The organism is Polaromonas sp. P1_G2, from assembly GCF_056405515.1.
The window spans coordinates 1-45,080 of sequence record NZ_JBFUBY010000011.1; the positions used below are offsets into that span (position 1 = coordinate 1).

Here is a 45,080-nt window from a genome sequence, read left to right on the forward strand (position 1 = left end):
GGTGATGAGGGTGCTTGGGACTGGTCTCGGGAAATGGCTTGACGACGGGCTGGTGCAGCAGCTCGGCGCCCTCGGGGCTGGTGTCTATCGGCATGTCGGTTCTCCTTGTAGCAGTCAAACCCTGCAGGAAACCGGAACGGGTGTCCCTCCTGCATTGCGCATTTCCTGTTGCGCTTTATGACACTACACCGGTTTCGATTTCATTGCCGACGGCGCTTTTCCCGCCTATTTCAGCGTCATTGGCATGGGTGTGGTCTGCACCTCGCCCGGGTCCGGCGGCGTGTCCAGGGGCGGTAGCGGCTCGGGCGGCGGGACGTTGGGGTTGGTGGCCATGGCTACTTTTCCTTCTTCCCAATGTTYCCGGTCTTCCCGGCCTTGCGCGGCAGGTCCCGGATCATGGCTTCGCCTTTTTTGTCGCGGCCGTCGGATGGAAGGTCGTCTTCGAGCGTCGGTTCGGGCTCCTCATTGCCCGGGCGCTTCCGGGTACCGGACCGCGGCTGCGCTGCTTCGGCTTTATCGGCAGGCGCCTTGGCCTTCGTGATCTGCGTCGGTTCGGCCGGCAAGGTGTGCGCCGGTTCGTCAGGCGACCCCGCGCCCAGCGGAACGCCGCCGTCCGGCGAATGGCTGCGTTGGGTGTTCATCACAACAAACCCACCATCATGAGCGGCATGTCGTGGATCGCCAGCGCCGCGGCGGCCGCCATGCTGGCGAAGACCGTGATGAAAAACGCGATATAGGCGGCGGCACGTGTGCGGCGGACGAGCCGCGGCTTGTGCTGCGATGTCTTGCGGAAGGGCTCACCGGCGCCGAAAGCGGTCGACGGGCGAAAGGCACTGGAAACCGTGCTGGGTTCTGAATGGAAGTTCATGGGGGGCCTGCCTTTTCACAATGGAACGGGGGCTTTGGGAGGATGCTGGCTTCATCTTCCCTCCCCGCCCCGGCCCGCCCTATAGGCCGCCAAGCCCAGACCTTGTCAGGCGCTGTCTGACAGCGGCGCGGGATTACTTTCAGTCACCGCAACCCGCTTGCAAGCCTCGAACACATGTCCGCATACCCCCGCCTGTCAGGCCGCTGTGATTCGCTCTCCTTGCTTTGCCAGGAATTCGCTGACCTGCCGCACCAGCCTGGCGTCTGCTCCGCGTTCTTCCAACAGGATTTGGCTGTGGCTTTGCACCGTCTCGCGGACCTGCTGGATGATGGCCCCCGCCTGGCGCTCGGACAGTCCGAACTGCGCCGCCGCTTGCCGCGCCAGGCCCAGGCTTGACTCAGCTTTGCCAGGCAGGATGGCCAGCAGTTGATAACCGGTGTTGGCGCCCAGCTGCATCACAAGGTCAAAAGCCGGGGCCAGGCGATAACGTCCCTTGCCCGACAAAAGAACCCCATGGTTTTTCACATGGTCATCGCTGTTTCCCACCGCGAGGTTAAACACCATGCGGCGATACAGCTCATGCAGGTCCGCCTCGGGCTGCACTGAAATGCGCCTGAGCACCTGGGCCAGTTCGACATAACTGCCGCCGGTGTTGTCTTCATAGGCGACGTTCAGCAAGGCCGAGGCCGACAGGTAGTGAAGCCGCCGCTCGTTATCAATGGTTCCCTCCCTGTCAAATCGCCGGAGCACGAGCGCATGACCCGTCGGCGCGGGAAGCAGGAAAAATTCCGGCACGTTGATGCCGCAGGCTTTGGCCAGGCCCAAGGTGACGGCTTCGAGCATAGTGACATCATGGGCATCGCCCCGCGCGGGGAATTTGGCGATATGGCGCTTGCCGTCATGGATAAAAGTAGCCTTGGGACGCGCGCCGCCCAGGGTGCCGCCCTGCAACAGCGGCCTCAGGTCGGCGGCAGGCTCCAGCCCCATCTCAAGCCTGCGGGCGGCGTTCGCCAGGTCGTCAAGCTTGAATACGGTGGCGTCGGGCTTTGCGGACTCTATAGGTAAGGCGGTGCTGAACACCATGGCGCCTACCCGGTCGGCATTGGTTAACAACAGCGCCTCTACATCCGACAGGCCACGGCCATACCTGGCCTCCAATACCTTGCGACCCCAGCTGTCCGGCAGGGCATCCCGGAACGTCAAAGGCATGGCACCACCATCACGCAACCTGCGTTCCGGCAATCTGAATACGGCTTCCTGCAACGGCAGATGGCCTGGGTTGAAAGACTCGGCATCCGCCCGGTGCAAATACTGGCGCCCATAGGCAAACTCGCCAGACACCACGGTACCTCGCTGCACGAGCTTGAGCACCCCCGCCGGCGTGACATCTGCCACTGGCTCAAAGGCCAGGCCCACATACAGGCTGTGCTCAGAAGTCACGATCGCTTTCGCTGATAGTGCCTGGCGCGCTGGCCGCGACGCGCTTGCGAACCTTGCGGCCCGCCGTGAGGGATGCCGCGAAATCCGCCGACAGTGCAGCCACGTTGTGGATGGAGTCCAGTTGGCCTAGCAGCCACAAGGCATGCGCCATGACCCCCATGCTGGTGCCGGGTTTTCCGGACTCCAGCGCTCGGCACGTCGTCGGCGAGCAAAACAGGCGCTCGGACATTTCCTCAATCGTCCATTCCTGCTGCTGCCGGTATGCCCGCAGCCTCTGGCCGAGCTGAACCAGCGCCTCCAGCGCTTCAGGAGGTAGGCCTAGCAAGGAATTTGACTTTTTAGACATCAATAAAATAACTTTTAAATCAGATAAAAGCCATTATATTAACTAAAATAGGCCTAGTCCAGTAGGCCAGACAGATCCGCGTCTCCTTCAGTGGTGGTGCGCCATCCCGCTGATCAAGGTGACCAGGCCTATGCCTATGGCCAGCCAGGCGATTTGCGCCACGGTTTCGCGGGCGGTCACGCGTTTTTGCAGTTGCGGGATCAAATCGGCCAGCGCGACATAAATAAAGCTGCTCGAAGCCATGATCAGGAAAAACGGCAGGTAGTCGTACAGCTGGTCGACCAGCGCATAGCCCGCCACACCGCCCAGCGCAGTGACGGCGCCTGCCAGCGAGACCTTGACAAGGGCGGCGCGCCGGTTGTCCGAGGTCTGGCGCAGCACCACCAGGTCCCCCATGTGGTGGGGCACCTCATGCACCAGCACCGCCAGTGAGGCGACGATGCCGAGCCGCAAGTCGGCCATAAAGGCCGAGGCGATCAGGATGCCGTCGCCAAAAGCATGCACGCTGTCACCGGCCAGCACGGCCCAGCCGCCGGCTTTTCTCTCGCCATGCGCGTGGCCATGGTGGCCGTGRCTGTGCGCGGCATGGWCGTGACCGGTATGGTCATGCTGCGCATGCGCAGCCGCTTCGGGGCCGTGGTGCTCGCCGCCGTGATGCTCATGGCCGTGGTGCCAGAGCTCGGCCTTGTCGAGCAGGAAGAAAAACACCAGCCCCACCAGCAAGGTGGCGAACAGCTCCTTGGCGCCGGCCTGGCTCTCGAAAGCCTCAGGCAGCAGGTGCATAAAAGCCGTGGCCAGCAGCGCACCGGCGGCCAGGCTCAGCATGTGCTGCGTGTAGCGGGCCAGCACGCCGAAGCTCAGCAAAGCCGCCAGCCACACGCTGCCGATGCCGGCGGCCAGGGTTCCCATCAAGATTGCTAGCAAAGTCATAGCTGCATATGCCCGTATTGACTGGGCCAAAGCCCAAAATGATTAGCCCACGTCTGCCGGGGCAAGCCCGGAGGTTACACCACAGACGACAAAACCCCGGGCGCGGCATTCAATGCCGGCGGGCCGGGGTTGTTTTTATCTTATCGTGGCTGTCAAGCCCCCACGGTCGTTCGCTTCGCGTAACTCCCTGCCCCCCGAGGGGGCCGTCCCGCCTGTGGCCCGGCAAAGCCGGTTCCGGGCCTTCAGGCCTGCCGCCAGGTCCAGCGGGTGCTTGGGTGTGAGGGCCGAGGGCTGGCCGACCAGGCGGCCGTACCAGGCCACACCGGCCTTGACGTTCTTGCTTTGCTCGGCATACAGCCAGGTGATGCGGCCGCCCCAGCAAAAGCCGGTGATACCGACCTTTTTGGTGTTTCCGCCGTTGGCGCCTGCCCACTTCACCGCACCGTCCAGGTCGGCCATGACTTGCGCGTCGGGCACTTTGGAGACGACTTCGGCCATGAGCTTGGCCATTTCGTTGTAGGTGCTGGGGTCGCCCTGTCGCGCATAGAGTTCGGGGGCGATGGCCAGGTAGCCGGCTTTGGCGAAGCGCCGCGCGGTGTCGGCGATGTATTCGTGCACGCCGAAGATTTCCTGGATCACCAGCACCACCGGCAGGTTGGTCTTGCCGGCAGGCGCCGCGAAAAACGCGGGTACCTTGAAGCCATTGACCTCGTAGGTGGTTTCGCCGGTCTTCAGGCCTTGCGAGGACGTCTTGATGGCGGTCTGCGCCATGATGGGCATGGCGGTGGCGGCATACCCGACTCCCAGGGCCGTCTTGAGCGCGGTGCGGCGGCTGGCGCCGGCTTCGGTGGAACGCCCGGGCAGCAGTGCGTCGAAGTCTTTTTTCTGGTCGTGTTCAAGCATGGCGGTTTCCTCGGTTGGTTGTTGGGGTCGCACGGAAAACAGTCGGAGTCTATGCGGCCCCGGAAGTTCTTGCCACCGAGGGGCGATGACACGGTGTTTTCCCTTGCCCCTCGCCCTCCCTGCCAGTGCCAGTGCCAGTGCCAGTCCTCAGACGATCTTGACGCTGAGCTCCGGCAGGCCGTCGATGTGGCATTCGATGACGTCGCCCTTGACCACCGGGCCGACGTTCTCAGGTGTGCCCGAATAGATGATGTCGCCGGGAAACAGCTCAAACGCCTCGGACAATTTGGATATCTGCTCGGCCACCGACCAGATCATGTGGTTCAGCGTGGCCTGCTGCTTGACCTGGCCGTTGACCTTGAGCCAGATCGCGCCCTTGGTGTAGTGGCCGGTCTGCGCGACCTTGTGGATGGGGCCTATGGGCGCCGAGCGGTCAAAGCTCTTGCCGATTTCCCAGGGTTTTTTCTGGTCACCCATGCCGCGCTGCAAATCGCGCCGCGTCATGTCCAGGCCCAGCGCATAGCCGTAGACCATGTCCAGCGCCTTGTCCATCGGGATGTTGCGTCCGCCCTTGGCGAGCGCCGCCACCAGTTCCACTTCGTAGTGGTAGTTCTTGGTCAGTGTGGGATAGGGATGGTCGGCGACCTTGCCGGGCGGCACCACCTGGATGGCGTCCGTCGGCTTCTGGAAGAAGAAAGGCGGCTCGCGGCTCGGATCGGAGCCCATCTCGATCGCATGGGCCGCGTAGTTGCGGCCTATGCAGTAGATGCGGCGCACCGGGAACATCTCGGCGCTGCCCGCGATCGGGATGTAGGTCTCGGCCACCGTGAAGGGCGTTGCCGGCGCGTTGGCCGCCGTGCCGGGCGTGGCGCAGCCGACGACAGCGCCCGTCGCCATCAGGGCGCCTGTCTGCAGAATTCCGCGTTTGCTCATGTCTGGTTTTGTCATGTGTGTCTCCTGGGATTGATAAAAGCTGGAGCTTGTTGTCAGCGTATTTTTTTCTCCAACCATCGAGCATAGGGCGGACAAGCGTCATGCAGGCGGACGCAATTACGCATTTACCGGACGATTCAATGCAGCGGTGTTGCGCCGCAGCACGCCTCAGGCTGTACCCGATATCTTGGCGCGCACGCTGTCGCGGTAGGCTTTTGGCGTCTGGCCGAAACGCTGGCGGAAGCGCCGCGCGAAATAGGCCTCGTCGGCAAAACCCGAGGCATGGGCGATGCTCGCGATGCGCTGGCTGCTGTGCGCCAGTTGTTCCTGCGCGAACTCCAGGCGCCGCTCGGTCACCAGGTCAGTGAAGGTCTTGCCGGTTTCCTTCTTCAACAGGTGCGCGAGGTAATTGGGCGACAGGAAGGCAGCCGCCGCAGCATCGGCCAGCGTGACCTCGCCGGCCAGGTGCTCACGGATGTAGCGCACCGCGCGCTGCAAGCTGGCGCGCCGGCTGCCCTGCTGCGCCTGGCTGGCCGAAAAGCGCAGCAGGTCGGCCTCGTACTTGCGGCAGACCAGGCTGATCAGCTGCAGCATCAGGCCGCGGATCATCTCGATGGAGCCGAAGCGGCGGTGCGCGTTTTCAAAGGCGAGCTTTTCGAGCAGCGCTTCGACTTCGGGAAACTCGTCCTCGGAGAAATAAAAATCGGCGTATTCCTGGAACAGGAAGGGCGCCAGTTCCGGCGCACGCGTCAGCGGGACGTCCTCCAGGTCCAGCGGGTCCACGTCCAGCCCGGGCCGCAGGAACTGCTGCGACATATTGATGATGACGTAGCGCGAGCCCTCGGGATGCGGGATCACGTGCACGCGGTAAGGCAGGATAAAACTCAGGTAGCCGCGCCGGAAGGGCCGCACCGTGCCGGCCACGTTCTGTTCGGTGTCGCCCTGCAGGCTGATCTGGACCTGGAAATACTCGTGCCGGTGCGGGCGCACCAGCGGCGGCCGCACCAGCTGGGACCGGATGTCGAAGTCCAGGTGGTCGGCCCGCTCGGACATGCCGTAGGTCTTGATGTCTGTCATGCGCCGTATTCTCGGGCCTGGCCTCCCCCACCCCTTCCCACCCCTTTTCCATCGTTGTTTCTTTTCCTCATACGAAGTTTCTGTATTGACAGAAATTACAGACGGCATATAGTCGGAGCCATGGAACTCAGCCCCGTCGCCCGCAAATTTGTCGTCCACTGGGGAGAAATGGGTACCGCCTGGGGCGTGAACCGCACCGTCTCGCAAATCCACGCCCTGCTTTTCTTCCACGGCCGCCCGCTGCATGCCGAAGACATCGCCGACACGCTGGCCGTGGCGCGCTCCAACGTCAGCACCAGCCTCAAGGAGCTGCTGAACTGGAACCTGATACGCGCCACCCATATGCTGGGCGACAGGCGTGACTATTACGAAACCTCGCTCGACGTCTGGGAACTGTTCCGCACCGTGGTGCGWGAGCGCAAGGAGCGCGAATACGACCCGACGGTGCGCATGCTGCGCGAGCTCGTGAAAGACCAAGGTTTCGAGGCCGAGCCCGCCGATGCGCAGGACCGCGTGCGCGAAACCCTGAGGCTGATGGAGTCGCTGGGCCTGTGGGCCGACGAGATGCTGCGCCTGTCGCCCAACACGCTCGAAAAAGTGCTGCGCATGGGCGCCAGCGTGCAGAAATTCGTGCGCGGCGACAGTGATGCCAAACCCATGGATCCTTCGGAGTTGCTGCCGCCCACCTTCTGAAAGGCCGGTGGCTTTTTTTTGGATATTGATTTCTGTTTGTACTGAAATTTCTAAAGGAGAGAAATGTGACTGCAATCCATAACACCGCCAGCTTGGGCAACAGAGGTAGCAGAGGCAACGCGGGCAATGCCGGCAACACCCGCTACGACAGCTTCAAGGCCAGCATGGACCCGGCCATCTATCCGCTGACCCTGTATTACGAATCGGCCTGCCCGCTCTGCAACGCCGAGATGAGCAACCTGATGCTGCGCAACACCGAAGGCCATCTGCGTTTTGCCGACGTCTCGGCGCCGGATTTTGCCGACCTGCCCGCGGGCGCGACCATGCAGGACCTGCTGGCCTTGATCCACGCGCGCACGGCCGACGGCCGGGTGCTCAAAGGCGTGGAGGTGTTCCGGCTGGCCTATGAAGCCGTCGGCCTGGGCTGGGTCAGCGGCGCCATGCGTTTGCCGCTGCTGCGCCCGCTTGCCGAATGGGGCTACCCGGTGCTGGCACGCAACCGCCACCGTATCCCGCGCGGCCTGGTGCGGCTGATGTTTGAAGGCGCCGTGCGCCGCGCCGCCGAACGCTCGGCCGCCGCGCGCTGCGATGCCACCAGCTGCCCACGTTAAGCACATCACGTCAAGCAATCCCGTCAAGCACGTCACGTTCAACAAGGAAAGGAAACACCGCCATGAATGCCAACCTCGATGCCAACCTGTTTTTTGTCTCGCTGCTGATCGCGCTGGCCGGGCCCATCATCGCCATCAGCTACCTCAAGCCCATACTCCACAAGGTGCTGCGCATGCTGTGCGACGCGGACGGCGGCGCGGAGTTCTGGATACGCTGCGCCTACCTGCTGGCGGTTTCGGGCACCCTGCTGCTGATGCTGAGCTTCGGCGAATTCAGCGACCGCAGCAGCCTGGTCGACGCGGTGCGCCGCTCGCTGGGGCTGGTGATGGCGGGCGTATTCCTCACCGTGGCCATCATCTCGCGCAACGTCTGGACGCAGGTGCGGCAATGGGTCGCCGCGCGGGAACTGGCCGCCCATGTGCAGGGCGCCCGCCCCGCCGCGCCGGCTGCAGCTGTGGTTGCCACAGCCGATGCACGCTGAGGCCATCGGCGGAATTCAAAGCTGAAGACACCCCAGACGGAGGAAAAAATGCTCACCACAACCCCTGCGGTCCACCACACCACCTCTGCGGCAACCACGGGCAAGGAAGCCCGGCTGGCGGACATCAGGTCGTATTACAACGCTGTGGCCGACGACTACCGCGCGTGGAGCCCCGGCATGAACATGCACTTCGGCTACTGGTCCTGGAAGGTCAACCCCTTGGCCCGCGAAGCCATGCTTGAACGCATGAACCAGGAAGTGCTGCACCAGTTGGCCCTGCCAGGCAGCGGCGCTATCCTGCTGGCCGACCTGGGCTGCGGCGCGGGCGCCACGGCCAGGTCCATCGTCAAAAACCGCAAGCACAGCACCGTGGACGCCGTCACACTGGTGGCGCGGCAAATCGTCCAGGGCGTTGAGCTCAACCAGGCCGCGGCCTTGCCCAACCAGGTTCGCTTCCACCTGGCCGACTATGTCGACACCGGACTGCGCGCCGGCGCTTACGACGGCGTTTACGCCCTTGAAAGTTCCTGCCATGCAGCGGGGGCGGATAAACGCGCTTTGGTGCGTGAGGCGGCGCGCCTGCTGCGGCCCGGCGGCACGCTGGTGATTGCCGATGCCTTGCGGCGCAACAGCAAGCCTTTGCCCGGTTTCATGGAACGGATCTACAGGCTGTGGTGCCATCACTGGGCCGTCAACGAGCTGGCCGAGAAACAGGCACTGCACGCCGCGCTGGCCAGCCAGGGGTTCACCGACATCCGTTTTCAGGACATCAGCCTGCGCCTGGCGCCCAGCGCCTTGCAGATTCCGCTGTTCGCCACACGCTTTGCCTTGCGTGAGCTCTGGCGGGCCCGCTTCCACCTGTCGCCGCTGCGCCGCGGCCACATCGTGGCGTCGTATGCGGCCTTCCTGCTGGGCGCGTGGCTGCCGGGGTTTGGCTATTACATGATCACCGCCCGCAAGCCGGCGGACGGCGGCATGTCGCACTAACATCGTCCACACCATCATGACCCCAGATAACCAAGCCGCACCATCGAGCCCCGCCGCGCAAGGCAAGGCCATTGCCGCACAAGAAGAGGCCGCATCACCGCAAGGCATGCCGTTTTCAGGCTGGGCGCCTTTTATGGCCGGAGCGTTGAGCGGGCTTCTTCTGCGCCTGATGTTTTCCGGTGCAGCGGGGAGCGCGCTGTCAGCCATGGCGGGTGGTTTTGTCTGGTTCGCGCCCATCGCGGTAGGCGCCATCACGGTGTATGCAGCCGAGCGGCAAAAGCGCAGAAGCTTTTCCTACTACCTCTTCGCACCGGCGCTGGCAACCTTCGTGTTTGTGCTCGGCAGCCTGGTCATCCTGATAGAAGGGCTGATCTGCGCCATCGTCATCCTGCCGATGTTCACCGTTCTCGGCATGTTCGGCGGCCTGGCCATGGGGCTTGTTTGCCGGCTGACCAATTGGCCAAAGCAGGCGGTCTACAGCATTGCCGCCTTGCCGCTGCTGGTGGCGATGGCATTTCCTCAAAACCAGGCGCAGCGCATCGGCAGCGTGGAACGGAGTGTTCTGATACAGGCCACATCCGCTGAAGTGTGGCAACAGATCAACAACGCACGCGATATCACACCCGCTGAGGTGCAACATGCGTGGGCCTACCGGATCGGCGTTCCGCTTCCAGTCAGCGGCATCACGACCCACACGGCCGAAGGCTCCGTACGCAAGAGCACCTGGGGCAAGGGTGTTCACTTCGACGAGGTGATACGCCAGTGGGAACCGCAACGCCATGTGCGCTGGACTTACCGTTTTGCAGACGATTCATTTCCTGCGGGCGCGCTGGACGACCACGTGAAAGTGGGCGGCGCCTATTTCGACTTGCGCGACACCGCCTACACGCTGACGCCCGAAGAAGGCGGCACGCGCCTGCACATTCGCGTGAGCTATCGCATCAGCACGGATTTCGACGCCTATGCGAACTGGGTCGCCCAGCGCCTGCTGGGCAATTTTTCAGAAGTGATCCTGGACATGTACAAGTCACGCAGTGAACATACCGGGAACGCGGCGCTGTCTTGACCAACGCCACGCCGGCGAATCACTTGCCTGACCTAGCGCGCCGGCCCGGCCACTGCAGCGTGCTGCATGACCACCGCCCGCACGCCGTCAACGACTTTTGCCATGCGCCGGTAATCCAGCCGGTCCGCTGTGTCCAGCGGCGTGTGATAAGCCTTGTTCCTGTAGAAAGCCGTGTCGGTGACCATCATTCCGACATAGCCTTCATTCCAGTAATTGAGGTGGTCCGAAAAATCGACCCCCACGACGAAACCCGGCGCATTGATCGAGTACACCGGCAGGTCGGAGGCCGATTTCATCGCCGCCTTGACCTGGCGCGCGACCTCACCGTCCTGGTAGAAGCCCACCAGTGAGATGAAATTCCCGGTGGTCGGGTAGATGGCATTGAGAAGCCTCACGGGATGGTCCTGGCTTCCCGGCTCATCACTGAAGTAGCCGATGCACTCCAGTGACAACATGAGGGACGCGCGCTTGCCTGACTCGGCAAGGGACCGGGCGTGGATGGCGCTGCCCATATAGGGTGTGCGGAAAAACGGAGGCTCTTCGWTCGTGTAGACCACCAGTTCCACCCGCTGGCGAAACGACTGTCCCTTGAGCAGCCGCGCCAGCTCAAGCAGCCCCGCCACACCGCTTGCGTTGTCGTCCGCACCAGGCTGCTCGCCGGCCACGTCGTAGTGAGCGCCTATCACCATCACTTCAGGTGTGTCAGGGCCCAGCTTCACGACCAGATTGCGGTAGGGCCGGCCTTCTGCCGTGAAGCGCTGGCTCTCGACCTTGAGGCCCAGTCCGGCAAGCTGCGACTCCAGATAGACGGCAGCGCCTTCCAGCCGGATTTTGTTGTCAAAGGTGCGATCCGGAAAATCGATGGAAAGCTTGCGGACCAGTTGCTCGAGCCTGGCAGCGGACGCGGTTTGCCCTGCCAGCGCTGCTGTTTCACTGGCGGTCACAAAAGGCTGGGTCAATCTGTACCAGGCGTACCCTGCCGCAGCACCAGCCGCCAGCACGGCCATAGCGGTAAAGACGACGAAAATTTTCCGGGTTCTTCTCATAGGTGGGTCCACGGCAAAGGGACTGAGGACGCATGAATGTGCCTTGTCCCAGTTCGGCCCAACGCCGATTTCAGGGAGCAGCGGCACATCCGCTGGTGCAAGGCGTTGTTCAACGCGTCCTCCGGAACAGTGCGCCACGGCGCGCCCCGTACGCCACTGCGAACGCCGTTCCCAGGCCCGCGGCAAACAGCAGCATGCCCCAAAAAAAGTACTTGCCCGCTTCATCCGAGGCATGCCGCCGCACCCAGACTTCGTAATAGTCGCCCGGCTGCCCCGCGCTGACGGGCAGCAGAAGGTAGTAGGCCTTGCCGTCCTCCAGGTCATACAGGCCTTGCTGCACATAGTGGCCACCCAGCGCATACAGGTTGAGGTTCGGGTCGGCCGGCCCGCCCTTTTTGCTGCGCCGCAGGCGCTCGCGCTTCCCCATGGCGTACGTCAGGCGCTCGGGGGTGAGCTCCATCAAGCCAGGCCCGAAGCGGGTGTCGAATTGCCAGGACCAGTCCCGTGTCACGACGGCGATGGGCCCGTCGCCGGGGCGGATGTCCAAGGGCAGAACCAGCGGAATTTCGCCCGTCTTGCTTTTCTGGTGATGGGCGAACCGCTCGCCGCCGGGCAGGCTGGTCACCGGCACGGCGCGAGGGTCCCGGGGACCCGAATGGACCAGGAGTTCGCCGCCCCACAGCGGCAGGTACACCAGGTCGGCCAGCACCAGCGCCAAGCCCAGCAGGGCGACCACCACACCGGCCCGGGCGCAACGCCTGGCCGCAGGAAAGGACACCACCACCGTCAGTGCGCCTTGTCCCAGTTCGGCCCGATACCGATCTCAGCCAGCAGCGGCACTTTCAGGTCGGCCACGCCGGCCATCAGGCGCGGAATCTCGGTGCGCACCCATTCAACTTCGGCCTCGGGCACCTCGAACACCAGTTCGTCGTGCACCTGCATGATCATCTTGGTGGCGCGCTTTTCCTCATCAAGCACCTGCTGCACCTTGTTCATGCTGAGCTTGATCAGGTCGGCCGCCGTGCCCTGCATGGGCGCGTTGATGGCCTGCCGCTCCGCGGCCTTCTTGCGCGGGCCGTTGCCGCCGTTGATTTCCGACAGGTAGAGGCGCCGGCCGAACACGGTTTCGACGAAGTGATTTTCCTGGGCGAACACCACGGTCTGATCCATGTAGTTCTTGACGCCGGGATAACGCTGGAAGTATTTGTCGATATAGGCCGCCGCGGCCTTGGTCTCTATGCCCAGGTTGCGCGCCAGGCCGAAGCTGCTCATGCCGTAGATCAGGCCGAAGTTGATGACCTTGGCGTAGCGGCGCTGTTCGCTGCTGACTTGCTCCAGCGCGACGCCGAAGACCTCGGCGGCCGTGGCGCGGTGCACGTCCAGGCCGTTGGTGAAGGCGCTGAGCAATGCCTCGTCGCCGCTGATGTGGGCCATGATGCGCAGCTCGATCTGCGAATAGTCGGCGCTGGCAATCACGCTGCCTGCGGGCGCGATGAAGGCTTCGCGCACGCGCCGGCCTTCCACGGTGCGGATCGGGATGTTCTGCAGGTTGGGGTCGTTGCTCGAAAGCCGCCCCGTGACCGCGACGGCCTGCGCGTAGTGGGTGTGCACGCGGCCGGTGCGGGGCAGCGCCAGCTGCGCGAGTTTGTCGGTGTAAGTGCCCTTGAGTTTGCTGAGCGAGCGGTGCTCGAGCAGCTTGGCCGGCAGCGGGTAGTCTTCGGCCAGTTTTTCGAGCACTTCTTCGTCGGTGCTGCGCGCGCCGCTGGGGGTTTTCTTGATGACCGGCATGCCGAGCTTGTCGAAGAAAATCTCGCCCAGTTGCTTGGGACTGCCCAGGTTGAAGGGCTGGCCGGCAATCTCGTAGGCTTCGGCTTCCAGCTGGATGATGCGCTGGCCCAGTTCGTGGCTTTGCGCGGCCAGGGTCGGCGCATCGATCATGACGCCGTTGCGCTCGATGCGGTACAGCGTTTCGCTGCTCTGCATTTCCAGTTCGTAGATAAAACGCAGCTTCTCGTTGGCCTGGACCTGCGGCCACAGCACGCGGTGCACGTCCAGCGTCTGGTCGGAGTCTTCGCACGAATACTCGGCGGCCTTGGCGATGTCGACCTGGTTGAACTTGATCTGGTGCGCGCCCTTGCCGCACAGGTCTTCGTAGTTGATGCCGCTGCGGCCCACATGGCGCTCGGCCAGGCTCGCCAGGCCGTGCGGCTTGGTCACTTCCAGCACATAGCTTTGCAGCATGGTGTCGTGCGCATAACCCTGCACCTCGATGCCGTGGTTGGCGAACACATGGCGGTCGTATTTGACGTGCTGGCCCAGCTTGGGCTTGGCGGGGTTTTCCAGCCAGGGTTTGAGGCGCGCCAGCACCTCGTCGCGCGGCAGCTGCGCGGGCGCGTCGGGGTAGTCGTGCGTGAGCGGGATATAGGCCGCTTCGCCGGGCGTGACACTGAAACTCAGGCCGACGATTTCGGCCAGCATTTCGTCAAGAGAGGTGGTTTCGGTGTCCAGCGCGACGAGCTCGGCTGCTTCGATCTTGGCCAGCCAGCGGTCGAAGGCTTCCCAGGTCAGCACCGTGTCGTAGTTCAGGTTGCTGGCGCGCTGGGCCGGAGCTGTATCGGTCAGGGGCGCTTCATCAAAAAGCCCCGGCGAATCCGACCGGCCGCCCGAACCGCCCGAGGGCGCGGGCTTGTGCCGGCCTTCGGGCCCGCCTATCAGTTCGGGCGGCGTGCTTTCAATCTCGATCTGTTTGACCAGGCCCTTGAAGCCGTACTTTTCGTAAAAGGCTTTCAGGGCCTCGGTCTGCTGCCCGCCTATGGCAATTTCGTCCAGGGCCGGCAGGCCGGCGATGTAATCACCCAGCTCGCAGTCCTTTTTGATGGTCAGCAGCTCACGGCCCTTGGGCAGCCAGTCCAGCGACTGGCGCAGGTTTTCGCCGACCACGCCCTTGATTTCACCGGCACGGGCCACCAGCGCATCAAGCGAGCCGTATTCGAGCAGCCACTTCACAGCGGTCTTGGGCCCGACCTTGGGCACGCCGGGCACGTTGTCGACCGCGTCGCCGACCAGGGCCTGGTAATCGACCATCAATCGCGGCGGCACGCCGAATTCGGCCTCGACCCCGGCCAGGTCGCGGCGGCGGTCGTTCATGGTGTCGATGACGGTGATGTTTTCGTCGACCAGCTGGCTCAAGTCCTTGTCGCCGCTGGAGATGACGACTTCAATGCCCTGGGTGGACGCCAGGCAGGCCAGCGTGCCGATCACGTCGTCGGCCTCCACGCCGGGCACGTCCAGCACCTTCCAGCCCAAGAGGCGCACCACCTCGTGGATGGGCTCGACCTGGCTGCGCAGGTCGTCGGGCATGGGAGAGCGCTGCGCTTTGTACTCGGGGTAAAGGGCATCGCGGAAAGTCGGCCCCTTGGCGTCGAACACGCAGGCGGCGAAGTCGGCGCGCACGTCCTTGCGCAGCTTCTGCATCATGTTGACCATGCCGCGTATGGCGCCGGTGGCCGGGCTGGCCGGGTCGCCCGGGTTGGCGCGCAAATCGGGCATGGCGTGGAAGGCGCGATACAGGTAGCTGGAGCCGTCCACCAGCAGCAGCGTTTTTTTGTCGGTACTCATGGGGCCTGATTGTCGGGGATATCGGCCCGACCCTGCCGGGCCCGGCGCAAGCGGCCGGCGCCGGCCCTGGCAAAGGCATTTCGCCTACACCGGCAGCCTCTTTATTACGACAGGCGGGGCTTTGTCGCCCACCTCCCGCAGGCCTACAATGCAGGCATGAACCACGCTTTCCGCCTCCTTATCGCTGCTGCCGCAGCGCTGCCGCTGGCCGCGGCCATGGCCCAGGCACCCGCGCAGAACGCGGCGCCGCCCGCCACCAAGGCGGAAGCGGGGTCAACCAGCAACGACACCAACGGTTCGCGCGTGTGGAACGTGCTGAAGTTCTGATCTTCGCCCCCCTTCCAGACACAATTCCAAGAATTCCAGGGTTCAGTTTCAGGCATGGCCGTATATACCGAAGTCTCGTTTGACGAGGCTGCAGCGTTCTTGAACGCCCTGAACCTGGGGCAGCTGCAAAACATCAAGGGTGCCGCGGGCGGCATCGAAAACACCAACTACTTTGTGGACACCGACCAGGGCCAGTACGTGCTGACCCTGTTCGAGCGCCTGAGCTTTGAGCAATTGCCGTTCTACCTGCACCTGATGCGGCACCTGGCGGCACACGGCATCCCGGTACCCGACCCGGCGGGTGATCCCAAAGGCAACATCCTGCACGAGCTCAAGGGCAAACCCGCCTCGGTGGTCAGCAAGCTGCGCGGGCACAGCGAACTCGCGCCCAGCGCCGCGCACTGCGCCGGCGTGGGCGAGGCGCTGGCGCGCATGCACCTGGCGGGCCTGGACTACCCGCGGCGCCAGCCCAACCTGCGCGGCCTGGACTGGTGGAACGAGACGGTGCCGGTGGTGCTGCCCCACCTCACGCCCGAACAAAGCAGCCTGATCCTGGGCGAGCTGGCCTACCAGAATCATGTGGCGGCCTCCTCCGCCTGCCGCAGCCTGCCGCGCGGCGTGGTGCATGCCGACCTGTTCCGCGACAACGTGATGTTCGAGGACGGCAAGCTCACCGGCTTTTTCGACTTTTACTTCGCCGGCTGCGACAGCTTTTTATTCGACCTCGCGGTCTGCCTCAACGACTGGTGCATAGACCTGGACACGGGCGCCAAAGACGAGGAGCGCTCCGCCGCCTTCGTCGCGGCCTACCAGGCGGTGCGCCCGCTGACCGCGCAGGAACGCCAGCTGCTGCCGGCCATGCAGCGCGCCGGCGCCCTGCGCTTCTGGCTGTCGCGCCTGTGGGATTTGCACCTGCCGCGCGAAGCCGCCGTGCTCAAGGCGCACGACCCCAGCCACTTCGAGCGTGTGCTGCGCGAGCGGCTTGCGCAGCCTTACGTCCTTTAAGCCCCGCAGGCGCGGCGGGCCTGGCCGGCCGACCCGCGGGGCCGGATTCACCGCCCCGCCGCAGCGCCTGCCGGTTTAAGGCACACTGCCCCTGCAATCCCTGGCCGGTTCCGTCGCCGACCACCCATCCCCCGAAGTCCCGAAGACCATGAAACTCAACATCGTTCCCGCGAGCACCGGCATCACCTGGGTCAAGCTGGGCGTCAAAACCTTTTTACAGCAGCCGCTGGCCATGTCGGGCCTGTTCTTCCTTTATATGGCGGTGGGGACGCTGCTGTCGCTGTTGCCGGTGCTGGGGCTGATCCTCGCGTTCATGATCGTGCCGGCCGCCACGCTGGGCCTGATGGCCGCCACGCAGGAAGCGGTCAAAGGCAAATTCCCCATGCCCACGGTACTGCTAAGCGCCTTTCGCGCGGGCCGCCAGCGCATGCGCGCCATGCTGGTCCTGGGCGCCCTGTATGCCGCGGCCTGCCTGCTGATCGTGATGGTCGTCCCCCTCCTGGTGGATGCGCCACCGGTGCCGACCGTCGCGCCCGCAACGGCCGAAGCCGGCCGCGACGCCATGCTGGCACCGCAGTTCCAGCTGACCATGCTGGTCACCATGCTGCTGTACCTGCCGATCTCGCTGCTGTTCTGGCATGCGCCGGCGCTGGTCCACTGGCACGGTGTTTCGCCGGTCAAGAGCCTGTTTTTCAGCTTTGTCGCCTGCATACGCAACGCCGGCGCCTTCCTGATGTACGGCCTGGGTTGGTTCGGCGTGTTCCTGGGCATGGGCATCGTGCTCAGCATCATCACCGGCCTGACGGGCAGCGCCACCCTCATGACCGCGGCCATGATGCCGCTGGCCCTGCTCATGGCAGCCATGTTTTCCACCTCGATTTACTTCACGTTTCGTGATAGCTTCGTGGCCACGCCACCCGACGATTCGACGGGGAGCGCCGAGGACGCCGATAACACCGACGACAACCCCTGACGTACCAGGAGATTCTTCATGACCCAGCACCAGTTGCAAGGCCGTAGCGAAAAAGAGATTTTGTGGTTCCAGAGGCGTGACACGCTCAAGGCCGCCGCGGCCTGGGTCGCCATGGGCGGGCTGCCCGCCGCCATGGCCCAGCAGCGCAGCAACATCGTCGAACTCCGGGGCGACGCCCTGCTCAACGGCAACCGGCTGCAAAACGGCCAGACCATCATGACCGGCGACCAGATCCAGACCGGGCCGGGCTCCAACCTGATGTTCGTCATCGGCAACTCGGCCTTCCAGGTGCGCGAGAACTCGGTGATGACGGTGGAGCGCGGGACTTCGCTCAACACCGTGAGCCTGCTGCGCATGATCACGGGTGCCGTGGTCAGCGTCTGGGGCAAGGGCAGCAACCGCTCCATCATCATGCCCACCCTGACGGCCGGCATACGCGGCACGGGCGTTTACGCCGAGGTCTTCGCCGACCAGGGCAACCGCAGCTACTTCTGCAACTGCTACGGCACGGTCGACATGGAGTCGAACGGCCAAAAGGTCGTCTCCCAGGCCAGCTACCACCAGTCCTTCTGGGGCGAAGTAACGCCCAGGGACGGCCACCAGCTGACCCCCGCCAATGCGATCAACCACAGCGACGAAGAACTGGAATTCCTGGCCGGCCTGGTGGACCAGCAGACGGCCTGGCAGATTGCCGGCAAAAAAGGCGTCAAGGATGGCCGGGGCTATATGGACCCGCAGCCAAGCCAGATGCACCCGGCGCAGATGCCGGTCGTCCCGGCGACGAAATAAGCGCTAGACCACCGTTAGCTTGGCGACGCTTAACGCCAGCCACTTCACGCCATGCCGCGTGAAATTGATCTGCGCGCGGGCATCGTCGCCGCTGCCTTCGAGCATCATCACCTTGCCCTCGCCGAACTTGGCGTGGAACACTTCCATGCCGGTCTTGAGGCCGTGCGAGGGCGCGCTCTTCTGCGGCGGCACCGGCGGGTTGGCAAAACGCTCCGACGCGCCGGCCTTGGACGAAAACACGCTGCTGGCCCAGTCCTTGCGCCCGCCGCCCGCATTGCCGTTGCCGCCCCAGGCGCCTGAGCCCATGCCCGACGCAAAACCCTGGTTTTTTGGCGTGATCCATTTGAGCGCGGCTTCCGGCAGCTCGTCAAAAAAGCGGCTCTTGAGGTTGTAGCGCGTCTGGCCGTGCAGCATGCGGGTCTGCGAATGGCTGAGGTAAAGCCGCTTGCGCGCGCGCGTGATCGCGACATACATCAGGCGTCGCTCCTCCTCGAGGCCGTCGCGGTCGCTCATGGAGTTCTCGTGCGGGAAGATGCCGTCTTCCAGGCCGGTGATGAAGACGCAGTCGAACTCCAGGCCTTTGGATGAATGCACCGTCATGAGCTGTACCGCGTCCTGGCCGGCCTGCGCCTGGTTGTCGCCCGATTCGAGCGCCGCGTGTGTCAGGAAGGCCGCCAGCGGCGACAGCGTTTCGCCGGTTTCGGTGTCGGGCGCCAGCGCCTCGGGCAGGGGCTCGTTGAGTTGCGGAGCGGACGCATCCAGCCCCTGGCTGGCCGGCGACTGCGTGAGCCGCGCGCCCAGTTCGTCGACCGGTAACGCCACCGCATCGCGGCCGAAGCCTTCCTGGCTGACGAAGGACTCGGCGGCATTGACCAGTTCGGCCAGATTCTCCAGCCGGTCCTGGCCTTCTTTTTCGGTCTTGTAATGTTCCTCGAGGCCGCTGTGCTGCAGCACCAGCTCGATGATTTCACGCAGGCTCAAGCCCGTGGTCTGCTCGCTCAGCACCTGAATTTTGGCGGCGAAGGCGCCAAGGTTGGCGCCGGCCTTGCCCGGCACGGCGCTCACGCCGTCATAGAGCGAGCAGCCGGCCGCGCGGGAGATATCCTGCAATTGCTCGATGCTGCGCGCGCCTATGCCGCGCGGCGGGAAGTTGACGACGCGCATGAAGCTGGTGTCGTCGTGCGGGTTCTCCAGCAGGCGCAGGTAAGCGAGCGCATGCTTGATTTCGGCGCGCTCGAAAAAGCGCAGGCCGCCGTAAACGCGGTAGGGCACGCCGGCGTTGAAAAGCGCCGTCTCCATCACCCGGCTTTGCGCGTTGCTGCGATAGAGCAGCGCGATCTCCTTGCGCTCCACGCCGTCACGCACCAGCTGTTTGACCTCGTCGACAAACCACTGCGCCTCGGCAAAATCGCTGGCCGACTCGTAGACGCGCACCGGCTCGCCGGGGCCGGCTTCGGTGCGCAGGTTTTTGCCCAGGCGCTTGCTGTTGTGGCTGATCAGCTCGTTGGCCGAATCCAGGATGTTGCCGAAGCTGCGGTAGTTGCGCTCCAGCTTGATCTGGTGCTGCACCTCGAACTCGCGCACGAAGTCGGCCATATTGCCGACGCGCGCGCCGCGAAAGGCATAAATGCTCTGGTCGTCGTCGCCGACCGCGATCACCGAGCCGCCGGGCATCGCGCCGGCGCCCTGGATGGCGTCCGGGCCCTGCCCCGCCAGCATCTTGATCCAGGCGTACTGCAGCTTGTTGGTGTCCTGGAACTCGTCGATCAGGATGTGGCGGAAACGTCGCTGGTAATGTTCGCGCACCGGCGCGTTGTCGCGCAGCAGCTCGTAGCTGCGCAGCATCAGCTCACCGAAATCAACCACGCCTTCGCGCTGGCACTGCTCTTCGTAGAGCGCGTAGATCTCGACCTTCTTGCGGCCTTCCTCGTCGCGCACCTGGACGTCCTTGGCGCGCAGGCCGTCTTCCTTGTTGCCGGCGATGAACCACATCAGCTGCTTGGGCGGAAAACGCTCGTCGTCGACGTTGTGCTGCTTGCACAGGCGCTTGATGGCCGAAAGCTGGTCCTGCGTGTCGAGGATCTGGAAGCTCTGCGGCAGGTTGGCCAGCTTGTAATGGGCGCGCAAAAAGCGGTTGCACAGGCCGTGGAAGGTGCCTATCCACATGCCGCGCACATTGACCGGCAGCATGGCCGACAGCCGCGCCAGCATTTCCTTGGCGGCCTTGTTGGTGAAGGTCACGGCCAGGATGCCGCCCGGCGAGACCTGGCCGGTCTGCAGCAGCCAGGCGATGCGCGTCGTCAGCACGCGGGTCTTGCCGGAGCCGGCCCCCGCGAGAATCAGCGCGTGCGTGGGGGGCAAAGTCACCGCGGCCAGTTGCTCCGGGTTAAGATTTTGTAAGAGTGGGGATGTTGGCGCGACTTCTGAGAACATCCCTCATTGTAGAAAGCCCTGATGAAACCGTTTTCGCACCGCCCTTCAGCCCTGGCATCCATGTCGTTAATGGCGGCCTTTGCCGCGCTGGCCGCCGGCCAGGCCGGGGCGCAGTCTTTTTGCGCCAGCGACGGCCAGCCCAGGCCGGCGCAGTTGCTGGAACGTTTCATCAATGCCAACTGCGAAAGTTGCTGGGCCGACCCGGCCACACCCAAGGCCGGCGCCGGCCAGCTCGCGCTGGACTGGGTGCTGCCCGGCGACAAGGGCGAGGATGCGCCGCTGTCGGCCGTAGCCGCCCGCGAGGCGCTGGACCGCCTGGCGGCGCTGCGCCAGGGCCCGCCCGCGCAAACCCTGGCCAGCACGCGGCCGGTCCAGGGACTCAAAGGCGCAACCCTGCGCGTGGCCCACGGCCTGCCGCTTAGCGGCTACCTGGGCGCCTCGATTGAACTCAAACCGATCCCGGCCGCCGCAAAGGGCCGGCAATGGACGGCCTGGCTGGCCCTGGTCGAAACCCTGCCGGCGGGCACCGAAGGCTCGCCGGTGGAGCGCAACCTGGTCAGGAATGTGCTGCAAACCCCCTGGGATGACCGCAAGCCACTCGCCAAAGACGCGCCCAACCGTTTCTTCGACGCGCGCTCCATGAGCATCGCGCAAGGGGCGAATCCCGAACGCATGCGGGTGCTGGGCTGGGTGGAGGATGACAAGGGCCGGGTGCTGGCTGCAGCACAGTCCCACTGCGTGCCCGAAAAATAATTTGCGGCTTTTAACCCCTTTGCAACGCGAGCCCCGTTTCAGGGTGCATCGCCAACAACAAAAGGGGTTTTCATGCCACACGGCCATACCTATACCGCGCGCACCACCATTCGTCTACTCCAGGCTCTCGCTGCGGCCTGCTTCAGCCTCCAGGCGCTGGCGCTAAGCGCCGTGCCGCAGCCGCCCCCAGGCATCAAATTCGCACCACCGCCCGACTGGCGGCCGCCGGTGATCGCCGTCAATGCCAACGCGGGCCAGCCCATACAGCTGCGCGCGGCTTCCATCGAAGTCGACCTCTTCGGCGACCAGGCGCGCACCAGCGTCGAACTGCGCCTCTTCAATCCCAACCACCGCGTGCTCGAAGGCGAGCTGCAGTTCCCGCTGCAAGAAGGCCAGGTCGTGACCGGCTTCGCGCTGGACGTCAACGGCCGGTTACGCGACGCGGTGCCCGTGCCCAAGGCCAAGGGCCAGGAAATATTCGAGGACATACGCCGCCGGCGCGTAGACCCGGGGCTGCTGGAAGCCGCGGCCGGCAACCAGTACAAGCTGCGTGTCTACCCGATCCCGGCCATGGGCGAGCGGCGTGTCGTCATCAGCTTCACCGAAACCCTGGCGCGCCGGCTTGATGCGGGCGTGCTCAGGGTGCCGCTGGCGTTCGCATCCAGCGTGGGCGAGTTGCAGGTCAAGGTGCGCGCCCACGGCGCCGCCCGCCAGGATGTGCAACTGCTGCAAGCCCCGGCCGGCACCGAACTGGACGCCAACGCCACCGGCATGGAGCTGAGCCTGCAGAAAACCCAGTGGCAGGCACCGCAGGGCCCGTCGGGCTGGCTGCAACTGGCGCTGCGCCGCACGGGCAAGCCCCAGGTCATGGTGGGCGAGACCGGCGGCCAATCATTTTTCGCCGGGCAGGTCGATGTGCGCGACGAAGGGGTGAGGCGGCCCATCCCCGCACATATCGCGCTGGTGTGGGACGCCTCGGCCTCGGCCGCCGCGCAAGCCCGCGTGCTGCCGGTGCTGGAAGCCTATTTCCGCAAGCTCGGAAAACCCGTCAAGCTCAGCCTGCTGGTGGTGCGCAACAAAGCCGAAACCGTGCGCAGCTTCACGCTGGCGCCGGGCCGCTTTGACGAACTGGCCGACGCGCTGCGTGCGGAACCTTTCGACGGCTCCAGCAATTTCGACGACCTGCCGATTCCCGCCGACGTGGACACTACCCTCATGGTGACCGACGGCCTGATGACGGACGGCAAAAAACTCATTCGCTACACCCACACGGCGCCGGTGATAGTGATCAACGGCGCCGCTTCCGCCGACATGGCGCGGCTGGCCCGGCTGGCCGACCGGACCGGTGGTGCGCTGGTGGATGCCGCGTTGCAATCGCCCGACGAGGGCGCGCAGGCCATGCTGACGCACGGCTGGCGCATTGAAAAGCTGTCCAGCCTGTCGGCGCGGCAACTCGTCGCACCGACGACGCGCGTGAGCCAGGGCCGCATCGCGGTGGCCGGCGAGCTACTCGACAGCCAGGCCCGCATCGACGTCATGCTGGCCCACCCGGACGGCCGCAGGCGCACGCTGGCGCTGCAGGTCAATGCCAAACCGGTGAGCGGCCACTGGCCCGGCCAGCAATGGGCCCAGTGGCGCAGCGCCGAACTGGCCGAGAACGCGAGCCTCAACACCGGCGAACTGCAACGCATCGCGGCGGCGCACGGCATCGTGGGCCCCAACAGCTCGCTGATCGTGCTGGAGCTGGCATCCGACTATGCACGCTACAGCCTGCCCGCCCCGCCCGAACTGGCCGATGAAGTTGCACGGCTGGGCCAGCAGCAACTCGAGCAGGCTACGCAGACGCGGCAGGCGCACATCGAAGCCATGGTGAGGCAATTTGACGAAACGCAGCATTGGTGGGACAGGGACTTTCCCAAGGACACGCCCAAACGTGCCGAGCCCAAGGCAAAGATGCAGATCAGCCAGGGTGGGGTGAGGGCCTTGGGCAGCGTATCCGATACGGCGCGCCTACGCGAACAAGCCCCGGCTGCGCCGGCGGCAGCAGCCCGCGAGTTCTTGGTGCCCGCCGCTCCCGCCGCAGCACCCGCGCAGGCCATGGCCGCCGAGGCGCGTTCCGACGCCATGGAAAAGCGCAGCGCCAAAGCGATGCCCGCGGCCGCGCCCGCTCCCACCATCGCGCTGCAAGCCTGGGTGCCGGACGCGCCCTATATGAAGCGCCTGCAGAACACGGGCAAGGACGAGCTCTACCGCGTCTACCTTGACGAACGTGCCGCCTACCTCAGCAGCAGCTCGTTCTACATGGATGCGGCCGGCGTGTTCTTTGACCGCGGCCTGCCCGAACTGGGACTGCGCGTGCTCTCCAACCTGGCTGAGATGAACCTGGAAAACCGCCAGTTGCTGCGCCTCTACGCCTACCGCCTGGTGCAGGCGCGCCGCAACGACCTGGCCGTGCCGGTGTTTGAACGCATCAGCGAGCTGGCGCCCAACGAGCCGCAATCGTGGCGCGACCTGGGCCTGGCGCTGGCCGAAAGCGGCCAGCCGCAGCGCGCGGTCAATGYTCTGTGGGAAGTCGTGTCGCAGCCCTGGAATGGCCGCTTCGCCGGCATCAACATGATCGCGCTGGCCGAGCTCAATGCGATTGCCGCCCAGGCGGCTTCCAGCGGCCAGCCGGCGCTGGACCTGGGCCGGGTGGACACACGCCTGCGCCGCAACCTGCCGCTGGCCCTGCGTGTGGTGATGGCCTGGGACAGCGACGACACCGACATCGACATGTGGGTGAGCGACCCCAACGGTGAAAGGGCCAGCTATGCCAACCGCCTCACCTACCAGGGCGGCGCCATGAGCCCGGACGCCAGGGGCGGCTACGGCCCCGAGGCGTTTTCGCTCAAGGCGGCCAAGCCCGGCAAGTACGGCGTGGAGGCGCAGTTCTACGGCCACCGCCAGCAAGTGCTGTCGGCCGGCACCACGGTGATGGTGCGCGTGACCACCGGTTTCGGCACGCCGCAGGCGCGCGATGAATGGACCACCCTGCGGCTCGCGCGCGGCCAGGAGACCGTGCGCGTGGCGGAGGTCGAAGTGCGCTGATACCTCGCCTCAAAAACAAGATGCCACTATGCATATAAAGGCTATACCGCTTTGGCGGGTGCCGCCGGCATGAGAGGCGCATAGAATCAATCACCGGGCCCAAGCAATTGCGCCCGGTTTCTTGTTTCAGCCTTGCCCACACTGCAAGCGCCTGCCGCAAAGCCGGTCCAGTCCAAGCGCCTTCTGTTCTTCAACAGTTTTTCAAAGGCTTGGGAATCATGGAAATCTTCGACTACGACAACATCCTGCTGCTGCCGCGCAAATGCCGCGTGGAGAGCCGTTCCGAGTGCGACGCCAGCGCCACGCTGGGTGGGCGCAGCTTTCGCATCCCGGTGGTGCCGGCCAACATGAAAACGGTGGTCAACGAGGAGATCTGCGCCTGGATGGCGAAGAACGGTTACTTCTATGTGATGCACCGCTTCGACCTGGACAACGTCCAGTTCGTCAAGGACATGAAGGCCCGCGGCGCCTACGCTTCCATCTCGCTGGGCGTGAAAAAACCCGACTACGACACGGTGGACCGCCTGGCGGCCGAAGGCCTGGTGCCCGAGTACATCACCATCGACATCGCGCACGGCCATGCCGACACGGTGCAAAAGATGATCGCCTACCTCAAGCAGAAACTGCCGGCATCCTTCGTGATCGCCGGCAACGTGGGCACGCCCGAGGCGGTGATAGACCTTGAGAACTGGGGCGCCGACGCGACCAAGGTCGGCATAGGCCCGGGCAAGGTCTGCATCACCAAGATGAAGACCGGCTTCGGCACGGGCGGCTGGCAGCTGTCGGCGCTCAAGTGGTGCGCGCGCGTGGCCACCAAACCCATCATTGCCGACGGCGGCATACGCGAGCACGGCGACATCGCGAAATCAGTGCGCTTCGGTGCGACCATGGTGATGATCGGCTCCATGCTCGCCGGGCTGGAAGAAAGCCCCGGCAAGACCGTGGAGGTCGACGGCAAGCTCTTCAAGGAGTACTACGGCAGCGCCTCGGACTTCAACAAGGGCGAATACAAACACGTCGAAGGCAAGCGCATCCTGGAGCCCGTCAAGGGCACGCTGGCCGACACGCTGCGCGAGATGGAGGAAGACATCCAGAGCTCCATCAGCTATGCCGGCGGCACCAAACTGCTGGACATCCGCAAGGTCAACTACGTCACGCTGGGCGGCGACAACGCCGGTGAGCACTTGCTGATGTAAATCCTGCCTAGCTGCGGGTCGCGCCCAGTCCCAGCAGGTCCAGCGCCAGGCTGTGCAGCCGGTGCCCGGTGTCGGCCAGCGCATCCAGCGCGCTGAAATGGTTGCAGCGCAAATGCGATTCACAGACCGGCACGACGCCCTCGCCCCAGGCCTGCTGGATCAGCAGGTTCTGGCGCAGGAATTCGGCACTTTCATCGGCCCCCGCCACACTGTAGAGCGTGCCGCGGCGCGGCGCCGGCAGCAGGGCCGGGCTGGCTTTGGCAACCTGTTCGGGCGTGAGCTTGAGCGAGTCCTTGACGAAGGGCGCATGGCGCATCGGCTCCAGGTCGTAAATGCCTGAAATCGACAGCGCATTCTTGACCAAGTCCGCCGGCAGATCGCCGGCATAGGCCTTCCAGTCGCAGAGCAGCAGCATGGCCGCCAGGTGGCCGCCGGCCGAGTGCCCGGCCACCGTGATGCGGCTGGGGTCGCCGCCGTAGCGGGCGATGTGGCGCCAGGTCCAGGCCAGGGCCTTGACCATCTGCAGGGTGATGTCGGGAATCGTCACCGCCGGGCACAGGGCGTAGTTAGGCACGACCACACAGGCGCCTGCCTCCGTGAAAGGAGGCACGATGAAGGAATGGTCGGACTTGTCGAGCGCGCGCCAGTAGCCGCCGTGGATGAACACCAGCACCGGTGCGCCCTTGCCCGGCCTGGCGCCTTGCGTGCCAAAGCCGCTGGCCGGAAACACATCCAGCGTTTCACCCGCATGGTTGCCATAAGGCACGTCCACCTGGCAAGGCAGGCGCTTGCGGACGGCTTGTGAATCCGCTGCCCAGCGCGCGAAATAGGCCGGGTGGTCGGGCACCAGCGCCCGGTTGTTGTACATGCGGTCCAGCCAGGCGGGATCAAAAGGATTCATTGTTGTTCTCCTGAGAAAAGTGGCAAATGGCATTCAGCGGCCGCCATCTTGGCACAGCCAGGCCCACAGACCACTGGATGCGGGTAAACCCGGAATCTCTTGCTCCCCAGATCAACGTATTCTGTATACAGAGTACAGATATGACATCCCAACTGATCAAAATCGAATCCACCCCTGACCTGGTCGACCAGGTCTACCGCAGCCTGCTGGACGCCATCAGCGAAGGCTCGCTGGCGCCAGGCGCGCGCATCACGCAGGAAGAGATTGCCGCGCAGCTCGCGGTCTCGCGCCAGCCGGTGTTGCAGGCGCTGCGCCTGCTCAAGAAAGACGGTTTTGTGCTGGACGCCCCCGGCCGCGGCGTGCTGGTCGCGCCACTGGACGTGGCCTCGCTGGTGCAGATCTACCAGGTGCGCAGCGCGCTCGATGCGCTGGCCGCCCGGCTGGCGGCGCAGGCCCGTGCCCGGCTCGATCCGCAACTGATCAGCCAGGGCCGCAAAGCCGCCCGCGGCAGCGACGTCAAGGCCATGATGGCAGCCGATGCGCGTTTTCACGCGGCGATTTACCAAGCCTCGGGCAACCCGCTGATCGCCCAGAGCGCGCAGCTGCACTGGCACCACATACGCCGCGCCATGGGCGCCGTGCTGCAGGTGTCGACCATGCGCGAATCGATCTGGGACGAGCACGAGGCGATCGCCCAGGCCATCGCCGCAGGCGACGCTGGCAAGGCCGAGTCGCTGATACGCGAGCACGACGAGGAAGCCGGCCACAACCTGGCGACGCTGCTGTCCAGCGCGCTGGGCCGACCCGCCGCTTCCACCGCCCCCTGAAGCCCCGAACAAACACCGAAGGAAACACGCGATGAGACTCAGCCCTGAACAACTTGCGCAATTCGACCGCGACGGTTACCTGTTTTTCCCCGGCCTGTTCACGCCGGAAGAAACCCGCACGCTCAACGACGCCGTGCCCGAGCTCTACGAGCGGCGCGAGGACTACAACATCCGCGAAAAAGGCAAGGACGCGGTGCGGACCAATTTCGCGGCGCACATGTACAGCGAACCGTTTGCCCGGCTCGCAAGGCACCCGCGCATGATCGAACCGGTGGAAGACCTGCTGGGCGAGCAGCTCTACATGCACCAGTTCAAGATCAACGGCAAGATGGCCTTTGAAGGCGATGTCTGGCAGTGGCACCAGGACTACGGCACCTGGCTTAACGACGACATGATGCCGACCGAACGCGCGATGAACGTGGCCATCTTCCTGGACGACGTGACCGAGCACAACGGCCCTCTGATGTTCATTCCCGGTAGCCACAAAAAAGGCGTGGTCGATGCGAAGCACGACCTCACCACCACCAGCTATCCCCTGTGGACGGTGGACAACGACCTGATTCGCCAGCTGGTGCAACGCGCCGGCGGAAAGCAGGGCGGCATCGTCAGCCCCAAGGGCCCGGCCGGCTCGATGATTTTGTTCCATTCCTGCCTGGTCCATGCCTCGGGCAGCAACCTCTCGCCCTTCAACCGGGTCAGCGTCTACCTGAGCCTGTGCGCCATTAGCAACCACATTCGCCGCCACAAGCGCCCCGAATATATCGCCCACCGCGACTTCACGCCCATCAGTTGCCTGCCCGACGACTGCCTGCTGAGAGACTACCCGGTGGACCTGCCGTGGAAGGACGGCGTGCCGGCTTCGGCGCTGCAAACCTCGATGGAAGAGATCGCGCCAGAACGCAAGGCGGCCTGAACCCATGAACCTCTATACAAAGCTCCAGCAACGCGCGGCCGAGGGAAAACCGGTGCGTATAGGCCTGATAGGCGCCGGAAAATTCGGCTCCATGTACCTGGCGCAAATCCCGCGCACGCCGGGCGTGCACCTGGTCGCGATCGCCGACCTCTCGCCCGACGCGGCACGCGGCAACCTCGCGCGCGTGGGATGGAAACCCGAGATGGCCCAGGCCGCCTCGGCGCAGGCGGCGATCAGGGCCGGCACGACCTGGATCACCGACGACTGGCAGGCGGTGGTCACGCATCCGCAGATCGACATCATCGTGGAGTGCACCGGCAACCCGATCGCCGCGGTGGAGCATTGCCTGCAGGCCTTCGCGCACGGCAAGCACGTGGTCAACGTCACGGTGGAGGCCGACGCTTTTTGCGGCCCGCTGCTGGCGCGCAAGGCGGCTGAGGCCGGTGTGGTGTATTCGCTGGCCTTCGGCGACCAGCCGGCGCTGATCTGCGACCTGGTGGACTGGGCACGCACCTGCGGCTTCCCGGTGGTGGCGGCGGGCCGCGGCMACAAGTGGCTGCCGCATTTCTGCGAATCCACGCCCGAGACGGTCTGGGGCAACTACGGCCTCACGCCCGAGCAGGCCGCGCGCGGCGGGCTGAACCCGAAGATGTTCAACAGCTTTCTCGACGGCTCCAAGCCGTCCATCGAATCAACCGCGGTGGCCAACGCCACGGGCCTGACCGTGCCCAGCAACGGCTTGCTCTACCCGCCGGCCAGTGTGGAAGACATTCCCTATGTCACTCGCCCCATCAGCGAGGGCGGCGTGCWGGAGCGCAAAGGCATGGTGGAAGTCATTTCATCACTGGAAGCCAACGGCCGCAAGATTCCCTACGACATCCGCATGGGCGTCTGGGTGACGGTCGAGGCCGAGACCGACTACATCAAGAACTGCTTTGAGGAATACAACGCCCACACCGACCCCAGCGGGCGCTACTTCACGCTGTACAAACGCTGGCACCTGATAGGCCTGGAGGTCGGCGTGTCGGTCGCCAGTGTCGCGCTACGCGGCGAACCGACCGGCGTGGCGACCTGCTGGAACGCCGACGTGGTGGCCACGGCCAAGCGCGACCTGCAGCCCGGCGACATGCTGGACGGCGAAGGCGGCTATACCGTCTGGGGCAAGCTGCTGCCCGCCGACACCTCGATGAAGATGGGCGGCCTGCCGCTGGGCCTGGCGCACCAGGTCAAGGTGGTGCGCGCGGTCAAAAAAGGCCAAAGCCTGAGCTGGAACGACGTCGCCATGGACACCTCCACCCCCGCCTACACGGTGCGCCGGGAAATGGAAGCCATGTTCGCGCCGGCCCTGAAAAAAGCCGCGTAAAAAGCAGCCGGAAACGCCGCCTAGAAAGCTCGCTGACAGCCTTCTCGCGCCGCCTGCTTCATGATGGCTGAAAGCCATTTTGAGGACACGAATGACCAACGCCAGCGACATGCCCCTTCCCCGCATTGCCTTTCTGGGCACGGGCATCATGGGGCTTCCCATGGCCAGGCGCCTCGGCGAGGCCGGCTATGCGCCGCAGGTATGGAACCGCACGCAGGCCAAGGCCGGGCCGCTGGCCGCGCTGGGCGCGGTAGTCCACGCGCGCGCCGAGGCCGCGGTGGCCGGGGCCGACATCGTCATCGGCATGCTGGAAAGCGGCCCGGTGGTCGAAGCCGTGCTTTTCGCGCAAGGCGTGGCCGCCGCAATGAAGCCCGGCGCGCTGTTTCTCGACATGGCGTCCATCCAGCCGCGCGAAGCACGCGACCATGCGGCGCGCCTGGGCGCGCTGGGCATTTCCCACCTCGACGCGCCTGTGTCGGGCGGCCCCGGCGGCGCGGAAAGCGGCACGCTGGCCATCATGGCCGGCGGTCGGGCGGAAGACTTCGCGAGAGTCCTGCCGGTGCTCAAGCACTTCGGGCACGCGATCCACGTGGGCCCGCATGGCAGCGGCCAGCTCACCAAGCTGGCCAACCAGATGATTGTGGGCATCACCATAGGGGCGGTGGCCGAGGCGCTGCTCTTCACCTCGCGCGGTGGCGCCGACATGGCAAAAGTCAGGGAGGCGATCACCGGCGGCTTCGCCGACAGCCGCGTGCTGCAACTGCACGGCCAGCGCATGCTGGAGCGCGACTTCGCGCCGCGCGCCCGCATGGACATCCAGCTCAAGGACATGCGCAACGCGCTGGCGACCGCCCAGGAGATCGGCTTTGAGGCGCCCATCACGGCGCTGTTCGAGCGGCTTTATGCCGAGGGCGTGGAGAACGGCCTGACGGACCTGGACCAGTCTGCCTTGTTTGTCGAACTGGCCAGCCGCAACGGCATGAGCTGACGCGCTTAGCGCATCAACAGGGCGCACACCAGGTAACCCGCGATGCGCGGATTTTCCTTGATGCGCCGCATGCTGTAGCCGTACCAGTCCTTGCCGCAGGGCACGTAGATGCGGACCGCATAACCCTCGGTCAGCAGGCGATCCCGCAGGCCTTCGCACACGCCGAGCAGCATCTGGAACTCAAACGCCGTGTTGGCCACAAGCCGGCTACGCGCCAGCGCGATCACCTGGCCCACAAGCTCCTCGTCATGCGTCGCGACGCCGACAAAGGTGCCACTTTCGAAACAACGCGCGACCTGGCGCAGGAAGTGCGGGTTGATCGCGCGCCGGTCGTGCCAGGCGCCTTCCACGAGATGCTCGCGCGCCTCGACATAGATGCCCTTGCAGATGCGCAGGTTTTCAGCCGCGCCGAGCAGCGGGCCGATATCGCAATCGGTGCGCTTGAGGTAGGCCTGCAGCACCAGGCCGACATTGGCATATCCGCGCTTTTTCAGGCGCAGCAACAAGTCGATCTCGCGCTGTGTGCAGCTCACGTCCTCCATATCGATGCGCACAAACGTTGAGCTCGCCTTCGCTGCGTCGAGCAGGCGTTCCAGGTTGCGCTCGCAATGGGCCGCGTCGAGCAGCAGGCCCAGCGCGGTCGGCTTGACCGAGATGTTCGCGCGCAGCCCGTCACGCGCGATCGCTTCGAGCACCTTGAGGTATTCACGCGTTGTGTCGTCGGCTTGGGACAGGGATTCGACGGTTTCGCCCAGGACGTCGACAGTTGCAGAAAAACCAGCGGCATTGAGCGCTGCGATGCGGTTGATCGCATCGGCCACGGTGTCGCCGGCGATATAGCGGCGCGAGACTTTGCGGATCAACGCACGCGGCGCCAGCGGGATGGCCAAGGCCACCAGGGTATTGAACAGGGACATGACGGTTTCCAAAAAATGAGATGAACGTGACCGCGCGGACGATGCGGGATCGTCGCGAATGAAAAAGGCGGTCGGGATCAGGCACCCGGCCTGGGTCGGTCCGGCGGGTGCGGGCAGTGCTTCAGCCTTGTGTCAGGACGGGTGTCCGGGCGCGCGGAAGCAAAGCATCAGTTTTTTGAAAGAGGAGGCCAGGCGGCTGCGTGCATGTCGATGTGTTTTTCGAGAGGCGCCGGACCGCCGGCGCCGCCATCGCATCATAGCTTCAGTGGCCGCGCTAGTGGCCGAGCATATTGGTGCGCACATGCACCAGGTGCGCTACGCAGAGTTCACGCGCTCGCTGCGCGTCCCGCTGCTGCAGGGCGTCGACCAGCGCGCGATGCTCGCGCTGGTAATCCAGCCGGCGCTCGGGCGTGGCGCTGCGGCGCTTGAGCATGCCCCACTCGGCGTCGGAGCGCGCCTGGTTCATCATGCGAAAGACGCCGGAGATAAAGCTGTTGTGCGCGGAATCGGCGATGACCTCATGCAGCAGGCTGTCCCAGCGCTCGAAGTCTTCCAGCGTGGTGGCCGCTTCGGCCTTGGTGCAGCATTCGTGCATGCGCTCGAAGTCGGCTGAGTTGGCATTGCCTATGACCATCTCGATGATGGCCGGCTCCAGCGCCAGCCGGGCGCTCATGAGTTCGGCCGGGCTGGCCGAGCGCGCCGGTCCGCCTTCAGCCATGGCGGCCAGCGATTCGGCGATATGCGCGCTGACATAAGTGCCGCTGCCCACCGTCTGGGTGATCAGGCCCCGCTCCTTCAAGCCCGCCAGCACGCGGCGAACGGCCGCGCGGCTCAGGCCGCTTTGCTCGCTGAAGCTGCGCTCGGTCGGAATGCGGTGGCCCGCGCGCCATTTACGCGACTTCAGGTTGTCGAGGATGGCTTCCTGCAGGGCTGTTGCGCTGTTCATGGGCTGGGTCGAAGTGGTGTGAACAGGGAAATGGAGGATCGGTTCCGATGATAGTGGCCTGTGGTTGAAGACCGCATGATTCGTCAAATTGGCTTCAATTGGTTTATCTACATTTTCTTGCAAATTACGCACGATTAATAGGGGGTATTTTCCCGAAAAACCACGTTGAACTTGCACTGCGTGGTTGCACATTGGTAGCTCTTGGTTCTACGATGGCCAAAATGAAAAGGCCGCAAAGAGGCCTCACCAAAGGCCGGCATGGCCCACAACAGGAGACAAGATTGCGCATCGCGACTTTCCAGTACCAGGGCCGGCGCCACGTCGGCCTCGTTTCGAATGACGGCCAGAGCGTCACGCCGTTTGACATGACGCCCGAGCAGGCACGCACAGGCGCATTGCCGCTCATCATGGCGGGCGGCGACCTCGCGCAAGCCGCCTTGCAAGGCAGCGGAAGCATCGCCATCAGCGCTGTCAGGCTGGAAGCACCTCTGCCGCTGCCGCGCCGCAATATCTTTTGCGTGGGCCGCAACTACCACGCCCATGCCAAGGAACTGTCGGCCTCGGTTTTCAAGAACAACAATGCCAACCCCGAATCCTGGCCCATCGTCTTCACCAAGGTGCCTGAATGTGTGGTGGGGCCGCATGACGATGTGGTGTTGCCGATGGGCGTATCGGAGCAGATCGACTATGAATCGGAGCTCGCCGTCGTCATCGGCACGGGTGGCCGCAACATCGCGCGCGCGGAGGCCATGGGGCATGTGTTCGGCTACACCATCGTCAACGACGTGACCGCGCGCGACGTGCAGATGCGCCACCAACAATGGGACCTCGGCAAGTCCTTTGACACCTTTTGCCCCATGGGCCCTTGGATCGTCACGGCCGACGAACTCGACGGCACGCGCACCCGCGTGCGCGGCTGGGTCAACGGCGAGCTGCGCCAGGACGGGCTGACCACGGACCTGATCTTCGACATTTCGACGCTGATAGAAACCTGCTCGCGCGGCATCACCCTTTACCCGGGCGACGTGATCGCCACCGGCACACCGGCCGGCGTGGGCATGGGTATGACGCCGCCGCGCTACCTCAAGGCGGGCGACGTGGTGCGCGTCGAAATCGACGGCATTGGCGCGATTGAAAACCGCTTTGTATGAATGGGGTTTTGAGCGCGCGTTGGTCGTGAAGGAGACAGGCACCAAGGGCGGATAAGCCCCAGGTCGCGACGCAGGCCATTGCCGCCCATAAAAAAAGCCGCTGCAGACAATGTCTGCAGCGGCTTTTTTATTTGCCGTTACCGCGCGATGATTATTTAAGCATCAATCGCGGAAGGGCTTGGAGAACTTGCCGGGCTTCTTAGCCGCGTCGCGGGGCACGAACACCTTGCCTGCAGGCTTGGCGAAACCAGGCTTGCGGTTGGCGAAGTCGGGGCGCGGCGCGAAACCTTCATTGCGGGAAGCAAAGCCCTCGTTACGGGGGGCGAAGTTGCGGTCGTCACGCTGGGCGAAGCCGGCGTTGTTGTTGCCGCCGCCGAAGCCGCGGTCATCCTGGCGGCGCGGGCCGCGGTCATTGAAGCCCGAACGGTCCGCGTAGTTGTTGCCGCCTTGCGGTGCGGGAGGACGGCCCTGGAAGGCGCCGCGGTCTCCGCCGCGATCGCCACCACGGTCATCGCGGTTGTTGCCAAAACCGGCAAAGCCGCCGTTACCGAAACCACCTGCCGGCTTGCGGCCGGCATAGCCGCCACGGTCACCACCGCCGCCGCCGAAGCTGCGGCCGCCGCGGTCACCGCCGAAGTTGCCGCGTGGGCGATCGGACGTGGGGGCGAAGCGCTGCTGCGGCTCCAGGCCGGCGATCACGCTGGGCTTGAGGTTCTGCTGCATGTAGTGTTCGATGTCCTGGATCTTGCGGCGATCACGGAACTCGGCGATCGTGACAGCCACGCCTTCGCGGCCGGCACGGCCGGTGCGGCCGATGCGGTGCACATAGTCTTCGGCTTTCATGGGCAGACCGTAGTTGATCACGTGGGTGATGGTGGGCACGTCGAGGCCGCGGGCGGCCACGTCGGTTGCCACCAGGACTTGCACGCGGCCGTCACGGAAAGCCATCAGGCGGCGGTTGCGCAGGCCCTGGCCCAGCGCGCCGTGCAGCGCCACGGCGCTGAAGCCTTCTTGCACCAGGTCGTTGGCCAGGCCGTCGCATTCAACCTGGGTGCTCGCAAACACGATGGCCTGGTTGATGGTGGTGTCGCGCAGCAGGTGATCCAGCAGCTTGCGCTTGTGGGTCATGTTGTCGGCCCACAGCAAAGATTGCGTGATGGACGCATGCTTTTCGTGCGGCGAGTCGATTTCGACGCGCTGCGGCGTGCGCATGACGCGGGTGGCCAGTTGCATGATGCGGGGCGCGAAGGTAGCGCTGAACATCATGGTCTGCTTGCGCTCGATCGTGAGCTGGTTGACTTCGGTCAGGTCATCGGCAAAACCGAGGTCCAGCATGCGGTCGGCTTCGTCGACGACGAGGAACTGCACCTGGTCCAGCTTGATCTGCATGCTGCGCTGCAAATCGAGCAGGCGGCCGGGCGTTGCAACCACGAGGTTGGCGTTCTGCAGCTTGGCGATTTGCAATTGGTAAGGAATGCCGCCAACAACGTTGGCAACGCGCAGGCCGCGGCAATGGCGAACCAGGTCGATGGCGTCGGCGCAAACCTGCTGGGCCAGCTCGCGCGTGGGGCACAGGATCAGCGCACCGGGCGTGGCGGCCTTGAAGTTGCGGGGGCTGGTCGGGTCTTTGCGCTTGGGCTTTTTCAGCGGGGTTTCGCCGCGGGCGACGGCTTCTGCGCTCAGGCGCTCAAACTCGGAGCGCTCAAAGCGCTCGGCTTCTTCCTGCTGCTTGAGCAGGGTGTGCAGCACGGGCAACAGGAAAGCGGCGGTCTTGCCGCTACCGGTCTGGCTGGAAACCAGCAAGTCGGTGAACTTGGTGGCCTTGGGGTCGGCGTCCAAAGCTTGCATGGCCTTGGGGATGGTGGCCATCTGCACGGCGGTGGGCTTGGTGAAGCCCATGTCGGCGACAGCCTGCAGCAGTTCCTTGGCCAGGCCAAGCGCTACAAAACCGTTGGGCTCGGCCACGATGGCGTCGAGCGAAGTTGGAGTTGCTTCAAGCGCATCGGAAAAATCCGGAGCGGCGTTGAAACCAGTGTCGATGTTGTCGGCGGCAATGGCTTCGGGCAAAAAGTCGCCACGTGCCTCAAAAGAGTCAGTCATGTGTTTCTCACTAATCACCTGTCCGCAGCGCTTTTGGCGAAGGAACAGGAAACTTCACCTCCCGCGATGCGGAAGGCTTCGTTCATGGTTAATAAAACATCAACCATCAAACGAATATGCAGCTTGGGTAACGAGCGATCAACAAGGATGTTGGTGCTGTACCCGAAGCGGTGACTCCGTTGTGGAGTCCAAAAGTGTGAGGTAGATGTACAAATGCAGCGCACCCAGTGCAACTGCAAGCCCACGATTATAGCGTGCTTTACGGGTTTCTACCAGTCTCTTATTGGTTAACTGCCATCACCACCGCCAATCGCTCTCATTTCAGGAGCAACCAGCGCATGCCCAGCCTCGCTAAATCGAAAAGAGGCCGAAAATCACTTCAGGAAATGTTCCCGGTAGTGTTCCAGTTCGTCGATGGATTCGTGCACGTCGGCCAGTGCCGTGTGGCTTTGGCGCTTCTTGAAAGCGCTGTAGACCTCCGGCCGCCAGCGCTTGGCCAGCTCCTTGAAAGTGCTGACATCGACGTTGCGATAGTGCAAAAAAGCCTCCAGCTTGGGCATGTACTTGACCAGGAAGCGCCTGTCCTGGCTGATGGTGTTGCCGCACAGGGGCGAACTGCCCTTGGGAACGTACTGGGCAAGAAAGGCCAGGATCTGCGCCTCGGCATCCGCCTCGCTCACGGTGCTGGCCTTGACCTTGTCGATCAGGCCGCTGCGGCCGTGGGTGCCTTTGTTCCAGCTGTCCATCTGGTCCAGCAATTCGTCGGTTTGGTGGATGGCCAGGACCGGGCCTTCGATGCGCGGGGTAAGTTGCGGGCCGGTGACGATCACGGCGATTTCAATAATGCGTTCTTTTTCCGGGTCCAGCCCGGTCATTTCGCAGTCCAGCCAGACGAGGTTCTGGTCTGATTTTTTGAGTGTGGTTTCAATTTCGGGCATGCTCCGATTCTCGCTGATCGCCTAAACTGCCCGCTATGACCGACTATTCGCTTGTTTTCACCGGGGTGTTCTCAGCCGTGCTGGTGCTGGGCCTGCTGGCCAAGTTCTACCTGGCTTCGCGGCAGATCCGCCACGTGGCGCGCCACCGCGGCGCCGTGCCCGCGGCATTTGCCGGCACCATCTCGCTCGAAGCGCACCAGAAGGCAGCCGACTACACCATCGCCAAGGCCCGCTTCGGCATGYTGGAGATGGCGTTTGGCGCCGCCGTACTGCTGGGCTGGACCCTGCTGGGCGGCATAGACGCGCTGAACCAGGCACTGGCCGGCTCCAGCCTGGGCGCTTACGGCACCCTGCTTCCCCAACTGGCCCTGCTGGGCGCCWTCGGCCTGATCAGCGGTGTGCTGGATTTGCCCTTCACGCTGTACAGCACCTTCCGCATCGAGGAGCGTTTCGGCTTCAACAAGATGACGTTCAAGCTCTGGCTGGCCGACCTCGTGAAATCCACGCTGGTGGGCCTGGTCATAGGCTTGCCCATCGTGGCGCTGATCCTGTGGCTGATGGGCAGCGCGGGCCGCCTCTGGTGGCTCTGGGCCTGGGGTGCCTGGATGGGCTTCAACCTTCTGGTGCTGGTGCTCTACCCCACCGTCATCGCGCCCATGTTCAACAAGTTCAAGCCGCTCGAAGATGAAGCGCTGAAGGCACGCGTGACGGCCCTGATGCAGCGCTGCGGCTTCGCGGCCAAAGGACTGTTCGTCATGGACGGCAGCAAGCGCTCTGCCCATGCCAATGMCTACTTCACCGGCTTCGGCGCGGCCAAGCGCGTGGTGTTTTACGACACCCTGCTCAAGCAGCTGAACCCCGGCGAGGTCGATGCCGTATTGGCCCATGAGCTAGGGCACTTCAAGCACAAACACATCATCAAGCGCATCGTCTCCATGTTCGCCATGAGCCTGGCAGGCTTCGCGCTGCTGGGCTGGCTGTCGTCGCAGGTGTGGTTTTACACGGGCCTGGGCGTGCGCCCCAACCTGGATGGCGCCAACGACGCGCTGGCCTTGCTGCTGTTTTTGCTGGTGGTGCCGCTGTTCAGCTTTTTTATCTCGCCGCTGTTCGCCCAGTTCTCGCGCAAGCACGAGTTCGAGGCCGATGCCTATGCCGTCGGCCAGACGGACGGCAAGGACTTGCAGAGCGCGCTGCTCAAGCTCTACCAGGACAATGCCAGCACACTGACGCCCGACCCGGTGTTCGTGAAGTTCTACTACTCGCACCCGCCGGCTTCCGAGCGGCTGGGCCGCATGACCCCTTCCCTTGAAAGCGCCGCGACATGAGCAACCCCATCCACCAGAACCGCCGGGCCCTGAGCGCCACCGAGATCGTCACGCAGCTGAGCAAACTCAACGGCGAGCAAGCACTGGGCTGGCGCCTGATCGACGGCTCGCTGGAAAAAACCTACAGCTTCAAAAACTACTACGAGACCATCGCCTTCGTGAACGCGCTGGCCTTCATCGCCAACGCCGAGGACCACCATCCCGACCTCGCGGTGAGCTACGGTAAATGCACGGTGCGCTTCAATACGCACGATGTGGACGGCGTTTCCGTCAGCGACTTCTTCTGCGCGTCGAAGGTAGACGCCCTGCTGGCTTGAGCAAACCGCAACGCCCTGCAGCGGCCCCCATGACGGGGACGCAGCCGGGGCTGGTGGTGGCCGGCTTCGGCCGCCACGTGCTGGTGGAAACCGAGGCCGGCGAGCGCCTGATCTGCCACCCGCGCGGCAAAAAAAGCCAGGCCGTGGTCGGTGACCGCATCCGCTGGCTGCCTTCGGAAGACGAGGGCACGATCGAAAAAATCGAGGAGCGCAGCAACCTGTTTTACCGCCAGGACGAGATGCGCACCAAGTCCTTCGCGGCCAACCTGGACCAGGTGCTGATCCTGATCGCCGCCGAACCCGAATTCTCGGAAAGCCAGTTGACCCGCGCCCTGATCGCCGCCGAAGCCGAAGGCATCACGCCCGTTATCGCGCTCAACAAAAGCGACCTGGGCGAGCCCTTCACTCGTGCATGGGCCAAGCTGGCACCCTACAGGACCATGGGCTACCGCATGCTCTCGCTCGCGATCAAGCCCAAAGCCGAAGGCTCCAGGCCGGCGACCACCCAAGCGGCGGAATTGCAGGAACTGGTCGAACTGCTGCGCGGCAAAAAAACCCTGGTGCTGGGGCCCTCAGGCGCCGGCAAAAGCAGCCTGACCAACCTGCTGGTGCCCGGGGCACGCGTGCTGACCGCCGAAATCTCGCAGGCCCTCAACTCAGGCAAGCACACCACCACCAGCACGACGCTGTATTGGGTGGACACCGGCGACGGAAACACGCGGGCCACGGCATTGATCGATTCGCCGGGATTCCAGGAATTCGGCCTGCACCACATCGAGCCCATGCGCCTGGCCGGCTACATGCCGGACCTGAAGATCCACGCCCAGGACTGCAAGTTCTACAACTGCACGCACCTGCATGAACCGGGCTGCGGCGTGATTGCGGAGGTCAATGCGACCGACCATCCCAGCAGCATCAGCGCCAACCGCTATCGCCTGTACAGCGAACTGTTCGCGGAGCTCTCGCAGAGCCGGTATTGAGGGAAGTGTTTGAGCGGCGGGCCGCTCAGCCGAGCAGGCGGGCCAGCGTCAGCAAGGCCAGCAACACCATCCAGAGCACCACGGAGCGCCACACCAGCCCCACGATGCTGCGCAGGTGCGCGACTTCGGGCTCGCGGCCCGGCGTGGCCTCGGTGGCGATGCCGTCTTCCGCATCAAGCCCGCCGGCCTGGAAGCCTTGGGAACTGTCCGGTGAGAAGGTGGCCTTGAGCACCTCGCCGCCCAGGCGCACGTTGACGGCGCCGGAGGTGGCGGCCAGGATGATGCCGTCGTTGCGGTTCTCGGAAGCCGAAGGCGCATTCGCCGGGAAGCGCTGCGTATAGGTGCGCCAGGCGTCGATCGCGTCCTCAAAACTGCCGACGACCGCGAAGCCTAGCGATGTGACACGCGCCGGCACATAGTCGATCACGCCCCAGGCGCGGCTGGCGGCCAGTTGCAGCGCCATGCTGGCGCCCTCGCCCGCCGCTGCGGCGGTTTTGCGTTTGTAGGCCCAGTAACGCGAAACGAATTCGCTCATGCGATACAGCACCGCGCCCGCCGGCCCCAGGCCCAGCGCGGCCAGCACCGAAAACCAACCCAGCACGCCGAAGACGTGGCGATGCGCGGCCAGCACCGAATACTCAATGACATGGCGCACGATTTCACTGCGTGGCAGTTCGCTGGCATCCACCTGCCGCCACTGGGCCAGCAGTTCGCGCGCCGTGGCCTCATCGCCGTCGTCCAGCGCGTCGCGTATGTCGGTGAAGTAATGGCTGAATTGGCGGAAGCCCAGCGTGACATACAGGATTGCCACGCTCCAGGCAAAAGCCAGCACGATGTTGATGTTCCAGAGCAGCCAGTGGATCAGCATGGTGACYAGCGCCGGCACCATGACGGCGACCGTCCAGGCGATCCAGCCGTGGTGCGGTTTGCCGGCGTCCAGGCTGCGGTTGGTCCAGCGCGCCCAGYCGCGAAAGCCTGCATGGATCCAGTTGCCACGGGCCAGTGGCCGGGCCTGTTCGATGATGAGTGCAAACAAAACGGCAAAAAAGCTCATGCTGGAATCWTAACTTGGCCCCCACGGTCGCTCACTGCGTGTAGCTCCCTGCCCCCCGAGGGGGCCGCTGCGCCTGCGGTCTGGCTAAGCCAGTCCCGCGGCCCCTGCTTGACTTGATAGCGGGCCCCCGAGGGACCTCAGGCGCTGAGAAAACGGTAGAGGTTGCGCAGCATACCGGCCGTCGCGCCCCAGATATAGCGCTCGCGGGCTTCGCTGCTGTCGCTTTCGCCGGAGGGGTCGGAGTACGGCATGGACAGCCACTGCCGGATGACGCCGTCGAATTCGAACTCGTGGCGGCGGTGGTGGGCGGGGTTCATCAGATAGCCTAACGGCACTTCGAACACATCGGCCACTTCGCCGGGATTGGGCTGCAGCGCGAAGCCGGGCTTCACCAACGCCACCACCGGCGTGATGATGAAGGCCGTGCCGGTGACGTAGGTTGGCAAGGTTCCCAGCACCTCCACATGGTCGCGCGGCAGGCCGATTTCCTCGTGGGCTTCACGCAAGGCGGTGTCCACCGCGTCGCGGTCGGTGTCGTCCGTGCGGCCGCCCGGCAGGGCGACCTGGCCGGAATGCGTGGAGAGGTTGGTGGTGCGTTCGGTCAGCAACAGGGTCAACTCGTCGCGCATGACCAGCGGCACCAGCACGGCTGCCAGTGCCGGCGTACGGTCGGTGAATTTTTTCTCGACGCTGTGCTCGGGCGTCCAGACCGGCGGATGCCGGAAGCGCTCGCGCAGGGCCTGCGCCGACAGCCGATCCATCGGCACGCCGGCCAGGTGGTCGTCARTGCCCAGCACCGGGATGCTGCGGGGGTCAAACTTGGGCAGCGGCTTGGAGGAGTTCATGAGAAGAGGAAGAGGAGCACAGCGTAACAGGCACAAAAAAGCCGCTCATTGAGAGCGGCTTTTTCAGGGGCAACGCTGCTTTTACGCAGCCTTGGCGCCCAGCTTTTCCTTGATACGTGCGGATTTGCCGCTGCGGCTACGCAGGTAGTACAGCTTGGCGCGACGCACATCACCGCGGCGCTTGACTTCAATCTTGGCGATCAGCGGGCTGTACACCTGGAAGGTGCGCTCGACGCCTTCGCCATTGGAGATCTTGCGGACGATGAAGCTGGAATTGAGGCCGCGATTGCGCTTGGCAATCACCACGCCTTCAAAAGCCTGCACACGCTTGCGGGTGCCTTCAACCACGTTCACGCTGACAATGACGGTGTCGCCAGGTGCGTAAGCGGGAATGGTTTTGTTGAGGCGGGAGATTTCTTCCTGCTCGAGGGTCTGGATCAGATTCATGATTTTTCCATCTAACTTTTTCGTTCATGCACGCGCTACGCTAAAGACCGCAAATCCATGGATTCATCCGGAGATGGTTCAGATGGTTGCGGTGGCCGCCAGAGGATCGAAAAGCCTTTGATTATAGCAAGCCGAGGCTTTGCTCAAGCGTCTTTGTCCGGGTTTTCGACCAGATCGGCCAGAAAAGCCTCGTCGCTTTCGCTCAAATGACCACTCTCACGCGCTTTTTGCACCAATTCGGGGCGCTCGTGTTGCGTCAACGCCAGCCGCCGCTCACGCCGCCAGCGCTCGATGTGGGCGTGGTTCCCCGACATCAGGGTGGCCGGCACCGGCTGGCCGCGCCAGCTTTCAGGCCGGGTGTAGTGCGGGCAGTCAAGCAGGCCGTCCAGCGCCGGGTTGAAGCTGTCGAACTGGTGGCTGCCTTCGTCATTGAGCACGCCGGGCTGCAGCCGGGCCACCGCGTCCAGCAGGGCCATGGCGGCGACTTCGCCGCCCGACAGCACAAAGTCGCCCAGGCTGATCTGCAGGTCGACGTGGGCCTGGATGAAACGCTGGTCCAGCCCCTCGTAGCGGCCGCAAACCAGCACCGCACCGGCGCCGGCCGACCAGCTTTCGACGCCGGCATGGTCCAGCACCTTGCCTATGGGCGAAAACAGCACTGTCGGCACCTTGAGCGCACCGGCGGCGGCGCGGTCGGCGTGGATGGCTGCGAGGCACAGCGCCAGCGGCTCGGCCATCATCACCATGCCGGGGCCGCCGCCAAATGGCCGGTCGTCCACCCGGCGGTAATTGCCGTCGGCATATTCGCGCGGGTTCCAGAGCTTGACTTCGACCAGGCCCGATTCATAGGCACGGCGAGTGACGCCGCTGGCCACGAAAGGCGCGAAGAGTTCGGGAAACAGGGTGATGACGTCAAAGCGCATGGAAAGGCTATTTTGCGCGAGCCGGGCGCTGAGGGGAAATGGGACGGGAAAGGCCCCGAAAGGGACCCCGGAAAGCGGCAGGCCTCAGTAGTCGGGCTGCCAGTCCACGGTGATGCACTTGCCGGCGATGTCGACGGCGTCGACATAGACCGAGACAAAGGGAATCATGCGTTCGGCGGTGGCGCTGCTGCCATCTTCCTGCTGGGTGGTGTATTCCACGCAGAGCACGGAATGCGGGCCGGTGGCCATCAGGTCGCGTACAAGCCCCAAGCCAACGCCTTCGCGGTTGACCACCTTCAGGCCGATCAGGTCGACCCAGTAGTACTCGTCCTTGGAGGCGGCGGGAAAGCTGCTGCGCGGCAAAAAGATGCGGGCGCCGCGCAAGGCCTCGGCGGCATTGCGGTCGTCCAGGCCGGTGAACTTGGCGACGACGGAATCGGAATGGACTTTGGCCTCGTCCACGCTGAGCGTGACGGTGCCGGAAAACAGGGTGAAACCCGGGCGGAATTTGGCGTCAGGCGCCTGCAAAAACCAGGATTTAGCCGCGAAAAGCGCTTCTGGATCGGTGCTGTGCGGCAGGATTTTCACCCAGCCCTTGACGCCCCAGGCATCCAGGATGCGCCCGACTTCGATGGCGTCGCCCGGCAGGCTTGAGGGTGTCAAGCCCGCGGACGGCGAGAGGCCGGGCTGCATCGAAACTTGAATAAGTTTCTGGAGATCAGGCGGCCTTGGCGGCGCCTTGCTTGACCAGGCGCTCCACGGTCGGGGACGGCTGTGCGCCGACACCGATCCAATGGGTCAGGCGGTCTTGCGCAATGCGCAGGCTCTCTTCGCCACCTTTGGCGATCGGGTTGTAAAAACCGATGCGCTCAATGAAACGGCCGTCGCGGCGAACGCGTTTGTCAGCCACAACAATGTTGAAAAAAGGACGGTGCTTGGAACCGCCGCGTGCAAGTCGAATGACGACCATGATTTATCCTTCGGGTGGTGGGGCTTACCGGTAAAGTAGATACCCCAATGTTCTGCAGCGCTTGAGACACACGACATGGCCACCCGGCCAGCGAATTGCTGCAAAGCCTGAGATTATAGCCTGCCGGACGGTTTTCCCGGAAATTCGCTCTTCTTCCCTGCCTTTCGCTGCCTCCAACCGCCCTGCGCGCCCTCCTCCATGCCCCTCATACGCCCCAGCCGCGACGAAGACATTCCCGCCATCACCGCCATTTACGGCCACCATGTGCTGCACGGCACGGKAACCTTTGAAACCGAAGCGCCCAGCGTCGCCGATATGGCCACCCGCCGTGCCGACGTGCTGTCCAAAGGCCTGCCCTACCTCGTCGCCGAGCAGGACGGCCAGATCGCCGGCTTCGCCTACGGCAACTGGTTCAAGCCGCGCCCGGCCTACCGGTTCTCGGTGGAAGACTCGATTTACCTGGCCCCCGACCAGCACCGCAAGGGCCTGGGCCGCGCCCTGCTGGCCGAACTGCTGGCACGGTTTGAGGCCGCGGGCATACGCAAGGCCATGGCGGTGATAGGTGACTCCGCCAATGTCGGCTCGGTGGGCGTGCACCGCTCGCTCGGCTTCACCGAAGTCGGCACGGTCCGCTCCTGCGGCTGGAAATTCGGTGCCTGGCGCGACATCGTCATCATGGAAAAGACCCTGGGCGCAGGCGACACGCAGCCGCCGCCCGAACAGCACGCCGCATAATCGCCGCATGCAGACCGCCTCCTCCGCCCCCAAATCCCCCAAAAACAAAACCCTGGCCGCCTGGCTGGCCTTCATCACCGGCCAGCTCGGCGTGCATCGCCTTTACCTGTTCGGCCTGGGCGACGTCTGGGCCTGGCTGCATCCCATCGCCGCCGCCCTGGGCTGGTGGGGCGTGGAGCGCGTGCGGCTGTACGGCCAGGACGACCACCTCGCCTGGGTGCTGATACCCCTGCTGGGCTTCACCCTGGCCGGCACGGCCCTGACCGCGATTTACTACGGCCTGATGCCGACGGAAAAATGGAATGCGCTGCACAACGCCGGCACACCGGCCACCCAGGCCGGCAACACCAACTGGCTGACCATAGGCGCGGTGGTGTTTGCGCTGCTGTTCGGCACGATTTCACTGATGTCCAGCATCGTGTTCAGCTTCCAGCGCTACTTCGAATATCAAGTTGAAGAAGCGAAGAAAATATCCCAGTGATCAGAACACCTGAAGACTGACCCAATACGCGATCGCAGCGACAAAGGCCGAAGCGGGAATGGTGAAAATCCAGGCCCAGACGATGTTGCCGGCCACGCCCCAGCGCACCGCCGAGGCGCGCTGCGTGGAGCCCACGCCGACGATGGCGCCGGTGATGGTGTGTGTGGTGGAAACGGGAATGCCCAGCGCGGTTGCCAGAAACAGCGTCAGCGCGCCACCGGTTTCGGCGCAAAAGCCGCCCACGGGCTTGAGCTTGGTGATCTTCTGGCCCATGGTTTTGACGATGCGCCAGCCGCCGAACATGGTGCCGAAGCCGATGGCGATGTAGCAGACGATGACCACCCAGATCGGCAGGTGCTCGGTGGTCGCCATCATCCAGACCGGCAGGCCCTGCAC

46 protein-coding genes are annotated in these 45,080 nt (G+C 64.4%); 22 read left to right on the top strand and 24 right to left on the bottom strand.

Annotation, left to right across the window (positions count from 1 at the left end; genetic code table 11):
• Positions 1–335: 335 nt before the first annotated feature.
• From AC1D0P_RS02460 to AC1D0P_RS02495, 8 genes are all read right to left on the bottom strand, one after another.
• Entirely contained in the window at positions 336–641 is a 306-nt protein-coding gene (locus AC1D0P_RS02460; RefSeq protein WP_477675232.1) for a hypothetical protein, read from the bottom strand.
• Positions 641–868 carry a hypothetical protein gene (locus AC1D0P_RS02465; RefSeq protein ID WP_477675233.1) on the bottom strand — a complete coding sequence of 76 codons (228 nt, stop codon included), beginning with the start codon at positions 866–868 and terminating at the stop codon, positions 641–643. The genes AC1D0P_RS02460 and AC1D0P_RS02465 overlap by 1 nt, the downstream gene beginning before the upstream one ends.
• Before the next feature lie 195 nt (positions 869–1,063).
• Positions 1,064–2,308 carry a type II toxin-antitoxin system HipA family toxin gene (locus AC1D0P_RS02470; RefSeq protein WP_477675234.1) on the bottom strand — a complete coding sequence of 415 codons (1,245 nt, stop codon included), beginning with the start codon at positions 2,306–2,308 and terminating at the stop codon, positions 1,064–1,066.
• Positions 2,298–2,633, bottom strand: coding sequence for a helix-turn-helix domain-containing protein (locus AC1D0P_RS02475; RefSeq protein WP_477675235.1), 336 nt, complete (start codon positions 2,631–2,633; stop codon positions 2,298–2,300). The genes AC1D0P_RS02470 and AC1D0P_RS02475 overlap by 11 nt, the downstream gene beginning before the upstream one ends.
• Positions 2,634–2,741: 108 nt before the next feature.
• On the bottom strand, positions 2,742–3,584 hold the full coding sequence (locus tag AC1D0P_RS02480; RefSeq protein WP_477675236.1) for a ZIP family metal transporter: 843 nt from the start codon (positions 3,582–3,584) through the stop codon (positions 2,742–2,744).
• Positions 3,585–3,719: 135 nt separating this feature from the next.
• Positions 3,720–4,487 carry a dienelactone hydrolase family protein gene (locus AC1D0P_RS02485; RefSeq protein WP_477675237.1) on the bottom strand — a complete coding sequence of 256 codons (768 nt, stop codon included), beginning with the start codon at positions 4,485–4,487 and terminating at the stop codon, positions 3,720–3,722.
• A 147-nt stretch (positions 4,488–4,634) separates the two neighbouring features.
• Positions 4,635–5,435 carry a fumarylacetoacetate hydrolase family protein gene (locus tag AC1D0P_RS02490; protein ID WP_477675238.1) on the bottom strand — a complete coding sequence of 267 codons (801 nt, stop codon included), beginning with the start codon at positions 5,433–5,435 and terminating at the stop codon, positions 4,635–4,637.
• A 153-nt stretch (positions 5,436–5,588) separates the two neighbouring features.
• Complete coding sequence (locus AC1D0P_RS02495; RefSeq protein WP_477675239.1) at positions 5,589–6,497, bottom strand: helix-turn-helix transcriptional regulator; 909 nt, start codon at positions 6,495–6,497, stop codon at positions 5,589–5,591.
• Between the two features lie 120 nt (positions 6,498–6,617).
• On the opposite strand from AC1D0P_RS02495, the gene AC1D0P_RS02500 reads away from it, so the two are divergent.
• The 5 genes from AC1D0P_RS02500 to AC1D0P_RS02520 all read left to right on the top strand — a co-directional run bounded on the left by AC1D0P_RS02500 (position 6,618) and on the right by AC1D0P_RS02520 (position 10,336).
• Entirely contained in the window at positions 6,618–7,190 is a 573-nt protein-coding gene (locus tag AC1D0P_RS02500; protein ID WP_477675240.1) for a GbsR/MarR family transcriptional regulator, read from the top strand.
• A gap of 65 nt (positions 7,191–7,255) precedes the next feature.
• Positions 7,256–7,801, top strand: coding sequence for a thiol-disulfide oxidoreductase DCC family protein (locus tag AC1D0P_RS02505; RefSeq protein WP_477675241.1), 546 nt, complete (start codon positions 7,256–7,258; stop codon positions 7,799–7,801).
• A 62-nt stretch (positions 7,802–7,863) separates the two neighbouring features.
• Positions 7,864–8,283: a hypothetical protein gene (locus AC1D0P_RS02510; RefSeq protein WP_477675242.1), complete on the top strand. Its 420-nt coding sequence runs from the start codon at positions 7,864–7,866 to the stop codon at positions 8,281–8,283.
• Between the two features lie 48 nt (positions 8,284–8,331).
• Positions 8,332–9,270 carry an SAM-dependent methyltransferase gene (locus AC1D0P_RS02515; RefSeq protein WP_477675243.1) on the top strand — a complete coding sequence of 313 codons (939 nt, stop codon included), beginning with the start codon at positions 8,332–8,334 and terminating at the stop codon, positions 9,268–9,270.
• A gap of 16 nt (positions 9,271–9,286) precedes the next feature.
• Entirely contained in the window at positions 9,287–10,336 is a 1,050-nt protein-coding gene (locus AC1D0P_RS02520; RefSeq protein WP_477675244.1) for an SRPBCC family protein, read from the top strand.
• A gap of 32 nt (positions 10,337–10,368) precedes the next feature.
• Here AC1D0P_RS02520 and AC1D0P_RS02525 read toward each other — a convergent pair whose 3' ends face one another.
• The 3 genes from AC1D0P_RS02525 to polA are packed head-to-tail and all read right to left on the bottom strand — an operon-like array spanning position 10,369 to position 15,000.
• Positions 10,369–11,469: a M28 family peptidase gene (locus tag AC1D0P_RS02525; protein ID WP_477675245.1), complete on the bottom strand. Its 1,101-nt coding sequence runs from the start codon at positions 11,467–11,469 to the stop codon at positions 10,369–10,371.
• A gap of 22 nt (positions 11,470–11,491) precedes the next feature.
• Complete coding sequence (locus AC1D0P_RS02530) at positions 11,492–12,163, bottom strand: hypothetical protein (RefSeq protein WP_477675246.1); 672 nt, start codon at positions 12,161–12,163, stop codon at positions 11,492–11,494.
• Positions 12,164–12,168: 5 nt separating this feature from the next.
• Positions 12,169–15,000, bottom strand: a complete 2,832-nt coding sequence (polA, locus tag AC1D0P_RS02535; RefSeq protein WP_477675247.1) for a DNA polymerase I — start codon at positions 14,998–15,000, stop codon at positions 12,169–12,171.
• A 156-nt stretch (positions 15,001–15,156) separates the two neighbouring features.
• Here polA and AC1D0P_RS02540 point away from each other — a divergent pair, with 156 nt between their 5' ends.
• The 4 genes from AC1D0P_RS02540 to AC1D0P_RS02555 all read left to right on the top strand — a co-directional run bounded on the left by AC1D0P_RS02540 (position 15,157) and on the right by AC1D0P_RS02555 (position 18,094).
• Positions 15,157–15,327 (top strand): hypothetical protein, encoded by a 171-nt coding sequence (locus tag AC1D0P_RS02540; protein WP_477675248.1) that lies wholly within the window; start codon positions 15,157–15,159, stop codon positions 15,325–15,327.
• 54 nt (positions 15,328–15,381) lie between these two features.
• Positions 15,382–16,332 carry a homoserine kinase gene (locus AC1D0P_RS02545; RefSeq protein ID WP_477675249.1) on the top strand — a complete coding sequence of 317 codons (951 nt, stop codon included), beginning with the start codon at positions 15,382–15,384 and terminating at the stop codon, positions 16,330–16,332.
• A 148-nt stretch (positions 16,333–16,480) separates the two neighbouring features.
• Entirely contained in the window at positions 16,481–17,305 is an 825-nt protein-coding gene (locus AC1D0P_RS02550) for a BPSS1780 family membrane protein (protein WP_477675250.1), read from the top strand.
• A gap of 18 nt (positions 17,306–17,323) precedes the next feature.
• Positions 17,324–18,094 (top strand): FecR family protein, encoded by a 771-nt coding sequence (locus AC1D0P_RS02555; RefSeq protein WP_477675251.1) that lies wholly within the window; start codon positions 17,324–17,326, stop codon positions 18,092–18,094.
• Positions 18,095–18,097: 3 nt separating this feature from the next.
• Here the strand turns inward: AC1D0P_RS02555 and AC1D0P_RS02560 are convergent, their stop codons facing one another.
• Positions 18,098–20,527 carry a UvrD-helicase domain-containing protein gene (locus tag AC1D0P_RS02560; protein ID WP_477675252.1) on the bottom strand — a complete coding sequence of 810 codons (2,430 nt, stop codon included), beginning with the start codon at positions 20,525–20,527 and terminating at the stop codon, positions 18,098–18,100.
• Between the two features lie 60 nt (positions 20,528–20,587).
• Between AC1D0P_RS02560 and AC1D0P_RS02565 the strand changes: the two genes are divergently transcribed.
• The 3 genes from AC1D0P_RS02565 to AC1D0P_RS02575 all read left to right on the top strand — a co-directional run bounded on the left by AC1D0P_RS02565 (position 20,588) and on the right by AC1D0P_RS02575 (position 25,563).
• Positions 20,588–21,280: a hypothetical protein gene (locus tag AC1D0P_RS02565; protein ID WP_477675253.1), complete on the top strand. Its 693-nt coding sequence runs from the start codon at positions 20,588–20,590 to the stop codon at positions 21,278–21,280.
• Positions 21,281–21,352: 72 nt separating this feature from the next.
• Entirely contained in the window at positions 21,353–24,367 is a 3,015-nt protein-coding gene (locus tag AC1D0P_RS02570; RefSeq protein WP_477675254.1) for a VIT domain-containing protein, read from the top strand.
• Between the two features lie 218 nt (positions 24,368–24,585).
• Positions 24,586–25,563, top strand: a complete 978-nt coding sequence (locus AC1D0P_RS02575) for a GMP reductase (RefSeq protein ID WP_477660682.1) — start codon at positions 24,586–24,588, stop codon at positions 25,561–25,563.
• A 7-nt stretch (positions 25,564–25,570) separates the two neighbouring features.
• On the opposite strand, the gene AC1D0P_RS02580 is transcribed toward AC1D0P_RS02575, so the two are convergent.
• Positions 25,571–26,464: an alpha/beta hydrolase gene (locus AC1D0P_RS02580; protein WP_477675255.1), complete on the bottom strand. Its 894-nt coding sequence runs from the start codon at positions 26,462–26,464 to the stop codon at positions 25,571–25,573.
• A 140-nt stretch (positions 26,465–26,604) separates the two neighbouring features.
• Between AC1D0P_RS02580 and AC1D0P_RS02585 the strand changes: the two genes are divergently transcribed.
• The 4 genes from AC1D0P_RS02585 to AC1D0P_RS02600 all read left to right on the top strand — a co-directional run bounded on the left by AC1D0P_RS02585 (position 26,605) and on the right by AC1D0P_RS02600 (position 30,555).
• Positions 26,605–27,291, top strand: a complete 687-nt coding sequence (locus tag AC1D0P_RS02585) for a GntR family transcriptional regulator (protein WP_477675256.1) — start codon at positions 26,605–26,607, stop codon at positions 27,289–27,291.
• 31 nt (positions 27,292–27,322) lie between these two features.
• Entirely contained in the window at positions 27,323–28,204 is an 882-nt protein-coding gene (locus tag AC1D0P_RS02590) for a phytanoyl-CoA dioxygenase family protein (RefSeq protein WP_477675257.1), read from the top strand.
• A 4-nt stretch (positions 28,205–28,208) separates the two neighbouring features.
• Positions 28,209–29,567 carry an NAD(P)H-dependent oxidoreductase gene (locus tag AC1D0P_RS02595; protein ID WP_477675258.1) on the top strand — a complete coding sequence of 453 codons (1,359 nt, stop codon included), beginning with the start codon at positions 28,209–28,211 and terminating at the stop codon, positions 29,565–29,567.
• A gap of 91 nt (positions 29,568–29,658) precedes the next feature.
• A complete protein-coding gene (locus AC1D0P_RS02600) occupies positions 29,659–30,555 on the top strand; it encodes an NAD(P)-dependent oxidoreductase (RefSeq protein WP_477675259.1) in 897 nt (298 codons plus the stop codon).
• Positions 30,556–30,560: 5 nt separating this feature from the next.
• Here AC1D0P_RS02600 and AC1D0P_RS02605 read toward each other — a convergent pair whose 3' ends face one another.
• The gene (locus AC1D0P_RS02605) at positions 30,561–31,472 is read right to left on the bottom strand and encodes a proline dehydrogenase family protein (RefSeq protein ID WP_477675260.1); all 912 of its coding nucleotides are present in this window, start codon (positions 31,470–31,472) and stop codon (positions 30,561–30,563) included.
• Between the two features lie 274 nt (positions 31,473–31,746).
• Positions 31,747–32,418, bottom strand: coding sequence for a FadR/GntR family transcriptional regulator (locus AC1D0P_RS02610; protein WP_477675261.1), 672 nt, complete (start codon positions 32,416–32,418; stop codon positions 31,747–31,749).
• A gap of 281 nt (positions 32,419–32,699) precedes the next feature.
• Between AC1D0P_RS02610 and AC1D0P_RS02615 the strand changes: the two genes are divergently transcribed.
• Complete coding sequence (locus AC1D0P_RS02615; protein ID WP_477675262.1) at positions 32,700–33,569, top strand: fumarylacetoacetate hydrolase family protein; 870 nt, start codon at positions 32,700–32,702, stop codon at positions 33,567–33,569.
• A gap of 162 nt (positions 33,570–33,731) precedes the next feature.
• Here AC1D0P_RS02615 and AC1D0P_RS02620 read toward each other — a convergent pair whose 3' ends face one another.
• Together AC1D0P_RS02620 and orn are read right to left on the bottom strand one after the other, a co-directional pair.
• A complete protein-coding gene (locus tag AC1D0P_RS02620; RefSeq protein ID WP_477675263.1) occupies positions 33,732–35,669 on the bottom strand; it encodes a DEAD/DEAH box helicase in 1,938 nt (645 codons plus the stop codon).
• A gap of 374 nt (positions 35,670–36,043) precedes the next feature.
• Complete coding sequence (orn, locus tag AC1D0P_RS02625) at positions 36,044–36,607, bottom strand: oligoribonuclease (RefSeq protein ID WP_436157844.1); 564 nt, start codon at positions 36,605–36,607, stop codon at positions 36,044–36,046.
• A 35-nt stretch (positions 36,608–36,642) separates the two neighbouring features.
• Here orn and AC1D0P_RS02630 point away from each other — a divergent pair, with 35 nt between their 5' ends.
• Genes AC1D0P_RS02630 through rsgA form a run of 3 tightly spaced genes read left to right on the top strand, consistent with a single transcriptional unit; the run spans position 36,643 to position 39,229 of the window.
• Positions 36,643–37,932, top strand: coding sequence for a M48 family metallopeptidase (locus tag AC1D0P_RS02630; protein ID WP_477675264.1), 1,290 nt, complete (start codon positions 36,643–36,645; stop codon positions 37,930–37,932).
• Complete coding sequence (locus AC1D0P_RS02635) at positions 37,929–38,249, top strand: 4a-hydroxytetrahydrobiopterin dehydratase (RefSeq protein WP_436157846.1); 321 nt, start codon at positions 37,929–37,931, stop codon at positions 38,247–38,249. The genes AC1D0P_RS02630 and AC1D0P_RS02635 overlap by 4 nt, the downstream gene beginning before the upstream one ends.
• Positions 38,246–39,229: a ribosome small subunit-dependent GTPase A gene (rsgA, locus tag AC1D0P_RS02640; protein WP_477675265.1), complete on the top strand. Its 984-nt coding sequence runs from the start codon at positions 38,246–38,248 to the stop codon at positions 39,227–39,229. The genes AC1D0P_RS02635 and rsgA overlap by 4 nt, the downstream gene beginning before the upstream one ends.
• 25 nt (positions 39,230–39,254) lie before the next feature.
• Here rsgA and AC1D0P_RS02645 read toward each other — a convergent pair whose 3' ends face one another.
• The 6 genes from AC1D0P_RS02645 to rpsP all read right to left on the bottom strand — a co-directional run bounded on the left by AC1D0P_RS02645 (position 39,255) and on the right by rpsP (position 43,468).
• Positions 39,255–40,283, bottom strand: a complete 1,029-nt coding sequence (locus tag AC1D0P_RS02645) for a CobD/CbiB family protein (protein WP_477675266.1) — start codon at positions 40,281–40,283, stop codon at positions 39,255–39,257.
• Between the two features lie 137 nt (positions 40,284–40,420).
• A complete protein-coding gene (locus AC1D0P_RS02650; RefSeq protein ID WP_477675267.1) occupies positions 40,421–41,128 on the bottom strand; it encodes a CoA pyrophosphatase in 708 nt (235 codons plus the stop codon).
• 81 nt (positions 41,129–41,209) lie between these two features.
• Complete coding sequence (gene rplS / locus AC1D0P_RS02655) at positions 41,210–41,575, bottom strand: 50S ribosomal protein L19 (protein ID WP_436157850.1); 366 nt, start codon at positions 41,573–41,575, stop codon at positions 41,210–41,212.
• 143 nt (positions 41,576–41,718) lie between these two features.
• Positions 41,719–42,498, bottom strand: coding sequence for a tRNA (guanosine(37)-N1)-methyltransferase TrmD (trmD, locus tag AC1D0P_RS02660; RefSeq protein ID WP_477675268.1), 780 nt, complete (start codon positions 42,496–42,498; stop codon positions 41,719–41,721).
• 84 nt (positions 42,499–42,582) lie between these two features.
• Entirely contained in the window at positions 42,583–43,191 is a 609-nt protein-coding gene (gene rimM, locus AC1D0P_RS02665; protein ID WP_477675269.1) for a ribosome maturation factor RimM, read from the bottom strand.
• 25 nt (positions 43,192–43,216) lie between these two features.
• Positions 43,217–43,468, bottom strand: a complete 252-nt coding sequence (gene rpsP, locus AC1D0P_RS02670; protein WP_436157853.1) for a 30S ribosomal protein S16 — start codon at positions 43,466–43,468, stop codon at positions 43,217–43,219.
• A 198-nt stretch (positions 43,469–43,666) separates the two neighbouring features.
• On the opposite strand from rpsP, the gene AC1D0P_RS02675 reads away from it, so the two are divergent.
• Positions 43,667–44,203 carry an N-acetyltransferase family protein gene (locus tag AC1D0P_RS02675; protein ID WP_477675270.1) on the top strand — a complete coding sequence of 179 codons (537 nt, stop codon included), beginning with the start codon at positions 43,667–43,669 and terminating at the stop codon, positions 44,201–44,203.
• A 7-nt stretch (positions 44,204–44,210) separates the two neighbouring features.
• Positions 44,211–44,684, top strand: coding sequence for a hypothetical protein (locus AC1D0P_RS02680; RefSeq protein ID WP_477675271.1), 474 nt, complete (start codon positions 44,211–44,213; stop codon positions 44,682–44,684).
• On the opposite strand, the gene AC1D0P_RS02685 is transcribed toward AC1D0P_RS02680, so the two are convergent.
• On the bottom strand, positions 44,685–45,080 hold a 396-nt coding region (locus AC1D0P_RS02685), incomplete at its 5' end, for an inorganic phosphate transporter (protein ID WP_477675272.1).

Coding starts and splice junctions, on each gene's coding strand:
- AC1D0P_RS02465 (WP_477675233.1), bottom strand. CDS start 868: ATGAACTTCCATTCAGAACCCAGCACGGTTTCCAGTGCCTTTCGCCCG.
- AC1D0P_RS02485 (WP_477675237.1), bottom strand. CDS start 4,487: ATGCTTGAACACGACCAGAAAAAAGACTTCGACGCACTGCTGCCCGGG.
- AC1D0P_RS02490 (WP_477675238.1), bottom strand. CDS start 5,435: ATGACAAAACCAGACATGAGCAAACGCGGAATTCTGCAGACAGGCGCC.
- AC1D0P_RS02495 (WP_477675239.1), bottom strand. CDS start 6,497: ATGACAGACATCAAGACCTACGGCATGTCCGAGCGGGCCGACCACCTG.
- AC1D0P_RS02510 (WP_477675242.1), top strand. CDS start 7,864: ATGAATGCCAACCTCGATGCCAACCTGTTTTTTGTCTCGCTGCTGATC.
- AC1D0P_RS02515 (WP_477675243.1), top strand. CDS start 8,332: ATGCTCACCACAACCCCTGCGGTCCACCACACCACCTCTGCGGCAACC.
- AC1D0P_RS02520 (WP_477675244.1), top strand. CDS start 9,287: ATGACCCCAGATAACCAAGCCGCACCATCGAGCCCCGCCGCGCAAGGC.
- polA (WP_477675247.1), bottom strand. CDS start 15,000: ATGAGTACCGACAAAAAAACGCTGCTGCTGGTGGACGGCTCCAGCTAC.
- AC1D0P_RS02540 (WP_477675248.1), top strand. CDS start 15,157: ATGAACCACGCTTTCCGCCTCCTTATCGCTGCTGCCGCAGCGCTGCCG.
- AC1D0P_RS02545 (WP_477675249.1), top strand. CDS start 15,382: ATGGCCGTATATACCGAAGTCTCGTTTGACGAGGCTGCAGCGTTCTTG.
- AC1D0P_RS02550 (WP_477675250.1), top strand. CDS start 16,481: ATGAAACTCAACATCGTTCCCGCGAGCACCGGCATCACCTGGGTCAAG.
- AC1D0P_RS02555 (WP_477675251.1), top strand. CDS start 17,324: ATGACCCAGCACCAGTTGCAAGGCCGTAGCGAAAAAGAGATTTTGTGG.
- AC1D0P_RS02560 (WP_477675252.1), bottom strand. CDS start 20,527: ATGTTCTCAGAAGTCGCGCCAACATCCCCACTCTTACAAAATCTTAAC.
- AC1D0P_RS02565 (WP_477675253.1), top strand. CDS start 20,588: ATGTCGTTAATGGCGGCCTTTGCCGCGCTGGCCGCCGGCCAGGCCGGG.
- AC1D0P_RS02575 (WP_477660682.1), top strand. CDS start 24,586: ATGGAAATCTTCGACTACGACAACATCCTGCTGCTGCCGCGCAAATGC.
- AC1D0P_RS02580 (WP_477675255.1), bottom strand. CDS start 26,464: ATGAATCCTTTTGATCCCGCCTGGCTGGACCGCATGTACAACAACCGG.
- AC1D0P_RS02585 (WP_477675256.1), top strand. CDS start 26,605: ATGACATCCCAACTGATCAAAATCGAATCCACCCCTGACCTGGTCGAC.
- AC1D0P_RS02590 (WP_477675257.1), top strand. CDS start 27,323: ATGAGACTCAGCCCTGAACAACTTGCGCAATTCGACCGCGACGGTTAC.
- AC1D0P_RS02600 (WP_477675259.1), top strand. CDS start 29,659: ATGACCAACGCCAGCGACATGCCCCTTCCCCGCATTGCCTTTCTGGGC.
- AC1D0P_RS02605 (WP_477675260.1), bottom strand. CDS start 31,472: ATGTCCCTGTTCAATACCCTGGTGGCCTTGGCCATCCCGCTGGCGCCG.
- AC1D0P_RS02610 (WP_477675261.1), bottom strand. CDS start 32,418: ATGAACAGCGCAACAGCCCTGCAGGAAGCCATCCTCGACAACCTGAAG.
- AC1D0P_RS02620 (WP_477675263.1), bottom strand. CDS start 35,669: ATGACTGACTCTTTTGAGGCACGTGGCGACTTTTTGCCCGAAGCCATT.
- orn (WP_436157844.1), bottom strand. CDS start 36,607: ATGCCCGAAATTGAAACCACACTCAAAAAATCAGACCAGAACCTCGTC.
- AC1D0P_RS02635 (WP_436157846.1), top strand. CDS start 37,929: ATGAGCAACCCCATCCACCAGAACCGCCGGGCCCTGAGCGCCACCGAG.
- rplS (WP_436157850.1), bottom strand. CDS start 41,575: ATGAATCTGATCCAGACCCTCGAGCAGGAAGAAATCTCCCGCCTCAAC.
- trmD (WP_477675268.1), bottom strand. CDS start 42,498: ATGCGCTTTGACGTCATCACCCTGTTTCCCGAACTCTTCGCGCCTTTC.
- rimM (WP_477675269.1), bottom strand. CDS start 43,191: ATGCAGCCCGGCCTCTCGCCGTCCGCGGGCTTGACACCCTCAAGCCTG.
- rpsP (WP_436157853.1), bottom strand. CDS start 43,468: ATGGTCGTCATTCGACTTGCACGCGGCGGTTCCAAGCACCGTCCTTTT.
- AC1D0P_RS02680 (WP_477675271.1), top strand. CDS start 44,211: ATGCAGACCGCCTCCTCCGCCCCCAAATCCCCCAAAAACAAAACCCTG.